Origin of the sequence: Archaeoglobus fulgidus DSM 4304, assembly GCF_000008665.1 — an archaeon.
GTDB lineage: Archaea > Halobacteriota > Archaeoglobi > Archaeoglobales > Archaeoglobaceae > Archaeoglobus > Archaeoglobus fulgidus.
In genome coordinates this window covers 1,486,404-1,541,578 of the sequence record NC_000917.1, presented here as the reverse complement: position 1 = coordinate 1,541,578, position 55,175 = coordinate 1,486,404, and the positions used below count along the sequence as shown (strand labels likewise).

The following is a 55,175-nucleotide window of genomic DNA, read 5'->3' as shown; positions in this document are numbered from 1 at the left end:
TGGTGGGAGTGATGAAAAAGTTCTCTGGAAAAGAGTTCATTGTAGTACAGCTTTTACTTCTTTTCTAAAGGAGTTAGAGGTGGTTTTAAATGCGTGCTGCTGATGCCATTGTCAAGGCTTTGGAGATGGAAGGTATAGAGGTCGTGTTTGGAATACCCGGAGGTGCGATTATTGAGGTCTACGATGCGCTCTACGATTCGGGAATAAGGCACATAACAACGAGGCACGAGCAGGGTGCGACCCACGCGGCAGACGGCTACGCAAGGGCGAGCGGCAAAGTGGGGGTTGCCTTCGCCACCTCCGGACCCGGAGCGACGAACACCGTTACCGGCATAGCTACAGCCTACATGGACTCCTCACCGCTCGTTGTCTTCACCGGCCAGGTTCCGACCAGCATGATCGGAAACGATGCGTTTCAGGAGGCCGACATAACCGGAATCACGATGCCCATAACCAAGCACAACTACCTGGTTACGGACACCAAAGACCTTCTGGGCACGATAAAGGAGGCTTTCCACATAGCCTCAACCGGCAGACCCGGTCCGGTTCTCGTTGACCTGCCCAAGGACATCACAACCGCAGACATAGACTTCAACTACCCCAAGAAGGTCAGCCTCCCGGGATACAAGCCGAAGCTGGAGGGGCATCCGAGGCAGATAGCGAAGGCGGCCGAGCTGATAATGAAGGCGGAGAGACCGGTTATACTTGCCGGTGGTGGGGTCATAATCTCAAACGCCTCAAAGGAGCTTGTCGAGCTTGCAGAAACAATCCCGGCCTTCGTTGTTACAACGCTGATGGGAAAAGGCTCAATTCCAGAAACACACCCGCTGTCACTCGGATTCGCCGGAATGCACGGAACGAAGTACGCAAACTACGCTTTGAGTGAGAGCGACTTGATTATCGCGGTCGGCTGCAGGTTCAGCGACAGAACAACCGGAAACGTCGCGATGTTCGCACCAGAGGCAAAGATAATCCACATCGACATCGATCCTGCAGAAATAGGAAAAAACGTCAGAGTTGACGTCCCTATAGTCGGAGATGCGAGGAAAGTCCTTGCAAAGCTTAAGAAGGCCGTGGAGTACAAGCAAAGAAAAGAATGGGAGGACAAGGTGAACGACTGGAAGAAGAGATATCCGCTGAAGTACAAAAAGGAGGGGTTCAAGCCGCAGTACGTGATTGAGCGCGCCTGCGAGATTATGCCGGACGCTATTATCACGACAGAGGTTGGACAGAATCAGATGTGGGCTGCTCAGTTTTTCAAAACCAAGTACCCAAGGCAGTTCATAACAAGCGGTGGATTGGGAACGATGGGTTTCGGCTTCCCTGCAGCGATGGGCGCACAGGTCGCGTTTCCAGAAAAGACAGTTATAGACATCGCAGGGGATGGGAGCTTCTTCATGAACATCCAGGAGCTTGCAACATGCGTCAAGTACGAGATTCCCGTGAAAGTTCTGGTTCTGAATAACGGCTACCTCGGAATGGTCAGGCAGTGGCAGGAGCTGTTCTACAGAGAGAGGTACTCTGCAACCTGCATTGGCTGCGAGAAAACGGGATTTGAAGCCATAGCAAGGGGTTTCGGTGCGATAGGCATGACCGTCGAGAAGCCTTCGGAAGTCGATGATGCACTCAAGGAGGCAAAGGAAGTCGACGCGCCGGTGGTCATAGACTTCAGAGTTGACTACCAGGCAAACGTCTTCCCGATGGTCCCGCCGGGAGCGGCGTTAAACGAGATTATCGATGAGGAGTGAGGTGGTAGCGTGAAGCACACGATAGCCGTTCTGGTTGAGAACAAGCCCGGAGTCCTTGCGAGGGTTGCGGGACTGTTCAGGAGGAGGGGTTTCAACATAGAGAGCCTGACAGTCGGCACCACCGAAAGAGATGACCTTTCAAGAATGACGATTGTCGTTGAAGGAGACGACAAGGTCGTTGAGCAGGTGATTAAGCAGCTGAACAAGCTCATTGAAACAATCAAGGTCAGCGAGATTACAGAAAGCTCTGTCGAAAGAGAGCTGTGCCTCATCAGAGTTCACGCACCTCCAGAGAAGAGGGGCGAAATTGTGGAGCTCACAAACATCTTCAGAGCGAGAATAGTTGACGTCTCCAGAGACAGCTTCATTATTGAGGTCACGGGCGATGAAGACAAGGTCTCGGCGTTCATTGACTTGATGAGGCAGTACGGCATCAAGGAGCTTGCAAGAACCGGAAAAGTGGCAATGGTAAGAGGAAACAAAAAATGAATTTCAACATTGTAATTATGAGAAAAACTTAAATATGGTAGTGTTCATTATAATGATAGGTGGTAGTGATGGTGAAAATCGTTCACGCTCAAACAGTGCTGCCTGAAAATGTGCTTGAAGAGCTAAAGAGGAAAACGGGAGAGAATGCAACGAAGGATGCAATAGCTAAGGCCGTAGAGCACTATCTCATGTGCCCTTACACTCATGAGGCGCCCTTAGAAAAAAGGCTTGAGGAAGTAATCAAGAAGAAAAAGAAGTAAACCTCTCTTTTTATTTTTAGGTGCGAAGAATGACCGATATATCCCCGGACAAGTTTGCCAAGGCAGCTGAGGCGATATACGAGATTTTCGAGAAAGTTGTCGAGAACCACGACGAAATTCTCGATGCTATCGACAAGCTCCTGATACTTGAGAGGAAGGGAGTTTTTGACGAAATAGTGAAGTTCTCCGAGTTCAAGGTTCCCTTTACGCCTGACGAGATCAGGGAGATTGCCGAGAGATTCGAGATGCTGATAAAGATTCTTCTTTCCGTCGATGAGAGGGTTCTCAAAGTAATAAAGAGGCTAATCGATGCCTTTGAGGAGTCCATGGTTTACGAGCAGATGGGGATGATGGAGGCCATGAAGGCCTTGAGGGACCCTGACGTGCAGAAGGCCATCGGGTTCGCCCTCACTCTCGCAAAAAATTTTGGAAAGAGGATCTAGTCGAACACAAGAAGAGCGGCAATCTGGTTTATCGCATCCCTCGCAGCCTTCAGCACGGGATAGTAATTGATGAATCCGTGAAGCACGCCTCTGTATCTGACGATGCTCGCCTCAACACCGGCTCTTCTCAGCATCTGCCCGAAAACTTCTCCTTCATCTCTCAGCGGGTCGTATTCGGCGGTTATGATCAGCGCAGGAGGTAGGTTCTCAAGGTCCGCAAAGATTACGGAGGCGAGGGGGTTGAACTTATCTTCCTCTCTGGAGAAGTACTGCTCCGAGAACCAACTCATTATCTTCTGGTCGAGAATCCACAGCCCCTCTCCAAACTCCAGAAGCGATGGTGTGGGGGCTACAAAGTTCACAACGGGGTAAATTAGAATTTGATGCTTTATGAAATCTTCTCCGCTGTCTCTCGCCATTATTGAAACCGCCGCGGCAAGATTCCCTCCCGCACTGTCCCCCCCAACGAAGATTTTTGACGGGTCAATCCTCAGCTCCTCGGCGTTCTCAGCAACCCACTTGGTCGCATCGTAGCAATCATAAACTGCGGCGGGAAACTTGTGCTCAGGAGCGAGCCTGTAATCCACGGAGACTACGGTAGAGTTTGAAAGTCTCGCAATTCTCCTGCATAAGGCGTCGTGCGACTCGATGCTGCAAATCACAAATCCACCACCGTGATAGTAAACCAGAACCGGGGAATCGGGCTTCTGCTGGTAAACTCTGACTCTGATGTCTCCGTTCCTCCCCTTAATCGTCCTGTCCTCAACTCTTTCAACCCTCTCATGCTGGCTCAGCTGCCGGTTTCTCTCCTCGTATATTCGATTTATCGCCTCCCTGTACTCTCTGGCCGAGGAAAACTGGTCGAACTTCGGCAGACTGTCGAAATACTCAGCAAGCTGGTAGTAAACAGGGTCGATTGGCATATCAAGCATAAACTCTTTCCCTTATAAAACTTCCGGTAAGAAGGAAGAAATAAGATTTAAATTTCGCTGATTGCGAAATGTATTGGATTGCCGATACTGCAGAGGTAGGCGTTAAGCTTAATAACAAATTCGTCAGAACCACTCCAAGGGCTCGTGGTCTAGCGGTTATGACGTCGCCCTTACAAGGCGGAGATCGCCGGTTCGAATCCGGCCGAGCCCATTTTTGTTTTGAAATGCTAAATTCTGCTGGCTATGAATAATTTCAATTGTGTGGAGGAGCAGTGTTCAGATTCCAACTCAAAAAAGTGCATTGGAACGTTCACCTTTGGCAGCTACGGGCATATCGTTCAAAATCTTGTCAAATATTGTTTCCCTTCAACTGTTTTAAGCAGAGTTCACATTTTTTAGCTTTAATTTCGCAAAAGGAAAAGATAATATTTGCCTAAACCCACCGCAAACAATGACCCTTGCCGATTACGTCGAAATTGAAACAACGAAAGACGAGCTAATAAGGGCCTGCAAGCAGGCTGCTGATCTGATTAGGACGAGGGTTGATTACAAGTACATTCTCGTCCTTCTCTTCCTTAAAAAGCTGAGCGATGAGTGGAAGCGAGAGTACAGGGAGGCTCTCAAAACCTTAATGGAGAAAGGAGTTGATGAGGAGGAGGCAAAAATCCTCGCAAAGGACAGATCCTTCCACAAATTTGACTATCCTGAAAAATACACTTGGGAGGAGCTGAGGAAGAACGTTAATGAGCTGCCTGTAAGGCTTTCTGAGGCTTTAAAGCTGCTCGCCGAGAAAAATCCTGAGTTGCAAGGAGTTGTGGACAGGCTGGACTTTCTTGAGTTCACGAGGCAAGGGACAACTTCGACATTCTCGTCCAGCTTTTTGAGCTTTTCAGCGGACTGAATCTGGGAAGGGCGAGTGATAGCATTCTTGGTGACGCTTACGAGTGGCTTATCGGCTACTTCGCCCCACAGAAGGCCAAAGAGGGGGAGGTTTTCACCCCTTCGGAGGTTGTTGAGCTCATCGTCAGAATTGTTGATCCAAAGCCGATGGATAGCGTTTATGATCCCGCTGCTGGCTATGCGAGGATGCTGATAAGGGCCTACGATTACGTTAAGGAGAAATACGGCGAGGAGGAGGTGAGGAAGCTATTCCTTTACGGGCAGGAGGTTAATCCAACAACCTACGCCATAGCCAAGATGAACGCCATCGTTCACGGAATAAAGGACATAAACCTCGTTGTTGGCGACACGCTGAAAAATCCGAGGTTTAAGGAAGGAGAGACGTTCAGAAAATTCGATATAGTTATTGCAAATCCACCATGGAATCAGGATGGGTATGGCGAGGAGGAGCTGAAAAAGGCTGAGTTCTACGATGAGAGGTTCAGGTACGGCTTTACTCCAAAGCAATCAGCCGACTGGGCGTGGATTCAGCACATGCTTGCATCGGCAAAAAAGAAGGTTGGTGTTGTAATCGATAACGGGTGCCTTTTCAGAGGAGGAAAGGAGGGGGCGATAAGGAAAGCTGTGGTTGAGGATGATTTAATCGAGTGCGTAATTCTGCTCCCTGAAAAGCTCTTCTACAACACGGGAGCTCCGGGAGCGATTATAATCTTCAACAAGCAGAAGCCAGAGAGCAGGAAGGGAAAGATTCTGTTTATTAACGCAAGCAACGAATACGAGAAGCATCCTGAGGTTAGGAAGCTGAACAGGCTTGGAGAGAAGCATATTGAGAAGATAGTCAGCGCTTACAGGGAGTTCAAGGATGGAGATGGATTCTGCAGGGTTGTTGATGTCGAGGAAGTGAGAAAGAACGACTACAACCTGAACGTTACGCTTTATGTCTTCCCGCAGGAGGAAGTTGAGGAGATTGATGTTGCCAAGGAGTGGGAGGAGCTCAGGGGGATTGAGAGGGAGATTGATGAGGTGGAGAGGAGGATAGAGGAGTATCTTGCTGAGTTGGGGTTTGGGCGAGGATAATATGCTCGATCAATCTGCCTGAAGATTGGGAGCTATGAAAATAGGAGTAAGTTATTTAACATCTCAAACCAACCCAAATACATGGGGGAGGTTACGATTAAAGTATCCGTTCCAGATAACGCCGAAAAGGCGTTTAGAAAAGCAGTTGAGGAAACTGCCAAATTCTTCAATGAGAGGGACAGGTTCTTTGAACTGATGAATGAGCTAAAGGGAGTGATTAAGACAGATAAGTCGTGGATGGAGCTAAAAAGGGATTTAGTTTGATAAATCTGCTTCTGACCACTCCAGCAAACCTTTAAATTTTCTCGTGCTTATTAAAATTCAATGAGTGGTGATACTGAGCTTTTAAAGGCAATTTATGATGAGTTGAAAATCATAAGAGAGGAGTTGAAGAAGTTAAGCAGTAAAATCGAACTTCTTGAGGCTGGAATGATACAGGAAGAGGAAATCAGCGAGGAAGAGGCCAAGGAGCTTGACAGGCTTGTTGAAGAGACGAAAAAGAACGGAATTCCATGGGAGAAGCTTAAAGCTGAACTCGGCCTATGAGTTATGAAATTATAGTTCACCCAAAAGTCGCAAAATCGATTAAGGAGTTTTTGAGTGAGGAAAAGTTAAGTTTTTATTGGTTTTAAGATATTAGAATACGAAGAAAAGGTGTTTCAAATGGGAGAGATTATCGAGGCTGTTTACCAGAAGGGAGTTCTTAAGCCCCTCAGGAAAGTTAGCCTTAGAGAGGGGGAGATTGTTAAGGTGGAGATAAGGGAAACAAAAAAGGTGACAGGAAGATTTTACGCAAAACTCAGGGAGCTTGAGAAGAGAATTGAGAGAGTTGAGGGAGCTCATCGAGAATTAGAGGAGATCAGGGATGATCGTTATTGATACATCGATTTTTGTCGATTATCTTTTTGATAGGGATGAGAATAGAAATGAAAAAGCGAGGAAGTTTTTGAATTCCATTGAGGGATTGACTGTATTTGTTCCGAAAATCTTCGTTATTGAGCTGATTTCAGTAGCTAAAAGGCTTGGGATTGAGATTTCGAGAAAGGATATTGAGGAACTTACATATGATTTCGAGATTCTTTCAGAGGATTTCGTGTTTGATGAGGCTTTAAATGTCGCTGAAAAAGTTCATCCAAGGGCTGCGGACTCATATTTCATAGCCACCGCCAGATTAACGAACTCCATCCTGATATCATCAGATAGATTAATGGTAAGGAATGGCAAGAAATATGGGATTGAGGCATACTGTTTGCTCGATGAACTTGAAAAAGCCTTAGAGGCGATTGGAAAGCTGAAAGGGGAGGGGTAAACATAGCATCCAGATACAAGGAAACACCAATCGGGAGGATTCCTGAGGATTGGGAGGTTGTTAGGCTTGGGGACATTTTCAATGTTGAAACGGGAACGACACCATCTACAAAAAAAGAAGAATATTGGGAAAACGGAACAATTAATTGGCTAACTCCAACTGATTTAAGTAAACTAAATGGGAGAACACATATTTCCGTTTCAGAAAGAAAAATAACTGAGAAAGCATTAAGAGATTACAACCTTACATTATTGCCTAAAGGCTCGATTATTGTCTCAACCCGTGCGCCAGTCGGTTATGTTGCTATCGTAGATGAGGACACTACATTTAACCAAGGCTGCAAAGGTTTAATTCCAAAATCTTCAGAAATTAACACAGAGTTTTATTGCTATTACTTGCTATTGATTAAACGGAAACTCGAACAATTAAGTGGTGGAAGCACCTTTAAAGAATTGCCGAAAAAGTCTCTTGAGGAATTACTAATTCCACTACTTCCGCTCCCAGAACAGCAAAAAATCGCCGAAATTCTCAGCACGGTTGATAAAGCCATAGAAAAGGTTGACGAAGCCATAGCGAAGACTGAAAGGCTGAAGAAGGGCCTGATGCAGGAGCTTCTCACCAAAGGGATAGGGCACAAGGAGTTTAAAGATACCGAAATCGGGAGGATTCCGAAGGAGTGGGAGGTTGTTAGGCTTGGGGATGTTTTGGAATTGTGCCAGTATGGGTTATCAGTTCCGCTGAAGGATAAGGGTAAATATCCAGTTATTAGAATGGATGAAATTGTAAATGGGTATGTTGTTACAGATATTGCCAAGTATGCAGATCTTGATGAAGAAACGTTCAAGAATTTCAAATTAGAAAAAGGAGATGTTTTATTCAACCGCACAAATAGTTTAGAACTTGTTGGGAGGACAGGTATATTTTTATTGGATGGTTATTATGTTTTTGCTTCTTATCTGATTAGATTGAGGCCTAAGCATGAAATTTTGCATCCTCATTTCCTAACGTTCTACCTTATATTTTCACAGAGTAGGCTTAAGCAATTGGCAACTGTTGCAGTTCATCAAGCAAATATCAATGCAACAAACTTGAAAAAGTTTAAAATCCCACTCCCACCTCTCCCAGAACAGCAAAAAATCGCTGAAATTCTTTCAACAGTGGACAAAAAGCTCGAACTCGAAAGGAAACGAAAGGAAAAGCTTGAGAGGATTAAGAAGGGTTTGATGAACGATTTGCTGACTGGAAGGAGGAGGGTTAGGGTGAAAGCAAATGAATAAAAAAGGAAACACGGAGGAAATTATAGAACGCTTATTTTCCATTTTATCATCCGAAAAGGACTCAATAGAATTTCTTAAAGCTGTTTCAGAATTTTCAAAATTTTATGAAATTGATAAGAAAGAGCAAGAGAGAAGATCATCTGAAGCAAAAAGCTTCGTTAAAATGGCACTACAGGATTTTGAATCCGTTAAGATTTTGTATCAATCCAAAATTTACTCTTTAGCTGTGTACCACTTACAACAAGCTGTGGAGAAATATGTTAAAGCTTATGTTTTAGCGTTTTTTGGATTGAGCAAAAAAGAGATGAAAGGTTATGTTGGGCACGATTCGCCAAAAGCGTTTATTAGACTTCTCGATAGGTACAAAAGATCATTAGAATTGTTTTTAAAAAGTATTCAAAAAATTGGCGGATTGGATACACAATTTCTAAAAATTTCAGATGAAGATATACGCAAATTGGTGAGAATTGTAAATATGAGTAGAAAACAGATCGCAGAAATGGATTCAAATCAGATAAAAGGAATTATAAATGCCACAATTAAAATAAAAATTGCCTTGGAGAATAAAGAAATTAAAAACCAGATATTGGGGTTACTCTCCAAATTAAAGAATGAAGCAAGCGAAATAAAGAGTTCGGATCCATCCGAGAAATTTATTCTGGAAAAATTAATTGATAGTGTTGATAGAGTCCTAAATAATCTGGAGACGTTATTAAAACTGAGTTCGACCTTTCTTGTGCTTTATATGCTATCTATAATAACCTATCCTCATGCCACATTCGCCAGATATCCAAACAAAACATTGCCACCTGAAAAATATGATGAAAATTTAGGAATAGTTCAGTATTTTAATGAAATCGTTAAGTTATTGGATGAAGTAGCGAATTTATTGGTATATGAAATATAACTTACTCTTTGACCTCATCAAGAAGGCTGGTATAATAGAGGTGTGGGACATTTACAAAGCTATCAGCAAAATTCTCTGACCTTTCGAAACAATTTTATCCCTCCAAATTAAACTAATTTCGGTGAAGAAAGAGAAAGAGCAATCCGAAGACTACCTTTCGGAGATTCTCAAATCCTTCGGCTGGGAGGAGAGGAAACTCAGCCCTGACATTCTCGACTTAACCGAATTTAAGGCTGCATTAAAAAGGCTGAACGATGTGGATGATGAGGATATCAAGGAGGTTTTGAACTACCTCGAAACCCGCTCCTTTGACGTTGAGGGCTCAATGCAAATTCTGGATGCGATAAAGAAGGGAGTAACAATAAAGGATTCAGAAGGCATCCTTAAGACCATAAAGCTGATAGATTACGCAAACCCTGAAGCCAACAGCCTCGTCTTCTCAAGGCAGGTTAGCTTCGCCGACATCATCCCGGACATCACCCTCTTTGTTAACGGCATCCCCCTCGCCATCATTGAGTGCAAGAAGATGGCCAAAAGCTGGAAGGAAGGCTATGCTCAGATAAAGAGGTATGAGCAATCAGCCCCAGAGCTTTTCAAGTATGTTCAGATTGGTTTCAGCTTCGCTGACAGGCTCGTTTACTTTCCCATCGTGAGGTGGGAGGAGAGCGTTCCGGTTTACGAGTGGAAACCTCAGTTCGACATCCTGAAGCCTGAGATTTTCTTGGACCTCATCCGCTACTTCACCATTTACAGAGAGCAGGATGGGGAGATAACAAAGGTTCTGCCGAGATACATGCAGTACAGAGCAGTTAACTCCATCGTTGAGAGGGCAGTTGGCTGGGCTAAGGGCTTTGAGGAGAGGAACAAAGGCCTAATCTGGCACTGGCAGGGAACGGGCAAAACGCTGACCATGATTTTCTCAGCCCTCAAGATAAGGGACCTCATCGGAAATCCCTCAATCTTCTTCGTAGTTGATAGAGTTGAGCTGCAGAAGCAGCTTTCAGATGAGCTGAAAAACCTCAAAATAAGCTATGAGTTGATAGAGAGTATTGACCATCTCAAGGAGGTTCTAAGCCATGCTGATGGCAAGCGGGGATTCTTCATAACCCTCATACACAAGTTCAGGGAGGAGGAGCTTGCGAAGCTGAGGGAGCAGATGGAGAAGCAGCACTGGAGCATAGCGAAGAGGAGAGATGTAGTTTGCTTGATCGATGAGGGGCATCGCACGCAATATGGGGAACTTGCGGCAAGCATGAGGAGCATACTGAAGAATGCAAGCTTCTTCGCCTTCACCGGAACGCCGATAGCAAAGAAGGGGAGAGATACCTACCTTGCCTTTGGCTATCCAGACGAGCCATACCTCGACCGCTACTTCATCCTCGACTCCATAGATGATGGCTATACCGTTAAGATTGCCTTCCAGTCGAGGCTCGATGAGGTCCACCTTGATAGGGAAAATCTGGAAATCTTCCTCTCCTCAAAGCTTGAGGAGATTCCTGAGGAGTATAGAGAGAAGGTGGAGCAGGACCTGAAGAGGAGGCTGAACAAGGTTAAAGTTATTCTGGAGGACAAGAAGAGGATTGAGAGGATAGCGAGGGATATAGCGAGCCACTACATCCAATTCGTTAAACCATTCAAGGCGATGGTTGTTGCCGTCAGCAGAAACGCGTGCCTTTACTACAAGCAGGCTTTGGACAAATTCCTGAATGAAAACGAAACCGAAATCGTGATGACCTTCCAGCAGAACGATTCAAAGGAACTGCTGGACTATCTGGAAAAGTTGAGGAAAAAATACGGCAAAAGCGAGCTAAAAGAGATTCACGAGGAAATTATAACGAGGTTCAAAAAGTACGAGAATCCCAAAATACTCATTGTAACGGATATGCTCCTCACTGGCTTTGATGCTCCAATCCTGCAAACCCTCTACCTCGACAAGCCATTAAAGGAGCACAGATTGCTGCAGGCGATAGCGAGAACCAACAGGCCTTTTGTTAAGGATGGGGAGAACCTCAAGGGAGCTGGGCTGGTTGTTGATTACGTTGGAGTCTTCAAGTTTCTGAAGAAGGCCTTCGAGATGTATGAGGAGGAGGACATCAGGGGGGCAGCGTACGAATTAGAGGAGCTTAAGGAGGAGTTAAGGAAAAAATTGGATGAAGCCTTCAGATTTTTCGATTTTGAGCTGAGCTACGACAGGGATACGATTGATAGAGCCGTTCTCGTTATTTCTGCCAGAGCTGACGAGTTCAGAAAGCTTTATTCCGAAATAAGGAACCTTTACAGGCTTCTGCTCGAAGACAGGATTGAGTTCAAGGAGAAGTTTGACCTTCTCAGCGAGGTCTATCACGTCTATCTGCAGAGGGAGAACCAGCTTGAGGCAGAGATTGAGCAGAAAAGGGATCAGTTCTACAGAGAAGCCTTGAAGTTCATCCACGAAACCATTGACGTTCAGAGAATAAAGAAGGATTATCCCATCATTGAGATAAACGATGAGTTTCTTGAAAGAGTGAAGAAGAAGGAGAAGAGAAGAATTTACGACATTCTGTTTCCGGTAAGAAATTATGCGAGGAAAGTGGGAGATGAGGACCTGATTGCGAGAGTTGAGAGGATCGTTAAAGACTGGAACGAGAGGAGGAGAGATGCTGATGAGGTGTATAGGGAAGTTCTCTCACTGGCAGAGAAAGTTAATGAAGAGAGGAAGGAGAGGGAGAGGCTCAGGCTGAGTGAAAAGGAATATGGCGTTTTCAAACTTCTGAAATCCCATGCAACAGCAGCGAATGAGAGAGAGCTGGTTGATGCAACCAAGGCAATCATGGACATTGTTAAGGCGAGAACCTTTCCGAAGTGGTATGAGAAGAGCGAAGTTGTGCAGGAAATTGAGAGGGAGGTTTTGCTTTACCTTATTGAGAGAGGCGGGTTCAAGGATGTTAAAACTGCAAGGGATGAAATCGTTAAATTCCTGAAAAGGCAGGCTGAGAGAGAGGAGATTGGGGCATGAACGTAGTTGTTGAGAGGAAAAACGTCAGGAATGTGAGGATTCAGGTTCTTGCAGATGGAAAGGTTAGGGTTGTCGCTCCTCCAGATTTCGATGTTGATTCCTTCATCAGCAAGCATGCTGATTGGATAAAGAAAAAGAGGGCTGAAATCGAGAGCCTGGCTGAGGAGATTAAAGGTAAGGAGAGAATGCTTTTGCTTAACGGAAAGTTCTACCACCTCGTTAAGGATTCGGGCTTCGAGATCAAAGAGGGGGAGGAGGTTGGAGTGGTTAAGTATTACAGCCTCAGGAACCTGAAGAGGAATCTTGCCAGCATTTTGAGAGAGGAGCTGAAAAGAAATGTCTCCTTTTACTCAAGGCTTCTGGGCATAAACTACGGCAGAATCTTCATCAAGATGCAGAAGACAAAGTGGGCGAGCTGCTCCTCAAAGGGCAACCTCAGCTTCAACCTCGCATCTCTCGCTCTGCCAGAGAAGCTGAGAGAGTACATTGTGGTTCACGAGCTTGTTCATCTCCTTGAGCCAAAACACAGCAGGCTTTTCTGGGAAACAGTTGGCTTCTACTATCCTGAATACGAGGAGGCAGAGAGAGAGTTGAAGAAGTACTGGATTTTTGTTGAGAGGAATGAAGTTTGGAGGATGTTGAGGGCGTTGAAATGAGTTAGGACTTGATATTCTGTTTTTTTGCTTAAATAGACATTTCAGCTGTCTCCAGAGGTTACAGGCATAGATAAACAAAAAAGTAATTGGCTTTTTAAATAGTGAAGAAAATTCAGGCTATGAGATTCGGCTTTTTCGACTCGGATGGTTTGAAGCTTCGCTACTTCGAGTGCGGCGAGGGGGAGCCCTTAATCTTAATCCACGGACTTGGGGACTGCATAGAGGGGTGGACTTTTCAGTATGACGACTTCTCCAAGCACTTCAGAGTTGTTGCGCTCGATTTGAGAGGATTCGGAATGTCAGACGTGCCTGAAAGCATTTCCGTAGAGGACTTCGCCAGAGACGTGAAAAACCTCATAGACCACCTTGGAATTGAGAGGGCAAACCTCCTCGGCCTCTCAATGGGTGGAGTTGTCTGCATGGAGTTCTACAGGCAGTATCCGGAGATGGTGAAGTCTCTCGTTCTGGCAAACACCCTCCACAAGCTCCCAGATGCAGGAAGGGCTATGTTTGAGCAGAGATTGAAGCTGCTGGAAAGCTCACCCGACATGACCCAAATTGCGGAATTCATAGCGGAAATGTCCATACACCAAGACAGGCCTGAGCTGAAAGAGCTGGTGAAAACTATAATCAGAAAGAACAACAAGGAGTTTTACACAAAGGTGACAGCCGAACTGGGAAGGATAAACTACGAAGACTTGCTTCCCAAAATAGAAGTCCCAACTCTGGTAATCACAGCTGAGTTTGATGTAACAACACCACCCGCCTTAGGTAGGGAAATTGCCTCGCTGATTCCCAAATGTGATATCCCGAATTAATTTCACTCCTCAAACAACCACCTCCCGTACTCAAACACCCTTTCAGCAGGTAGCTTCCTCAAAAAGGCCTGATAGGGAGTCTCCAATTCGTCGAAATTCAGGCTCATGTGAGGCTTAACGTAATTGTACCAATAAATGAACTCATCCAAAGAATCAAACAGATGGATCTTCTGCTCCATCAAACCAAAGAACCTCTCTATCTTTCCATTCGTTTGTGGATGGTTTATTCTGGCAAGAACATGCCTTACTCCATTCTCGGCCAAAAACTCCCTGAATCTATGCTTGGCCTTCTCTCTGCTTTTAGCTGCAACAAACTGAGTTCCGTGATCTGTGAGGATCTCATCCGGAATGCCATACTCCCTGAATCCCACTTTCAGGACTCTAATCGTGTTCTCAGTCGTAGCTGAATCGAAGACTCCGTAACAAGTAATAAAGCGGGAAGCATCATCCATGAAGGCTATAATCCATTTCTCTCCAAGCCTCTTCCAGTCTCCCTGCCATAAAGACATTGAGTGGGTTCTTTCGTACCTAACCCATTTCCTTCGTTTCTTCTTGCTCATGTTCTCCTCCACCAAACCGTGTTTGAGTAAAACTTTGTAGATTGTATTATGGGAGATGTGGATGCCGTAATCCCTTTCTATCAGCTTTTCAAGAGGTACTGGGCTGAGTCTGTATTTGTTGTAAGCTTGCAGGATGATTTGCTCTGTTTCCTCGTCTATTTCCTTGGGCTTTCTTCCCGGTTGTTTCAGTTCTGGAATCTGGCCAGTTTCCTCATATTGTTTTTTAAGCTGGTAGATTCTTCTTGGTGTAACTCTCATCACAGCGGCTATTTCCTTTACTGGAGCTCCCTTGTCAAGCTGTCTGATTATCCACCTGATCTTTTTGTTCGTTAGTTTTCTCACATGAAGTGGGTGTTTAGTAGTGAAATAATTTAGGGATACTACAGTTTCGTGTTCGAGAATTTAAAGCGACTTTTACGCTTTCACTAAAGCTCTGTAAAAACAAATCTTTTAAAAGCTAACACACTCAAAAAAGCCCATGAAAATCAGAGTTGCCCACACACCTGATGCTGACGATGCCTTCATGTTCTACGCCATGACTCATGGCAAGGTTGACACTTGGCTGGAGATTGAGCACGTCATTGAGGATATAGAGACCCTCAACAGGAAGGCCTTTAATGCAGAATACGAGGTCACCGCCATCTCTGCCCATGCTTACGCCCTGCTTGATGATAAATACCGAATTCTCTCAGCTGGTGCGAGTGTTGGAGATGGTTATGGGCCTGTTGTGGTTGCCAAGAGCGAGATTAGCCTTGATGGAAAGAGAATAGCCGTTCCCGGAAGATATACCACTGCAAACCTCTTGCTGAAGCTTGCTGTTGAAGATTTTGAGCCTGTGGAGATGCCTTTTGACAGGATAATTCAGGCTGTGCTGGATGAAGAGGTTGATGCTGGGCTGCTGATTCACGAGGGACAGATTACCTACGCAGATTACGGCTTAAAATGCGTTCTCGACCTCTGGGATTGGTGGAGCGAGCAGGTAAAGCTCCCCCTCCCCCTCGGCCTCAATGCCATAAGGAGAGATTTGAGCGTAGAGGTGCAGGAGGAGTTTCTGAGGGCAATGAGGGAGAGCATAGCTTTTGCCATTGAAAATCCCGATGAGGCGATTGAGTATGCGATGAAGTACTCAAGGGGGCTGGACAGGGAGAGGGCGAAGAGGTTTGCAATGATGTACGTCAACGACTACACCTACAACATGCCCGAAAGTGTTGATGCAGCTTTGAAAAAGCTCTACGAAATGGCCGAGGCGAAAGGGCTAATTAAGATGCCGAAGCTGGACATTCTCAGGCTTTAGATTGGTAGAAGATGCTTGCTGAACAGACCGTAGTGGAGGAAGTCAACTCCGAAGAGGAAAACGAGAGCTGCGAGTGCGACAAGCAACGCTCTGTATGCTTTAGCGCTGAAAATGGCCATTGAAGTGAGGTGAGCTAACAAGATAAGCCACGCAAAGTCCAGCCAGACGTGGCTGAGGTAGAGAACAGCTATTCCCGCATATCCCCAGAGCGAGATGGCTTCAGTAATCAGCACCGCTCCTACACCAGCCCACCAGGCGATGAAGAAGGGATTCAGGGCTGAGAGGGCAACTCCCGTGGAGAAGGGGTTGGCAGAGCTCTCGGCTTTCTCTTCAGTTTTTGAAAAAGCGCTTTTGGCTGTCAGAAAAGCAAAGGAGAGCAGCATCACCCCGCCTGCAACGCTGAGGAGCGATAAAGCTGAGGAATGAGTAAGAACCACCGCCACACCTGTTGCGATCAAAATGACGAGGGGCAGCTCAACAGCAGCATGACCAACACTCACCCAAAAACCGCCCTTCCAGCCACGCTTTACGCCTATTGCGGCAGTAGCTGCTGTTAAAGGGCCCGGAGCTAAAGCGCCGGAGCTGCTTATTACGGCAACCTTAAAAATAAAGGAAAAAATCATTCCCTCTTCAAATCAAGCCCGTACCTCTCCGCATTCTCGTCCGCAAATCTCTGCAGTGTCTCAATCATCTCCCTGCCCTTTTCGTGGGTGAAGAGGTGCCTGAACCTCCTTTGCAGCTTCAGGTACTCCTCAACAGGCTTCCTGTCCTTAATTTTCCTCACCGAAGTCAGCTTCCCGTACTCGAACTCGACGAGGGGATACAGGCCAGTCTCAACCGCAAGCCTCGCTACCTTTATTGCGATGCTGCCGTCAATTCCCCATCCCGTGACGCAGGGAGAGTGAATCTGGATGTACTTGGCCCCCTCAAACTTAACAGCCTTCTTGACCTTCCTGCGGATGTCCGAAACGTAGCCGACTGAGGATGAGGCAACGTAGGGGATGCCGTGAGCTACCGCAATAGAAATCATGTCCTTCTTCCTCCCCACCTTGCCCGGCAGAACCTTTCCTGCGGGTGTTGTGGTGGTGGACTCTCCGGGTGGTGTTAAGCCGCTCTGCTGGTGCCCCGTGTTCTGGTAAGCCTCATTGTCAAGGCAGATGTAGAGGATGTCGTGGTTCCTGTCGAAGGCTCCGCTCAGCGTTCCAATGCCGATGTCCGCTGTTGCCCCATCGCCAGCAAAAACGACCACATGCCCCTCATCCTTCCTTTTCAAGGCTCTTAGGGCAGCCTCAACTCCTGCAGCAACAGCGGCAGCATTCTCAAAGAGAGAATGGATGTAGGGGACGTTCCATGCATTCTTGCCGTACTGGGAGCTTATGATTTCGAGGCAGCCTGTGGAGTTTACTGCGAAGACCTTGCCGTCAAGCAAGTTGAGAACGGTCTTGACTGCAATCGGCAAACCGCATCCGGGGCAAGCGCCATGTCCGCTGCCGAAGTACTTCACGGTATCACCTCCTCGAACTCTTGATAACCTTTAAACGCAAATCCCGGCTTTTCCCTGCCCTCAGCAACATCCCTGATGATTTTCTCAAGGAAGTCCTTTGGCATATCTCTACCACCCAGCCCAACCGCAAAGGAGTAGATTTCTGCAGATGAGTGCCCGTAGATGGCGGATTTTAGCTCGATGGATACCGGCCCCTCATATCCAAAGCTGACGGAGCGGTCGAGAACAATTACCTTCTCAGCATCCTTCAAAGCCTCTCTCAGCTCCTCAACCGGGAAGGGGCGGAAGGTTCTTATCTTGATAAGCCCAACGCTCAGCCCCTCACCTCTGAGCTCCTCGACGACCTTTCTCAGCAATCCAACAACGGAGCCCATCGCCACCACGAAGATTTTGGAGTCGGGGAAGTCAACTGTGATGTGCCCTCCCCAGTCTCTGCCGGTAAGCTCTCCCCATTCTTTGAAGACGTCAAGCATTATCTTTCTGGCCCTCTCCATCGCCTGCTGCATCGCAACCCTGAACTCCATGTAGACGTGCGGCGGGGCGTAGCAGCCGAAGGCCAAGGGCTTCTTGGTGGTCATGTAGGCAGCGGGCTCGTATGGTGGGAGAAAGCTGTCAACCGTTTCCTGCTCAAGAAGGTCAACGGGCTCGTAGGCGTGTGTGAGCTTGTAACCATCCATGCATATCATGAAGGGAAGCAGAACCTTCCTGTTTTCAGCGACCTTGTATGCCTGAGGAATCATGTCGTGGGCCTCCTGATTGTTCTCAACGTAAACCTGCATGATTCCTGCATCCCTCATCGCCATGCTGTCCTGATGGTCGTTCCAGATGCTTAGCGGAGCTGAGAGAGCTCTGTTGGTGTTAACAAGAACGATGGGCAGTCTCATTCCAGCGGCGTTGAAAAGAACTTCGCTCATCAAAATTAAACCCTGACTGCAAGTTGCTGTGAAAACTCTCGCTCCCGCAGCAGAAGCTCCGACAAGCATGCTTGCCGCTCCAAATTCTGATTCTGCTGTTATGTACTCAGCATCTCCCAGCTCGCCGTTCGCATACATGGCTGCGAGGTTCTCAACTATCTCCGTCTGGGGAGTGATGGGATAAGCGCAAATGACGTTTGGTTTGCAGAGCTTGACCGAGTACGCGACAGAGTAAAAACCTCTAACCACTTTCCTCATTTTACCACCTCAGCAAGCATCAAACTTGAAGATGTCCTTCAGCTCCATCTTAATGGCCTCAAAGGGGCAGACTGAGGCACAGATGCCGCATCCCTTGCAGTAGTTGTAGTTCACAACTGCATACTTCTCATCCCCAAACTCCTTGACCTCAATGCACAGATCAGGGCAGTACTGCTCGCATGTTTTGCAGGCTGTGCACTTTTCCTTGTCAACCACAGGATAGTGCGTCCCCCAGTCGCCCGTTTTGAGGTTTTCAGACTGCATTGGTTCCGAAATCGCTCCTAAATTGATTTTAATCTTCATCTGCACACCTCCATCATGTAGCGATAAGCCTCCTCAACCAGCTTGGCGTTTTTCTCTGCCAGCTCACCCTTGAACCACTCTCTGACTACCTCAAGCAGCGTTTCAAGGGCAATGAGCCTCGTTGCACCTCCAAAAGCTCCAACCATCGTCGTGTTGGTTATAGGCCTTCCCAGCACTTCCATGGCCATCTTTGTGGCGTTTATTGTCGCAACCTTTATTCCAAGCTCGTCAGCCTTTACCTCTTTCTTGAGGTCCTCCGAACTCTTAGGGTAGTTGGCTATCAGCATCCCTCCCTTCTTCAGCCCGGCAACTACGTTGACCGTCTCCATCACCGTTGGATCAAGCACCACGACATAATCGGGGTTGTAAACCTCGTCCCTCGCAACTATTGGTTCATCGGAAATTCTGAGGAATGAGACCACGGGAGTTCCTCTCTTCTCCGCTCCGAACATTGGAAAGGAGAGCGTGTAGTATCCCTCCTTAAATCCTGCAACGGCGAGCAGATCAGCCGCTGTGACCGCTCCCTGTCCACCTCTACCGTGAAATCTAACCTCAATCAGAATTTTGACCACCTCTTAACTGAGGATGCTTAAAAGAATAAAAAATTAACGGAAAAGGTTTTGAAAGCTAAAAAAATATTTTAAATGCCGATTCTGGTTGAATTCTGATTCAACTTATCTGCTTCTGCTGTAAAGGCCGTAAATTTCGCCGTACTGCAAAATATGTCCTTCAATGGCACGCAGCAATTCCTGCCTGCTGTAATCCCCCTGCAGAAGGGTGTCAATTGCGTAAATCCTGAAGTAATACCTGTGCTCCCCACTGGGCGGACATGGGCCATTGTAACCGACCTTGCCAAAGTCGTTCCTGCCCTGAACCATCTTTGGCTCATCAACAAACTTGGTCTTTGGAACGTTTTCGGGAATCTCTGAAGTTGGCTCAACGTTCCATGCAATCCAGTGCGTGAAAACGCCCATAGGTGCATCGGGGTCTTCGCATATTATCACGAGACTTTTCACGTCCTCCCTCAAACCTTCGATGTAAAGAGGAGGCGAGATGTCTTCACCGTCGCAGGTGTACTTGGCTGGAATCTTCCCTCCATTTTCAAAAGCAGATTTTACAGTCAGGCTTTTGGCCATTTCCTTCTCTTCAGCGCATGCAGCAAAGACTGCTGCGAGGGCGATGATGAAGACAGTCAGGTGTCTTCCCATAATCTTAGTGGCATAAAATATTATAACTATTTTCTGAATCTCATGAAGATGAAGATAAGCAGGAAGGCGAAGGCTGCTGCAAGGAGCAAAAGCTGCCAGTCCATACCGCCCCCAACTTCCTGAATTGTCACAGGAGCGCGTTTCGGAATGCTGGTCGGGACCACCTCCTTTTCCCCCGCAACAGCAAACTTTTCCACCGCTTTCCCCTGCAATCTCAGCATTGCAAAGGCAACGGCAGAAATCACAGCTCCAGCAAGAGAAACGAGTGAAATTGCTGCCTCGACCTTCACCCTCCTCTCTCCTTTGGGAGTAATCCTGTAGTAAACCCACTTTCCCCTCTCAAGCCTCTCCACCAATCCAGCCTCATTCAGCTTGCTGAGATGGTAGCTGACTGTTGTTTTGGAGTAGCCGGTAAGCTTGGCTATCTCGGATGCTGTGTATGGCCTCTCAATCAGCTTTGAGAGAATCTGAACTCTTGTTGAGGTGAACAGCTCAATCACGCTTTAAGGTTCTGCAGTTTTCCCAATAAACTTTTGGTTTCGTAATAAATTATAAAAGCCTGATTATTCCAATCGAGGCGAGAAGAACCACAACGCCAGCAATGCAAACGCCTGCGGAGATGAAGAGAAAAGCCTTGAGACGGTTGAGCTGTAACAGAAAAGCAAGCAAGGTACCCGTCCATGCTCCCGTCACCGGCAAAGGGATGGCGACGAAAATCGTCAGGCCGAGGTAGCCGTATCTCTCCACAACTCCCTTTCTCCTCTCCACCCTTTCCACAACCCTTCGGTAAATTCTGGCCAGCAACTCTACTTTTGTCGCAATTCTCACGAGGTAGTCGAGGAAGAGGAGAAGAAAGGGGACCGGCAGAATGTTTCCCAAGACTGAAAGCAGGTATGCCTCAGCAGGGCTGAAGCCGAAGTAGAGGGCGAGCGGTATAGCCCCCCTTAGCTCGGAAAAGGGCATCGCTGACACAAGAAGAACGCTCAGCAGGTTAAAGTCCACTCTCCACACCCCTCACAAGATTCAGCAGCGTTCTGTTAACCGCACAATCAATCCCGAACTCTTCTCCCTTCTTCACTATCGCCCCGTTGATGAACTCAACCTCCGTCCTCTTTCCTCTCTCCAAATCCTGCAGCATAGATGACCTGTTTTCTGCGGTCATCTCCGCAACCTTCCTCACCTCTGAAGCAGCATCGAACTCGTAGCCCATTCTCGCCATAACCTGCCTTCCCTCATCGGCAACAGCCCTTGCCACCTCCCACAGATGGGGGTTTCTCACCACCTCACCGTTCTTGACTCTGCATATTGCCGTGATGGGGTTTATCGCCGCATTGACAACAGCTTTGGCCCAAATCCTGAACTCGATGTCATTAACAGCTTCAGCCCTCATCCCCGCATCTCTTAGAACCTCAGCGACCATCTCAGCCTCCCCGCTTACTCTGCCATCCATCTCCCCAACGTAGGTGTAGCCCTCTCCCGCATAGACAACATGCCCGTAGTCCTTCAGGTTCGCCCCGTAGGTCGTAACACCCCCCAGAACCTTCCTGCAGTATTTTGCAAGAATCTCTTCATTCCCCACACCATTCTGAAGGCTGCAAACCACCCCAGCATCAACCTCAGCCAGCTTCTTCGCCACTGTTTCGGTATCGTAGGCCTTCACAGTGACGAAGGTTATGTCCGCATCCTCTGGCTGAGAGGTGCAGTAAACCTTAAGCTCCGCATTCTTCAGCCCTGAAACCCTCAGGCCCTTTTTCAAAGCCTCAAGCTGCTTCCCCCTCGCCACAAAGATGACATCATAGCCAGCAAGCTGAATCAGCGCCCCAACAAGGGAACCGAGAGCTCCTGCACCCATTATCTGAACCCTTTGAACTCTCATTCAGGAATAAGTCTGCACAAAGAATATTAACCTGCTGCTTACTGAACCACATGAACGTTACTCCATGGGAGGTCGAGGGAGTCATAGACTACAGCAAGCTCATAGAGGAGTTCGGGATGCAGCCCTTCAGCGAGGTGCTGCCTGAAATCGACAACCCCCACATCCTGATGCGGAGAGGGGCGATTTTCGGCCACAGGGATTATTGGAGAATTATCGAGGCGATGCAGAAAAAGGAGCCATGGGCGGTTATGTCAGGCTTCATGCCCTCTGGTCTGCCTCACTTCGGCCACAAGATGACGATGGATGAAATAGTATGGCATCAGAGCGCGGGAGGTAAAGCTTTTGTAGCAATTGCCGACATGGAGGCTCACTCGGTAAGGGGTTTGAGCTGGGAGAAGACGAGGGAGCTCGGAATGCTTTACATCAAATCCATCATCGCCCTCGGCCTTAGGGAGGATGCTGTAATCTACTTCCAGTCCAAAAGCTCTCACGTAAAGGACTTGGCCTTCGAGCTTTCGGCAGAGGTGAACTTCAGCGAGCTGAGGGCAATTTACGGCTTCAACTCCGACACAAGCCTTGCTAAGATGTTTGTCACAGCCATTCAGGCTGCTGACATCCTCCATCCACAGCTTTCCGATTTTGGAGGGCCAAAGCCAGTGGTGGTGCCTGTTGGGGCTGATCAGGACCCCCACATGCGACTGACGAGGGACTTGGCGGCGAGAATCAGCATCTTCAGCTTCGAGCCAGTTGAAGGAGGAGTGAGAGTTAGGAGCAGGAAGGGGGCGGAGTATCTCAGCAGTTTGCGGGATTTAGAGTTCGACAAGAAAATTTACGAGGAGCACATGGACATCTTTGGCGAAGCTGAGGAGATTGAGAGGGCTGTGAGAAAGATAGAGGTTGAAATTGGAGGTTTTGCCTTCATTCCCCCATCCTCAACCTACCACCGCTTTACGACAGGGCTTACTGGTGGGAAGATGAGCTCCAGCAAGCCTGAAAGCTACATCTCCCTCCTCGACCCTCCTGAAGAGGGAGCGAAGAAGGTCATGAAGGCCTTCACGGGTGGAAGGGCGACAGCCGAGGAGCAGAGAAGGCTTGGCGGTGAGCCGGATAGATGTGTGGTCTTCGAGCTTTACAGCTTCCACCTCATTGATAGCGATGAGGAGCTAAACCAGATTGAGGCAGAATGCAGGGAGGGGAGGTTGCTCTGCGGGAAGTGCAAGAAGATGGCTGCCGAGCTTGTGAAAAGCTTCCTGAAAGAGCATCAGGAAAAAATGGAGGCAGTTGATCTTAGCAATTACACCATAATAGGCTAAGCGTCGAGCCTCAAGTCTTTCACATAAACTCCTTCTCCCTTTTCGACGTAACCTACAACCCTTCCCTCACAGAGCTTTTTCAGCTTATCAGCTTCATCTTCGGGCAGTATCACCATGAATCCCATACCCATGTTGAAGGTTCTGTACATCTCCGCTTCCTCAACCTCACCAAGCTTCTGGATGAACCTGAAAATCTCCTGCGGCTTTAGCGGTTTGTCAATGACGTATTTCATATTCTTCAGCCTTTTCAGCTTCAGCAACCCGCTGCCGGTTATGTGCGCCAATCCATGAACCTCGCATTCCCTTAAAACGTCAAGAATCTCCATGTAAATTCTTGTTGGGGTTAGCAGCTCCTCTCCAATGGTTTTATCTCCAAACTTGTCGTGGTAGCTCAGCCCGGCAGCCTCAACAACCTTTCTGGCCAAGGTAAGACCGTTGCTGTGAATCCCGCTGCTCGGTATGGCGAAGATAACATCTCCCTCCTCTATCTTTTCTCCCGTGATGATGGCATCCTTCTTTACCCATCCTATTGCCGTGCCAGCCAGATCAAATCCCCTGATGATTTCAGGCAGCGTTGCAGTCTCACCGCCGAGAAGGGTGATGTTGGCAATTCTGCACCCCTCCTCCAACCCTTTCGCAATCTCGGCCATAATCCACTCGTCGGGCTTCTCAATGGCTATGTAGTCAACCATTGCCAGCGGTTCCGAGCCGATTGCGAGCAAATCGTTGACATTCATAGCAACGCAGTCTATACCGATGGTGTCGAACTTTCTCATCTTCTCAGCAACCAGAATCTTGCTCCCCACTCCATCGGTGGTGATTGTTATGCCGAAATCACCGCAGTCAATTACACCAGCATAGTGAGAGGTCAAAATCGGCCTGCCAAAACCACTCCTGACGTGCTTTATGACGCTTGCGAGGGATTTAATCGCCCTCTCTTCCTCCCTGATGTCAACTCCAGCCTTGGCGTAGTCGAACTTTGGCATGATTCAAGTCGGAAAAGTCTTTTTAAAAGGTTGCCCATCTGAAGTGTGGACCCGATCGAGGTAATAGAGGTCATGGAGAGGGAGGCAATAAAAAGAAAGGCTCCTGTTTACCACCTGAAGGCTGAGATTAAAACTCCCTTCCAGCACCTCGTTGCGGCGCTGCTGAGCTCAAGAACGAGGGACGAGGCGACGGTTAGAGCAGCCCAGAACCTTTTTGCCAAGGTAAAGAAACCTGAGGATTTGCTGAAGCTCAGCGAGGAGGAGATAGCTGAGCTGATAAAGGGTGTGGGCTTTTACAGAGTAAAGGCTAAAAGGCTTAAGGAGCTTGCAAAGAAGCTTGTTGAGGATTACAGCTCCGAGGTGCCCTTGAGCTTTGAGGAGCTTGTAAAGCTGCCCGGCATAGGCAGGAAGTCTGCAAATGTTGTGCTGGCGTATTCGGACATCCCTGCAATTCCCGTAGACACTCACGTTCACAGGATAGCCAACAGGCTTGGGTGGGCCAGAACGACAAAACCGGAGGAGACGGAGGAGGTGTTGAAGAGGCTCTTTCCCTTGGAGTTCTGGGAAAAGGTGAACAGGGCGATGGTTGGCTTCGGCCAGACAGTCTGCAAGCCTCAGAAGCCTCTCTGCGATGAGTGTCCTATTAAGGGCTGCCCGAGGGTTGGGGTGAAATGAACTACCTCGTTCTCCTAATCCCTGTCCTCTTCAGCTTCCATCAGATTTTCGTAAGGCTTGGAAGCAGGGAGGCGGAGACGATAAGCGGGATTTACGTTAGCCTGCTTGCCTCCACTATAATTTTCATTCCTTCTGTCGCCAATCCAACTCTCGATGGAATGTTTTTGCTCTACATGTCCCTTGCAGGAGTTCTGCACTTCTTTGTCGCAAGAATTTGCTTCTACCACGCCATAAGCAGGATTGGGGCCAACCTGTCCGCTCCCCTGTCGGCAACAAGAGTCTTTTTCGCAGCCCTTCTTGGCATTTTCGTTGGAGAGTATCTTACGCTTAGAGTAGTGGTGATGTCCCTGCTGATATTTGCAGGAATAGTTCTAATTTCACGGCCGAAAGGGAAGGCTGATGCTTTTGGTGTGACTCTCGGAATTCTGACAGGCCTCTTCTCAGCCCTTTCCTCCTATTTCGTGAAGTTTGGAAATGCTGTTGATTACAACCCGCTCTTTGCAATTTTTCTTGGATTCGCACTCTCAACCATTTTAATGACTCCTCTGGCAGTGCGAAAAGATTTGTCCCACACAAAGTTTTACCTTGCTGCTGGGGTTACTGTGGGTATTGCTCACCTCCTCCGATACGTTGTGCTCAAAGATGTCCCCGTCACAGTTGTTGAGCCAATAACGAGCAGCTACCCCCTCTTCACCCTGCTTCTTTCAGCCATTTTTCTCAGAGAAGGCGAGATTTTCACATTGAGGTCAATTACTGGAACCCTTCTGATTCTTGGGGGTATTTACGTTTACTACGCCTGACTGTGCCATATCAGGTTTCTCATTTATCCACCCCACAGGTTCAGGTATTTCCAGCAAACCATCCTTTTAAAGAATTTGAGAAATCTCAAATTCGATTTTCTCTTTTTATTTCATAATTCCTCCTCTAAGATGTCAACATCAAGCTCCGAAACTCTGCTTATGTATTCAAAATCTCTGTCGAGAGTTACAAGCTTCTCGTTCTCTCTTATAGACACTGCTGAAATCATTATGTCCGCATCATTTAGCTCATACCCTTTTTCCCTCAGCTTAGCCCATATCATTGCCGAAATCTCGGAGTCCTTTGGGGTGAATGACAGGATTTCCACCTCTTCAAGAAAATCTCTAATGAGTTTAAATTCATAATCTCTTCCATGCTTTAGCATGATGTAAACAGCCCCTCTCTGCAGTTCGTAGGCTGTTACGGAAGTTATCTTCACATCGTCGTCTATTCTCTCCTTAAGCACTTCGAAAAAATTTCTGTCCCTGAAAATGCGGATTATTACAGAGGTGTCAAGAATCAAAGCTTCTCACCCTGAATTTTCTCCTTTCCTCCATTACAATCTTCTCCAGTTCACTGTCTGAGAGAGAGCCTGCATACCTTTCAAGAATCTCAATTCCTCTCTTCTTTCTCCCTTCGATAAGCCTGAGTATGACATCTGAAAAGGATTCCCTGCCCTTCTTCATTTTCTGCAATTTTTCGTAAACTTCATCCCTCACCATTATGTTCTTCATGTATGAATGTATGTATGTTGATTTAAAAAATTGCTGGTGATGAAACTTGATGGCTTAAGAGTTGCAATTCAGGCATTGTTGTCGTAGTTACCTATCTGATTCGCTATCGCCCTCTTAAATCAAAATCCTTAAAAGATTGTGTGAGTTTGAATTCCAATGCCTGAAATTCCTCTGCTCCCCTTCATCGCTGCCTTTATAATAGGACTCATTTGCTCACCAGCCGGAGTTACGGGAGCCTTCTTGCTTTTGCCCTTCCAGCTAAGTGTTCTCGGAGTCACCTCTCCTATTGCGAATTCAACAAACCTTCTCTACAACATTCTTTCAATTCCCGGCGGAGCTTACAACTTCTGGAGGGAGAAGAGGTTTCTGCTTCCGCTCGCAATTGCTCTCGTTCTCGGCTACCTGCCAGGAATGTATCTCGGCACTCTCGTCAGAATCCACCTGCTCGGAGACGTTAGGGCTTTCAAGGCTTTTGTGGCAGCAGTGCTGCTTTACCTTGGAATTAGGCTGATTTTATCGAAATCTCAGCGCATAGAAGGGGAAATGAAAATTCTGAAATCCTCATCGCTGAAAGTGGAGTTCAGCTTCGCTAACAGTATTTTTACCTTCAATCCGCTTGCCATCGCTTTAACCTCATTCACCATCGGAATCGTTGCCTCAGCCTACGGCGTTGGTGGTGGGGCGCTGATGGCGCCGATTCTCGTATCCCTTTACAGCCTGCCGATAAAGGCCATTGCCGGAGCAAACCTCGTCGGGACTTTCGCAGCCTCAGTCTTCGGATTGGCCAGCTACACGGCTCTGGGTTATCCCCCAAACCTTGAAAACGGGATAGCTATGGGTGCAGGAGGTGCTATGGGGATTTTCATCGGATCCAAACTGCAGGGAAGAGTTGAGGAGAGAAAGCTAAGAATTCTGCTCTCCCTGCTTATTATCGGAATCTCAGCCAAGTACATCCTAGAGAGCGTTTCGTTAATTGCGTGAGCAAAACAAAACTAATTTCTTACTTAGACTTCTCAATGGCCTTCTCCACTGCTCTTTTGTGGGCCCTCGCCGCCTTGTGAATCCCGCCCTCGTGACCTCTCGGAGCCAGACAGGGGTAAATCTGGGTGTAGTAGCCCGCCTTTGTAGGAGCCTCCTCCACGCTCAGCCCCTTTATTTTCTCTGCTACGTAGTAAGTGGCGCCACAGAAGGCCGACCTTTTCACTCTCACATCCTTCACCTTTCCGTTTTCAACCTCCACCTCAACCTCAGGAGCGCCGAAGTGCTCGAAAAATTCCCTCGTTCTCTCGTCCTCAACTTTGGGTGTGGCGCAGCAGATTTCCTCCCAGACGACCCTGACCCCTCTTTTCTCTCCCTCCTCCTTAAGCTGCTTGTAAGCTCCTCCCTTCGCCCCTCCCGAAATGATGACAAGGCCAATGCCTCTCTCTGCGGCCTGCTTTATTAGCTCAAGGTTTATGTCGGGGTGAGCGGCAAATGAAACGATCATGTCCACATCGAAGTCATCCGGCAGCCTCAAAATTTCAGCAGGCTCGTCTATGAGCTCCGGCAGCTCCTCCGGAATCTCGTAAACCTTAACCTCGAAAAACTGCGAGAACATCCTTATGTCGTCCTGCCTTTTACCCTTTCTCGTTACAACGCCGAGCTTCATTTCACATAACCCTTAACCTTCAATTCCCTGTCGAGAACAAACTCTCTGTCACCACGCTTAGGCATACTGTATCTCCTTCCTTATTTCTTCTTTCACATGTTTCAGCCTTATCGATTCGATTCCAGCAGGTGTCAGGAGGTCCACTTCTCTCCCAAAAAGACTTTCAAGGAAGTCAACAAGTCCAGCCACGTTTTTAAAGGTTGCTTTTCCCGGCTCAAACTCAACGAAAATGTCTACATCACTATCTTCTTTTGCCTCGTTTCTTACAATCGAACCAAAAATACCAATTCTTTTTACTCCAAATTTTTTTAGCTCCTTCCTGCTCTCCCTTAGTTTTCTCAGGGCTTCCTCTCTTCTCATGTATAATCACTTTCTCATCTAACTCAAATAAATTTTATTGAACGAACTCCTCAATCCTCCTCTTAATCTCCTCAAATGGCTTCAAATCGCAGACGGTGTAGGGCGGAACGTTCTCCAGATCAGCCCTCACAAAGCACTGGTCGTAGTGGATAACGCCGAGAATCGGATACTTTATCCCCGAAATCAGCTCTCTCGCCCTCTCCGACTCGATGAACTTGTTTACAACAACGGCAATCCTCTCAATTCCAATGTCCCTTCCCAGCTTCTCAATTCTCTCCAGAGTTTCAACAGCCCTCGTTCCAGGCTCTACTACCGCTATCAGCAAATCCACTCCCCTCGCCGTCCCTCTGCCGAGGTGCTCTATCCCGGCCTCCATGTCCAGAATTAGCACATCCTCCCTCTTGAAGATGGCGTGCCTGAGTATCGCCCTCAGGAAAGCGTTTTCAGGGCAGAAGCACCCCTCTCCCCCCTTCTCTATGGTGCCGAGAACGAGAACCCTCACACCATCCTCGTTGTAAACCGAGTATTCCTCAAAGACATCATCAACCTTAGGGTTGAGCTTGTATGTCCCCATCGGCCCCACAACCCTCTTTTCAATGATTTCGTGAAGCTCTGAAAGCGGCTTTGGCTTCTCTTTCACGCCCAAGGCAGAGGGGAGGTTTATATCGGCATCGCAGTCAATCGCCGTGACCCTGTAACCATCCCTAGCGAAGAGGTAAGCGAGAGTAGCTGCGAGAGTTGTTTTCCCCACGCCACCCTTGCCGGATATCGCAATCTTCATCGGCAAAAATAGGACAGGCAGTTAAAGAATTTTCTTTATCTTGTCGTACTCCTTCAAAAGCGTGCTCTTCCTGTAGCCGTGGTCTATGAAATCCCACGGCAGTGGGGAATCCGGGTTAATTGGCTTAAGATACTTCTCAAACTTTCTGTAGCTGGCACCTTCAAGCATCTCTGCCACCTCTCTATCTCCTCTGGACAAAATGGTCTGGATGGCAAACTCTTTGAAGCCGGAAACGTCCGCCCCAATCCCCGCTCTCCTCGCCTCCCTCCTCAGATATTCCAGCTTCTTTTTGAGGTGGCTAATCCCCTCCCTCAACTCTTCCTCACCACCAAACCCCATCCACTGCAAGGGTGTGTGGGGTTTAGGAACGAGCGGGTTTACGGATATCTCCACCTTGCCCACAAGTTTCTTCACCCTCAGCGCCTGCTCTAAGATGGCTTTAACGTCCTCAAAGCTCTCCCCCGGCAGACCAACCATGTAGTAGAGCTTGACCTTCTCAAAGCGTGTTGAAGCGAGCTCTGCAGCCCTCATAACCTCCTCATCCCCAATCCCCTTGTTAATCACTTCCTGCAACTTATCGGAAGCTGTTTCAGGGGCAATGGTGAGGGTTTTAACTCCAGCTTTCTTCAGCAAATCCGCAAGCTCCTCATCAAGCGTGTCAGCTCTCACAGAGGATGGCGATACCTCCTTTCCCTGCTCAACGTAGTGCTGCAGGATTTCCTTAAACTGAGGATGGTCTGAGGGGGAGGGGGCGATTATCGCAACCTTCTCCTCCCCAATTTCTGGCAGCATTTCCTTCTTTCTCCACCTCGGCGGGAAGTAAATCTGCCTCACAATGCAGAATCTGCACCTCCTCACACACCCCCTGCCAATCTCAAGCAGAAAGCACCTGCCGTAAGCTCCCTCCCCTATTATCTCCTTTTCTATGTGCCTGTCCAGCTTTGCGTAAACTCTCTTTACTTTCTCCTCCCTTCCCGTGAAAACACCGGGGATGCCTGAGAGCTCCTCTGCATTTTTGGCGTGAATCAACTCCTCCACGTAACCCTCAACCTCCCCGATGAAGAAAGCATGGAAGTAATCCATCAATGGCTGGGGATTCTCCATCACACACGGCCCGCCGGCAATCTTCAGCCCCTTAAATCCGCTCCTCTTCAGAATTTCAACGGCCTTGAAGTAGTCCGTCTCGTACTGCAGGCTGAAAAGCGCCACGTCGAACTCTGAGAGGGGAGTGGCTGATTCGATACTCCTCAAACCGTCGAAAACATCAGCGTAGAAGCGCTCGCAGATCGCATCGCTTTCGTTGATTCTGGCGTAGATATACTGCAGCCCGAGGTTTGTTATCCCGCCCACATACCTGTTCGGGTAAACTAAGGCAATCCTTTTCATCCCTTTCCTGTAGCGCTTGGCGAAGGGATTGTGTTCCACAACCATAACGGGTTGGGGGGTTTAAAAAGTTGCTATCCGTCGATACCTTTCTCTCTCAGAATAGCACTTATCCTCTTCCTTTCTGACTCATCAAGACTTTTCCAGTAATCACGCCCGATTGTGGGAAGGCTAAATCTGCTATCGTAGCTGATAAGCTTCAATTTAAGCTCTTCAGCAACAACCTCAGAGATGGCGTCGGTGTAGCTAAACCCCTTTTCGTAAACTCTGGCTTTGAAAACTTCCAGAGCCTTTCTTTCAACTTCGTCGTCTGTGTAAATTATGTTCAGCACACCAGACTCAACAAAACCCTCTAAGAATTTGTCTGCTGGGAGCTTTTTGTATTTCAGAAGCGTTAGTGTCTCATCGAGAATGTGGTTCGTTACAAACAGCCTGCCCCACTTTCCCTCAACTGCATGAACTACAATCGCCACAGAATCCATGTGATGCACGTCCTTTAAGCTGTAAAAGCCAAAAAATATACCAGTGTCAATTAGAGCCGCCATAGAGGTACTCGTCAACTTTTTCGGCGTTGGTTTTGCCTATATCTTTCCCAAATTTCAGAGTTTGGAGAACGCTGTCAACATCCCCTCTAACTCTGTCCGACTCTCTTTCTGCAACATCTATAGCATAGCTTAGAGTCTCCGAAAGGCTTTTTCCCAGTCTCTTTGCGATCCTCTTCAGCCTCTCCTTGTCCTCAACGGAGATTCTGACTGTGGTGTATCCCATATTGGAATTGTTGTGGTTTCGGATTTAAGGTTTACTACATAAATACATGGCTACACTTTTTAGGTTGACAGAGGGGTTGTGTTCTGCGTGTAGTTTATGAAGTAAGGCGTTTGTTTATTTACTGGAATGCGCATATTTCATTTTACCAAAAAATTTATATTATGTTTTTAGTAAACAATATTCGGTGTTCAAATATGGCAGAGTTTCCTTATACGACCGTTCCTGGAAAGATAAAACCATTCTTTCAAAAAATTCAGGAAGCAGGACTTCCGTCCAAGGTAACACAAAAATGGATAAATTCTATAGGTTTTACCTCCTCCAATGACCCTTCGATAATCCCACTATTGAAAAAGTTAGGTTTTATAGACCGTAGCGGTGTTCCGACCGAATTATGGGCAAGATACAGAGATAAAGATCTTGCACCAAAAGTAATGGCTGAAGCAATAAAAAACGCCTATAAGGAATTGTTTGAAACTTATCCTGATGCTTATAGGAAAGACAAAGAAGCTTTGAGAAACTTTTTTGCTTCTCAAACAGGAAAAGCAGAGAATACCATCGAAAAAATGATTCAGACATTCAAAGCTCTATGTGAACTTGCTGACTTCGAGTCCAATAGTGAGGAATACCCCCATAATGAGGTTGTTCCCTCCAGAGAGGGTTTAACAACTTTAATGGAAAAACAAACACCGAAGGGCCTAACGATTAATGTAAACATCCAACTTCAGTTACCTGCCACAACTGATGAAGAAGTTTATGATAAATTGTTTCGTTCACTTAAAAGAAATTTGCTATCTGAGTGACATGGATATTTTAGAAAATATGGTTAAGAATTTATTAAAATATGAATCAGAAGTCCACAAGCTCCTAAGCACATACGAAAGCGCAGGGAAATCACGTATAATTAGATTAGATGAAAGTTATAAAGAGCTGGATGGATTATCTATCGAGCAAGATGAATTGTTCAGAGAAGCTTTGAGGTGTGTGGAGAACGGTCTTTTTAGAGCGGCACACGTCCTTGCATGGGCAGGTTTTATCGATTTCCTTCACAGTATATTGGCATTACACATACCTCAAATTAAAAATAAAAAAGAAAAATGGAAAATTTCAAAAAAAGAAGACTTTAGAGAGTACCCTGACTTTCAGATAATTGAAGCTGCAAAGGACGTTGGAATTTTGAATAAAAGTGAAATGAAAACTCTTAAAGGACTCTTAAGTAAGAGAAATGAGTGTGCACATCCGAGCGATTACTTCCCTGATCTAAATGAAACCCTGGGCTATATTTCAGAACTTCTAAAGCGCATTAAGATTCTGCAAATGAGAATAAAAGAAAAATAAAAAACAATCACTCAACCAAATCCACACAGTTGCCCCTCAGCAACTCCTTTACCCACTCGTAAACCCTGTATCCGCCAACCTTCTCGCAGTAAAAGCGGTCCTTCTGCAGCGGATAAAGCAGCCCGCCGGTAAGGACTGTGTGCTGGTAGTCGTAGGGCAGGAATCTGCAGTATCTGTCGCTGTAATCCCTCAGCTCATCGGTTACCTTCAAAAGCCTTGTTTTAAACTGCCAGGGCCAGTAAGCGCTGAAAACACTCCCTATAACCAAATCCTTCTGGTCTTCGAAGAAGCCATAAACGCAATCGCTGCACTTATCTAGGAAGTACTCTATCGCGTAGGCTGGGTCTTTTCCCTCAAAATACTGCAGCGCTTCAGGCGGGAAGTTCTGCTTGCTCCCCCACCTCTCCATAATCTCATTCACCTGGAACTTGCTGTCGCTATCCGGATTTATTCCCGGCCCCGCGTCGTTTATCACCGTCACAGGCTTACCAAAAATACTCCACGCGGTATAGCCGTGAAGCAGAGTTGCGTAGCCGCCTGCGCTCGAACCTGCAACTACAATCCTGTCAAAGTTACCGTTCTCCTTTATCCACCTCATCGCAACTATCGCATTGACGTACCCCACATGGTATATCGTCTTCTCCTTCCCATCATCAAAGTATCTCACTACCCTGTTCCCCATGTGCAGGTCGCCGGTGTTGTAGGGCACGAACACAATCGTCCAGTCCCTGAACGGGTTCTCGGCCTTCTTGACGTCAAAAATGCCTCCTCTGTAGTAAAGCTTGAGGAAACAGAAATTTGACTCCAGCGCAACAACGCTTCCAATTCCCAGCAGAGGCTTGCAGCTCTTAAGGTCTGTGCAGAGCATTGGCTTGCACGTTTCGTAGTCCGCACATGCCCCTCCACCTTCAAAGAAAATCAAAAGGTTGTTCGAAGAGCCCTTCCTCACCATAATGAACGTATCCTTGCCCATTCCGTTAACGCATGGCTTAGGAAGAGGCACCTTCACCCAGTCTATCCCATCGCTTGGGTCGTCAACCGGCAAATCTTTCAAGGACGGCATGCTGCTGATATCCACCGTAAAGGGGTCAGCGTACCTTTCCTCAACAACCTCGTAGCTGCAGAGGGCCATGGCTGGTGCGATACTCAGCAATAAAATCAGTACTGCCAAGGCGAGCCTCATAGCAAAAGTTAATCAATTATTATATAAATTTTATGTTTAAAATGATTATTTCCATTATCATCATCAAAAATCAGAAAGAATTAAAACAGGTGCTGGCTACTTAAAAACATGGCAGTTGTGTATCCGTCGAAGGAGTGGCTGGACGAGCTTTTGAGAGTCGTTAACAGCGATGAGGAGTACAAGAGGGTGGCGGCAAACTGGGAGGGGGATTATCTCGTTATTTCCGAAATAGACGAGGCTGCCCTGAAGGACTTTCAGAACCCCAAAATCCTCAGAGGGTTCCTGTCCCTGGTTTACGCAATACCAAAGGAGAGGAGGGAGAAGTTCAAGGGCACCCCGGCAGAGGTCTTCCTTCAAAAGCTCGGTTTATCGCTCGACGAGGACATGGATGTAGACTCGCTGAACTATGACGAGCTAACAAAAAAGGTTGCCGAAATCAAGCTTGACGAGGTGAAGGGTGCGGCACTCTACATCTGGCTGGACTTCTGGCATGGGGAGATGAGACACGCCGAGCCCGTTGCTCCGGGCGAGAAGGAGGATGCGAAGTTCAAGCTCAGCGGGCCATATGCGGCATTCAAAGAGATGATTTTCAAGAAAATCGACCCGACGACGATGATTATGCAGGGGAAGCTAAAGCTGCAGGGAGATTTGGCTTACATGATGAGGAACATAGCCACCGTGAGGAAATACAACGAGCTTCAGAACTCCATTGAGATCGACACCGATCCCTAATTTTTTATTTTTTCTGCTAATTACTTCAGGCAAAGATATAAAGCTATTGGGTCATGCTGCAATGTGGAGGAAAAGGTAGGCATCGAATGCTACATCACCTCTACTCCCGGAATGGGTGGAGAGATTAAGGCTGAGCCTGAGGATTTCTACGTCGAAGAGATTGCAGAGTTTAATTTGAGCGATGAAGGGGATTTTCTGATAATCAGGGTGGAAAAGAAAAACTGGGATACGCTTAACTTCGCCAGAGTGCTTTCCAACGCTCTCGGCATAAGCCAGAAAAGGATAAGCTTCGCTGGGACGAAGGACAAAAGAGCGCTGACTGTGCAGTATTTTTCCATTTACGGAGTAAAGAAAGAAGAAATTGAGAGAGTAAACCTGAAAGACGCGAAGATAGAGGTCATCGGATATGCAAGGAGAGCAATTCAGCTAGGGGATTTGCTCGGAAACTTTTTCAGAATCAGGGTTTACGGCTGCAGGGACGGAGAGATATTTCAGGAGACGAGAAACGAGTTAATGGAGAAGGGAACTCCAAATTTTTTCGGTCTTCAGCGCTTTGGCTCAATAAGGTTCATCACGCATGAGGTGGGGAAGCTCATTCTTCAGAATAACTACGAGGAGGCGTTTTGGGTTTACGTCGCAAAGCCCTTTGAGGGTGAGAACGAGGAGGTCAGAAAAATAAGGGAAATTCTGTGGGAAACGAGGGATGCAAAGCTCGGTTTGAGAGAGCTGCCAAAATACCTGCGATATGAGAGGAATTTGCTTCAAAAGCTCAGAGAGGGAAAAAGCGAGGAGGAGGCTTTGCTCTCACTGCCGAAAAACCTGAAAATGATGTTCGTTCACGCCTACCAGTCTTACATCTTTAACAGGCTCCTTTCAGAGAGGATAAGACAGTTCGGCAGCCTAAAAACTCTGGAAGAGGGGGACTTTGCGTGCTACCTGACCTTCAAAACACGTCCAACCTTCTCGGACTGCAGCGAGGTTGAAGTTAACGAGGCGAGAGTTAGGTTCCTCGTAAAGGAGAGAGTCGCTTCTCTGGCCTTGCCGCTTGTTGGTTACGATACGAAGCTGAAGGGGTGGAGCAGAATAGCCCTCGATTTTCTCAGCGAGGACAATTTAGACCTTAGCAGCTTTAAGACTAAGCACAAGGAGTTCTCATCCAGCGGCTCCTACAGACCTGCGGACACTCTCATAGAGCACACAGGTCTGAGTTTTACTGACAGCACATTCAGCTTTTACCTGCCGCGTGGTTGCTACGCAACCGTCTTCCTGAGAGAGTTTCTCAAGACAGAGCTTTCCTGACGTGCCTCACCAGCTCATCCATGACCTCCCCCGCCTTCCCTCTCAGGCTGTAATCTGCAATCGGTGTCAAAGGTGTCTCGTCCGGGTTTATTTCGATGATAGCTCCTCCTCTTTGCTTAACGATCAGCGGAAGCGATGCTGCCGGCTGAACCACCGCTGAGGTGCCGGCTACAATTATCACATCCGCCCTTTCAACTTCTCTCATCGCTCTATCCAGGACATCGGGAGGGAGCATCTCCCCAAACCAAACCACCCCTGGACGCAAAAGGGAGCCGCACTTATCGCATTTTGGCAGAGGAGGGATTTTCGGCGCAGATTCGACCTCGAAGGAGTTGTTGCAGGATGTGCACCTCACCACCCTCAAGCTGCCGTGGAGGTGGATGACGTTTCTGCTTCCCGCCCTCTCGTGCAGGTCGTCAACGTTTTGAGTGATCAGGCATTTCAGAACCCCCAATCGCTCAAGCTCCGCAAAGGCTTGGTGCGCTTTGTTCGGTTGAGCGTTGAAAACCTTCTCCATCCTCCAAGCGTACCACTTCCAGACCTTTTCAGGGTCCTTAGCAAAAGCCTGAGGGTTGGCAAGCTCTTCGGGACGATACCTGTTCCACAACCCATCCTTTCCGCGGAAGGTCGGTATTCCGCTCTCAGCCGACACTCCGGCTCCCGTTAACGCGACGAGGTATTTTGACTCGGCTATAGTTTTCAACAGTTTTTCGTCCATGAACAAATTTCGCAAAATATTGATAAATCTTTATTCATTCCAAAAACTGTGAAGGCAATCTACGCTCTACTCGCAGTTGTTGCCCTTGCTCTGGTCGCAGTCTCCCTCTTCAGCCAAAGCGATTCAATGGAAGGTTGGTACAGCTACCAGGAGGGGAAAAAGCTTTCTGAAGAGCAAAAAAAGGAGATGTTCGTGTTCATAGGCACGTCCGAGTGCGGGGTATGCAAGAGATTTAAGGAGTTCTTCAGAAGCAACCAGTCTGCCATGGAATTCATCAGGAAAAACTACATCCCCGTCTATGTTGATGCGATGAGGGAAAAAACTCCCGTCAGGGTAACTTTCGTCCCCGTTTTCTGCACGGGGTTCGATGGTAACCTTTCCTGCTTCTCCACCGCCTTTCCGGAGGAGCTTATGATGCTGCTTGAGAAATAGTCGATTAGATTTATATACTAATTCCACAGACTGTACACACTGGTTTTACGAAGAGGTGGTAGCATGAGATTCAAGACGGTTGACCTTCCGTATCACGTGTACATTGGCGAAAACGTGATTTCAAAACTGCCGAAGGTTCTGAGAAGTTTGGATGCAAACTACTTTCTTCTCCTGACGGATGAAGTTGTGAAGAATCTTGTAGTTGTCAATCTCAAAGAAACACTAAAGGACTTCGAATACGACATGATGCTCGTTGAGTCGGCAAAGATGGAGGAGGCAAGGAAAATCGTGCTGAGAGGAGGCTTTGCAGACTATGATGCAGTTGTCGGTGTTGGTGGGGGGAAGGTTCTAGACGTTTCGAAAGTTGTTTCGTCAGAGCTTAACGCATCGATGATAAGCGTGCCCACCACAGCCTCTCACGACGGTATAGCTTCTCCGGTGGCGAGCTTCAAGGAGAACGGAAAGCCGATATCCATTTCAACCAACCCCCCGTCGGCGGTGATTGCCGACCTGAACATTATAAAGAACTGTCCCATCAGGCTGCTCAGGTCCGGCTACGGTGACCTCGTTTCAAACATCTCATCAGTGAAGGACTGGCAGCTTGCAAGAGACTTGGTTGGGGAGGATTACAATGAGGTTGCTGCATCTATTGCCGTGATGCCAGCGCAGCTAATGGTGAGCAAGGCCGATGAGCTTGATTTAACGCTCCCGCCCCACCTGCTGATGCTGCTGAGGGGACTGATTATGAGCGGCGTTGCTATAGCCTTCGTGGGCTCAAGCAGACCCGCAAGCGGAGCGGAACACAAGTTCAGCCACGCTCTCGATTATCTCGGCTACGGGAACGGCACTCATGGAGAGCAGGTTGCCCTCGGTACGATAATAATGGAGTACCTCCACGAAAAGTACTACGGGAGGGGTGACTGGGAGCAGATTAAGATGTCGCTTGAGAAGGTCCATGCCCCGACAACGGCAAAGGAAATCGGCCTGACAAGGGAGCAGGTGATAGAGGCATTGATGCTTGCGACGAAGCTCAGAAAAAAGAGGTTCACAATTCTCGAAGCTGTAAAACCCACAAAAGAAGAGTTTGAGCTCGTTGTGGAGAAGACAGGCGTGGCTTAAAGCTCGAGAGGTGCTTCACCGGAGCAGAGGATGTACAGAATATCCCCCTTTTCAAGCCTGGTGTCAGCCTCCGGCAGTATCACATCACCCCTCCTCACCACTGCAACAACAATGCATCCAGTCCTTCTCCTCAAGTCAAGTTCTCTCAGAGTTTTTCCATCCATATACTCATCGGCAACAACCTTCTCAAGGTTCAGCGACTTCGCCCCGCTTATAACAGTCTCAACAAATTCTGCAACGGCTTTTTCTGAAAGCAGGGAGATAATCTTCTTTGCCGCATCCCGGTAGGGGGAGAGAAGGATATCAACACCAACTCTCCTCATCTTTTTCTCCGCATCCGGGCTTCTGAGGATTGCAACAGTCTTTATTCTCGGATTGAGTTCCTTGGCAGTTAAGATGGCAAAGGCATTACTGGCATCGCTCATGCAGCAAATTAGCGCCTTAGCCTTTCCTATTCCAGCTTTTTCAAGCGTAAAGTCGTCTGTCGCATCACCGTGCACAGCAACGTATCCATCCTCCCTCGCCGCCGATACTTTACCGATATCGGAGTCGATAACGACTACCTTGTCCTTTGGAAGCTCTTTAATTATTTCCCTTCCCATTAGCCCGTATCCGCAGAGTATGAAGTGGTCCTCCATTTTTTCAATCATCTTCTCCCACCTTTTCTCAATTCTGCCCTCAACTATCAGCCCCATAAACACGTTTACGGCATACAGAAATGTCCCAACTCCCACGAACATCAGCAACATCGAAATTACTCTTCCCCCCGGCCCCATTGGTTTAACCTCGCCGTAACCCGTAGTCGTTATGGTTATAACAGTCATGTAGAGGCTGTCGAACCAGTCCCACCCTTCAACGAAGTGATAACCGACTGTTCCTGCGAGAACTACGAGGGATAAAAAGATACCTATCTTTAAAAAAGGTGTGGAGGTTGAAGACATATCAGTTTATTTCTCCTTTGAAAAGAACTCCCAGTTTTTCGAGGACTTCCTTTGCCTTCTCCCTATCGTCAACGCGGAATATTATCAACGCCTTGTGCTTCTCACTCGTGAAGGCGTAAACGTAGTCTATGTTCACACCCGCGTCACCAAGCGCTTTGGCAATTCTGTGCAGCGCTCCCGGCTTATCCTCGACCTCCACAGCGAGGACGTTCGTCAGCCTGACGGTGAATCCGGCCTCCTTAAGGGCCTGATACGCCTCGTCGGTTTTGTCAACAACCATCCTGATTATTCCGAAGTCCCCCGCATCCGCGATGGTGAAGGCTCTTATGTTTATGTTGTGCTTCATAAGCACCTCCGTAACCGCAGCAAGCCTTCCGGGCTTGTTTTCAACAAATACGGAAATCTGCTTTACCATGCTATCACCTTATATCTTTCTTCTATCAATTACTCTTTTAGCCTTTCCCTCGAACCTCTGCAGCGTTCCTGGGTTGACAACCTCAACCTTTGCCCAGACGTTAAGAACGCTCTTCAGCTTGTCCGCAATTTTCTTCTCCAGTTTCAGAATGTCTCCAGTGGTGTCTATCTCCGCCTTGTCACTCAGCTCAACCTGCACCGTAAGCTCGTCCAGCCCATCCTCGCGGCGGTCAACGATTATCATGTAGTGCTCCCCCACTTCCGGAATCTGCATAAGGACGTGCTCAATCTGGCTCGGGAAGACGTTGACACCTCTTATAATCAGCATGTCGTCCGCTCTTCCAAGGATGCGCATTATCCTCGGATGAGTTCTCCCGCAAGCGCACTTGTCGGTCTCCATGTAGGTTATGTCCCCAGTCCTCCACCTTATCAGCGGTAAAGCCTCCTTCGTTAGCGTTGTAACAACAAGCTCTCCCTTCTCTCCCTCACCAACCTGCTCCCCTGTCTTGGGGTCGATTATCTCTATCAGGAACATGTCAGCCCAGATGTGCAGCCCCTGCCTCTCAGTGCATTCCGTGAACAGGGGGCCACTTAGCTCTGATGTGCCGTAAACATCGTATGCGGTAATTCCGGTCTTATCCTCAATCCTCTTTCTCGTCTCCTCACTCCACGGCTCCGCTCCAAAAATCCCAGCCCTCAGATTCGTGTCCTCGGCGATGTCAACACCCATCTGCGACGCATACTCAGCGAGGTAAATCATGTAAGAGGGCGTGCACGCCATAACCGTGCTGCCCAAATCCTTCATCAGCTCAATCTGCCTTGCAGTGTTTCCGGCTGAGATTGGCAAAACAGTAGCACCAAGCCTTTCCGCAGCGTAGTGAAAGCCCAAACCGCCTGTGAAGAGCCCATAACCGTAGGCAATCTGCATTATGTCGTCGCTGCTCACACCGCAGCTAACAAGAGCCCTGCAAAGGCTCTCAACCCAGTTGCGAATGTCGTTGGCAGTGTACCCCACAACCGTTGGCTTGCCAGTTGTTCCGCTTGAAGCGTGAAATCTCACAACCTGAGATAGCGGAACGCAGAACATTCCGAAGGGATAGGTGTCCCTCAAATCCTGCTTCTTCGTGAAGGGCAGCTTGGGCAAATCGTTCAGACTTTTGATGTCGTCAGGTGTTACTCCAGCCTCCCTGAACCTCTGGCGATAGAAGGGGGAATACTGATAGACTGTGCTTACCAAGGCCTTGAGCTTGCGCTCCTGTATCTCCTCAAGCTCCTTGGCATTTAGCCTCTCAATGGCAGGGTTCCAGTACATGATGCAGAGTTAAGGCAATGCAATAAAAACTTTTAGATTTAGAAAAAAGAAAAATTTTAGAGCTTTAGAAGCTCCACTCGATGACCTGCACGTACGGCACTTTCTCGAAGGTCCACTCGTCCTTCTCAGCGTCGTACTTGCTGCAGACGAAGCACTTCCACTCCTCGTCGTTGAGCTCTGGGTAGTCGGTTCTGTAGTAGTATCCGGGCCATCTGGTTTCCTTTCTGAAGAGCATGTGCCTGACGTGTGCCTCAGCAGTCCAGACTCTGTGGACAAGCTCCCATGCTCTCATCAGCTCGTGGAGGTCTCTTGCAGCGAGCTTCTCGAGGTCCTCCTTCAGGAAGGCGAGCAGCTCAAGAGCTCTCTGCAGCATCTTCTCGTTGGTCTTGTAGATTGTTGCAATTCCAGCAGCATACTCGTCCATGATCTTCTGCAGCCTGACAAGACCCTGCCACGGCAGGATGTACTCTGGGTTGACGTCATCGGCAGTTGAGAGGTCCTTGTACTGCATGAACCTCTCCATCGGTGCGTAGGCCTTCTTCTTGAGTTCCTCAACGACCGCATCGTCAATTTCTGGGTTGGGCTTCTGCTCGAGGATGAACCTCACTGCGGCCTTCGCTGCAATCCTGCCCTCAGTGAACGAACCGCTGGAGAACTTGTGCGGGTTGGCACCAGCACAGTCACCGATGGCGAAGAGTCCCTTGACTGTGGTCATCCTGTTGTACTTCAGCGGGAAGAGCTTTGCGTACTCCTCCGGCATCAGATCCTCAGGACCGCATACCCAGAAACCTGCCTCACCGCTGTGTGAACCCATGATGTAGGGCTCAGCCGGTGCAGCTTCAGACGGCTGCTCCTGCGGGTCGATGTTCTGGCAGGCCCACAGCAGAGCCTGGCTGACTGTCATGTCGAGGAAGTCCTCGAAAGCCTCCTCGTAGATGTGCTTCAGCTTCTTCTTGTCTCCTCCAGCCAGCTCAGCGAGAGCCTCCTCAGTGTGCATGTAGATTGGCTGGTTGCCGTCCATGATTTCGAGCATGACCTGGTGGTTTCTCAGCGGTGTCGGGATTGGCTGGGCTGCACCGTAGGGCTTGTACTTCTCAAGCTCTGCAGCCCTTGTCTTGATGTACTCCTCTCCATACGCGTTCTTGGCCTTACACTTGAAGAACAGGAACCATGCTCCAACTGGGCCGTAACCGTCCTTGAACCTGAAGGGTATGAAGCGGTGTTCAAACTGCGTGAGCATCGCTCCGGCCTTCAAGCCCATGTAGTAACCGCTGCCAGTGTCGAAGATTGCATACCATGTCCTTCCTGCTGCTTCGCCAGTGCTTCTCGGCCTGAAGAGCAGTGTTGCACCTCCGGTTGCCAGAATGACGGCTTTCGCCTTGAACACGTAGAACTTGGGCTCTCTAACGCTGAAACCGACGGCTCCGGCCACAGCGTTGGGGTCGTTCTTGTCCTTCAGAAGCTCGAAGATGAAAACTCTCTCGTAGATGTTCTCCTCACCGACTGCCATCTTCGCAGCTTCTGCGATGATTGGCTTGTAGCTCTCACCGTGAATCATTATCTGCCACTGTCCCTCTCTGACGTACTTCCCATCGGGAGTCTTCCAGATGGGCAGTCCCCACTTCTCGAAGAGGTGGACCGTTCCGTCAACATGCCTTGCGTAGTCAGCAACAAGGTCCTCTCTCGCCAATCCCATCATGTCGAGGGTGACGTATCTGACGTAATCCTCAAGGGTGTTCTGCCTCTCGGACCTGCCGGTAAGGTCGATGTATGTGTTAATGGCTGAAAGACCCTGGGCAACAGCTCCGCTTCTCTCAACTGCTGCTTTCTCAACAAGCGTAACCTTCAAACCGCCAAGCTTTGCCCAGTAGGCAGCCTCGTACGCTGCACCACAGCCGGAGAAACCTCCTCCGATAATCAAGATGTCCGTCTCCACAACCTCTGTCGGCACTTCATCTGCCTTATACAACTCATACTTTTTCGGATAATATACCATTTCTACCACCTCACCTTTAAGCCTTCTTCTTTACCTGCGGGAACTCGCTCGTTCCAATAATCTCGGGTTCTCCAGCAAGCAGTTCGCTCTTCAATGCCTCCTCGGTCGGCTCAGGGAATCCCTCGAAGGGCTGAATTGAGCCCCACGGGGTTGTTCTGATGGCGAACTTGAACCTCAGAACCTTTCCGTTTCTGTACTTGACCGTCCACATGATGTCTGAGGTTCCTCTCATTGGCACACAGGCTCCGCCAAGCGGGGAGTAGTCCACGTAGCCTCTCACGTCAATTGCGCCCTGCGGGCACATCTTAACACAGCTGTAGCACTCCCAGCACATGTCCGGCTCTCTGTTGTACGCTTTCATCTTCTCTTTATCGAGTGTCATCAAGTCGTTGGGGCAGATGTACTCACACGCCGTTCTCTCCAACGCCTTACATCCGTCACACTTTTCCGGGTTTACAAACGATGGCATTCAACTCACCTCCAACCTTTTCATACATTTTTCTAAAAAAAAATTAAATTACTCTATATCTGGTGGAGGTATGTACTCATCCTCCTTCTTTGCTGCCTCCACCAGCTCATCCAGCCTTTCAAGGACCTTGTCTATGACATCCAAAGACTTTGCCTTTGCAATTTCCTCGAACAGTGCTCTTCTGAAAGCTACTGGTACATCTTCGATGTAGCCCCTTGAGTCAATTCTTGCCTTGTCAAAGGCCTTGAGAATCTGCTCTGATTTCTCTTCCGGCACCTCTACGATCAGAGATTTAAGCTGGCCACCAAAGAGGTACGTGATTTTCTCCTCAAGCGGTGTTCCCTTGATTTTCTCGTACCTCTCATCATCCAGGAAAACGGAAATGTAGTGCGGCATCTCCATCACCTCACGCCTTGGGAACCTCCATCGCCGGGAGGTCGATCTCAAGCTCCTTGTTCTTGAGTTCGAGGTACTTTCTGTTGACGAAGGGGTAGTTGTACACTTTCCACCACTTTACGATTTGCTTGTAAACCTCAGGCCTCATGACAACTCTCGGCGGGAAGACTCCCTCGGCAACCATTCCTCTCAGGAAGCTTCCGCTGAACTTCTGCTTCGCATCGGTGTGGCCACAGTTTTCGCTGTAGGCGATTTCCTGGCAGATTGGGCAGTACCAGAACTCAGCCATGTTCTGTGGGATAATCTTCAGGCCGTAGTCCACCTCATTGGGCGGAGCTTCGAAGCCGAAGCTCGGAATGCCCTGGCTCCAGAGTATCTGCGTCGCGTACATGTCGTAGTACTCTCCAACCGCAGCGTGGTCTCTGCCGAACATGTGGTGCGTACATCCCATATTCTGCCTGATAACTCCGTGCAGCAGCGACTCAATCGGGTTGCCGTACCTCATGTCCCAGAGCGTGAAGGTGACCATGTGCCTCTCAGGCTTGATGTAGCCGTACTTGTTTACAGCCTCATGCCCCTCAAGGATTGCCTCATCCGGATAGTCACCTCTCCTCTTTGCTCCAATGATGGCGTTTACGAGAATTCCGTGGCACGGCTCGATGTCGCCGGTGTAAGCAGCACACTTCATCAGCATCTCATGCCCCACGTGGGGGACGTTTCTCGTCTGGTGGGCAATGACCGTTCTCCACTTCTTCTCGTTCTTAATTACTTCTCTGCATTTTGACGGTGGGAACCAGAACCTGTCGTAGGGCTCCTTGAACTTGGGCTCGTTCACAATCGTGTACTTTCCTGCAAGAATGATTGGATTGTGCATCTTGTAAATCACGTATCCCGGATGCTTGTCGTCAAATGGCTCTCTCACAACTTCAGGGTTCTTTTCCGGAGTGCCAAAGGTGCGGGTTGCAACATCTACGGGGTCAATCTTGTAAACTTCCTCGATGTCGAGAGTTGCAAAGGGCTGACCTTTAAGCATGAGCAAGAGCCTGTCTCCCTCTTTGACGTCGAGAGCCTTGTAGTCCTCCTCGCTGATGTCGAAGAGAATCGGATAGGGGAAAATCCATTCGCTCAGCAATCTCCTCTCGTTAAGAACTCTCTCAAGCTCGTTCTGCACCATCGATCCCTCAACGGGGCTGAAAAAGCCGTAACAGACGGACATTATCTCTCTGTAAACGTGGCGAATTGGTGTACCATCGGGCAGCGTTGTGGGCTTCAGTTCATAAGTTGGGCATCCAGCAATCATTTTTTCAGCAATGTCTCTCTTTTTAACAACTCTCTCAACAAGTTTTCCGCCGTGCGGTGGCGGTGTTTTAATTAAAGGCATCTCTTCCACCTCCTAACCTATGATGTATTTTTTTTCACAGCCTTATATAAAGGTTTCGAAAAATATTTTAATGATTAAAGGTTTTCGAATTTTCAAAGACATTCAAAACCGCGCAATTTTCAAACTCTTCGAAAATAAAAGGCAAAGGAGTTCAAAAAATTTTCTACTCAGGTTTTCGAAATTTTTGAATATCGTTCAATTAAACAGTAACCCCTCACCCCGTCCCAGAACTTTCTAATGCTGTCAACTTTTATCCTAAACCTGTAAAGCGGGGCGTCGAGGACGAGCGTCTCAAATTCTCCCCCTTCTCCAGCCAAATGCACGCTGTACTTCTCGTTTAGCCTTTTAAGGTCTTCAATGCATTCCTTATCAATCCTTCTTCCCAGAAAGCTTTCATCAAGCCCCATTGCCGAAACGCTGACAATTATCGCCTCAAATTTTTCAGCAACCTCATACATCAGCTTTTCGGGGTTCGCTTTCCACAGAGGGGCGATCAGCTTCATTCCCACCTCCCTGCAAACCTTTTCAAATCTCTTTTTCTGATAATTCGACTCTATTCCGCCAATACACAGCGCGTCAGCGTCAACTTCCCCAATCTGCCCTGCAAGCTCATCCACTTCTTTCTCTTCCTCGCCGGAGACGTAGAGCTTCTTCAGCGGCAAACCCAGAGACTCGGCAACAACATCAAGCATGTGGAGGTTCACGGAGTGGAACATGTAAGAATCCTCATTCTCTGGAAAAATTCCCACCAGAGAGATAACCTCGTGCTTTTCCGCAACCTTGTGCAGCGCTAGAATTGAGTCCTTTCCTCCTGAAATCAGTGCCGCTACCTTCATATCCTGAAAAACTTTATTTTACTCCCCACGTTCTTGCTAAGGGCGTTCTCATAAACGACTTTTGCAACAGCCACGTCCTGAATCGCCAAGCCTGTGGAGTCGAAGATTGTAATCTCCTCATCGCTCTCCCTTCCATCCTTCAGACCGGCTATAACCTCCCCGATGGTTGCGTGAACATCTTCAACACCTATGACGCCTTTTGAAACCGCCACATTAATCTCCCCGCCGTGCTTGGCCTGTTCAAGGTCATCGACAACAATTTTAGCCTTTTTAAGTATTTCTACATCCAGTTCCTGCTTTCCAGGCCCGTCCGCACCGATTGCGTTTATGTGCGTCCCCTCCTCAACCCACTCAGCCTTAACAACTGGTTTTCGTGACGGAGTTGTGGTGACAAGGACATCGCATCTGCTCGCCTCCTCAGCAGGCTGCACGGAAGCTGAGATTCCCCTATCTTCGCAATAGCTAACGAACTTTTTCGCTGCCTTTTCCCTAACATCGTAGGCCTTGACTTCTCCTATATCAAACACTCTCCTCAGAGCTTCGAGCTGGAAATACGCCTGAGTTCCGCAGCCGATAAATCCAAAAACGCTGCTGTTCTTCCTTGCCAGATACTTCGCCGCTATTCCTCCAGCAGCACCGGTTCTCAGAGAGGTCGTGTAGGTTGCGTCCATCACAGCCAAGGGAAACCCCGTCTCAGGGCTGTTCAGTATCATCAACGCCATGACTGTTGGCAGGCCTTTATCCGGATTTCCGGGATGGGAGTTCACCCACTTCAATCCTGCGTACCCCATTAAATGCGCCGGCATAGCCCTTAAATCGCCTTTTTCGAACTCAAGATACACCTTTGGCGGCATTTGAGCTTTACCAAGAGCGTAAAGTCTGAACGCCTCCTCAACAGCATTCATCGCCTCGTCCATCGATATCAGGGATTCTACTTCCTCCTGAGTCAAAATAAGAGTCTCCATGATGTCCTGTCTTCTTGAAAAGTATTAAAGTTAATGTCAAGTTTTCTTGAGATGCTGTAAGAAAAATTTTTCTATTCAATTTTTCCTTCAATAGATGCTCTCGAAGGGCAGGCAAAATTGTTTTATCTTTCTTATCTACCATAACTGATGAAGCTCAATCGTACTGCTGAAACTGTGCTCAGAAAGAGGTATCTTCTCAAGGATGATGAAGGTAACGTAATTGAGACTCCAGAAGAGATGTGCTGGAGGGTTGCCAGGGCAATTGCAAAGGCTGAGGAGAATTACGGAAACAATGCTGAAGAGTGGGCTGAAAAGTTCTTCAAGCTCCTCTGGGAGCAGAAGTTCATGCCCAACTCCCCAACGCTGATGAATGCGGGGACGGAGCTGAATCAGCTTTCTGCATGCTTCGTCATCCCCGTTGAGGACTCCATTGACGGCATTTTCAAGGCCCTCTGGGATATGGCGAAGGTTCAAAAGAGCGGGGGAGGGACGGGATTCAGCTTTTCAAGGCTGAGACCGAAGGGAGATATAGTAAAATCCACAATGGGCGTTGCAAGCGGACCGGTAAGCTTCATGAAAATATTTGATGCTGCGACGGAGCAGATAAAGCAGGGAGGGAGGAGAAGAGGGGCAAACATGGGCGTTCTGAACGTCCACCACCCGGACATTGAGGAATTCATAAAGGCGAAATGGGAGGAGGGGGTGCTGAGAAACTTCAACATCAGCGTTGCCGCAACCGACGCCTTCATGGAAGCTTTGAAGAAAGATGATGATTACGACCTCATCAACCCCAGAACGGGGGAGGTTGTAAGGAGAGTTCCCGCCAGAAAGATATTCAATTTGATTGTGGAGGGAGCATGGCGCAACGGAGAGCCGGGAATGATTTTCATCGACACCATAAACCGCTTCAACCCCACTCCGCACGTGGGACAGATTGAAGCAACAAACCCCTGCGGAGAGCAACCGCTCCTGCCCTACGAATCCTGCAACCTTGGCAGCATAAACCTCGCAAAGTTCGTTAAAGATGGGGAAATCGACTGGGATGGGCTCAGGGAGGTTGTCTGGATTGCCGTGAGGTTTTTGGATGACGTTATCGATGTCAACAGCTACCCCATTCCCGAAATCGAGCAGATGACCAAAGCCAACCGCAAAATAGGTCTCGGAGTTATGGGCTGGGCTGACATGCTCTTTCTGCTCAACATCCCCTACGACAGCGATGAAGCCATCCAGCTTGCTGAGAAGGTGATGAAGTTCATTCAGGAGGAAAGTCACAGGGCTTCGCAGCAGCTGGCGGAGGAGAGGGGTGTTTTCCCCAACTGGAAGGGCAGCGTGTGGGAGAAGAAGGGAATAAAGATGAGGAACGCAACGACAACAACAATCGCACCAACGGGAACGATAAGCATTATCGCTGGCTGTTCAAGCGGAATAGAGCCGATTTTCGCTTTAGCATACAAGAGAACGAACATTCTTGACGGAGAAGAGTTCTTCGAGATAAATGAGATATTCGAGGAAGTTTTAAGGAGAAGAGGGCTGTACACAGATGAGCTGATTGAGAAAGTTGCCGAAAAAGGCAGCATTCAGGAAATAGAGGAGATTCCCGAGGACATAAGGAGGGTCTTCAAGTGCGCTCTCGACATCTCTCCAGAGTGGCATGTGAGAATGCAGGCGGCCTTCCAGAAGTACACGGACAATGCGGTCAGCAAAACCATAAATATGCCGAACTCTGCTACGCGGAAAGACGTTGAGAAGGCTTTCCTGCTGGCATACGAGCTTGGATGTAAGGGCATAACCGTTTACAGAGATGGCAGCAGAGAGGAGCAGGTTCTCAGAATAAAGAAGGCTGAGGAGGAGAAGAAGGAGGCGAAGCCGAGACCCCCTGCCAAGTACATCGAGCCGAGGCCGAGGCCGAGGATAACCACCGGCAGAACGATTGAGACCAGAACAGGCTGCGGTTCCCTGTATGTGACCATCAACGAGGACGAGTACGGGATTGCCGAAGTCTTCGTGCAGCTTGGAAAAAGCGGAGGCTGCGCTGCGTCGCAGACAGAGGCAATGGGGAGGCTGCTTTCAGTCGCGCTTAGGAGTTGGATTGACCCTGAGGTGCTGATAAGGCAGCTCAAGAACATACGCTGTCCCTCGCCAGGATTCGACAACGGAGAGGTCATAACATCCTGCGCGGATGGAGTGGCAAAGGTTCTCGAAAAGCACCTAAAGGGAGAGTACAAGAAAATAAAGTTCGAAGTTGAGGGAATCAAGCCCCTCACGGCCTTCACCGGCGAGGCTGAGGAGAGAGAGGAGCCGAGGACGAAGCAGATTGGCGGAGTGTGTCCTGAATGCGGGAATGTTCTTGAGTACGGGGAGGGTTGCGCAACCTGCAGGTTCTGCGGGTTTACGAGGTGCGGTTGAGGGCTTATAAAAATAATTTTTATACAATTAATTTAAGGCTCTCATCATTATGGTAGTTACAATTCAACAAAATCTATAAATATCATTAAAAACATAAACATAACATTCCACATCTGCAAAGGCTCGTAGGGTGGCAGAAATGAGAAGGTCCAAAATCGAAATCATGGCTGAAATTCTTCAGACGTGCTCCGGAAATGGAGTTAACATTACCAAAATTGTTTACAGAGTGAATTTGAACTCTAAGGTTGCTCAGGATTACATTAACTGCCTTTTGAAGGAAGGATTTATTGAGCCAGTTACTGATGGTAAAAGAACGAAGTACAGAACAACTGAAAAGGGAAGGGAATTCATACAAAAATTCAGCGAAATTGAGGAAGACCTTCAGGCTTTGAAAAATGCCGTTGAAAACTCAATTTTTTGACAATATTTTTTGGTCTTTGCGATAAGCCCAAATACGAAAAATGATTTCGTAAGACAGTTACTTAATGCAAATCCATAATTATACTTCAAAATTCATATTAAATCTTAGGAAAATTAGTATTATGAAAGTTCCAGAACTTATCGATGAGATTCTGCTCATTCTGAATGAGGAGGAGATGACCGAAAGGGAATTGGCCGAAAAACTGAGGGTTGAGAGGGCGATGCTGAGAAAAGTGCTGGAGTTTCTGATGGAGATGGATTTCGTCGAAAGAGCAAACCTGAAGCTGAAGCTCAGCGAAAGTGGGCGGAGGTTGGTTAGGCTTGATGTGTATTAGTGTTACCTAAAATGAATACACAGCTTCTTTCCCGATTTTCAATCCGAATTTGCAATACTTATTTTTGATTCATAATTATATTTCAATAAGCATATTAAAAATGAAGACGTTTTTCATCTTGAGGTGATTGGAAGTGAAAAAGGTTTGGTACAGCCTCCTTGTAGTGGGGCTGATTGGAATTGGGCTTGGAGCGGGAACCCTTGCCTACTTCAGCGACACCGAAATGGCGCCGGGAACCTTCACGGCTGGCAGCCTCGACCTGAAAGTGGACCTGAACAGCACATACTGGAAGTGGGATGGTCAGGTTTACCACCACAACTTTAGCGAGAAAGACCTTAATGCATCTGTGGACTACTTCTGGCAGCTCGACGATGTGAAGCCGGGAGATAGCGGAGAGATGACAGTTAGCCTGCACCTCTACAACAACCCAGGCTATCTGTGGTTTGCCGTTGATGTTACGGAAGACGATGACAATGGCCTTACGGAGCCAGAGCAGGAAGCAGGAGATACCACAGATGGAGCTTGGTATGGAGAGCTTGATGAGTACATCCACGTGATGATCTGGAGGGATGACGACTGCGACAACAAGTATGACTTCTACGATGGTTGTCCTTTCGGCTGTAGGGATACGTTTGTTGATGGAAACGGAGATGGCAGCGAACAGCTGCTGTGGAGCGGATACCTGAAAGATATCTCCGATGCGAACTTCAACCTCAGCCAGTATCTACCGGGAGGATACATGGAAGCATGCCAGACATACTGCTTCGGCATCTACTGGGAGTGGACACCTACCGATACTGACAACATGGCCCAGTCTGATAGCTGGGGAGCAACCCTGAAGTTTGCCGTTACGCAGCTCAACGACGACAGCAACCCCTTCGAGTGACTCCTCTAATTTTTTCAGGTGAGTGAAATGAGAAAACTGCTGCTCAGCATCCTTTCCATCGGATTCATGATGGCAGTGATTGCTACTGGCACCCTCACCTACTTCTACGACGTTGAGGTGAGCGACAACAACACCATCACTGCGGGCACCATTGATATCTCAGTTGACGGCGAGAATCCATGGACTACATCTGTGATTGTTACGGATGACGCAAAGCCGAGCTTGAACTTCTGCGTTTACAAGCTCGTCTGCAACAATGGAACAAATCCGGCCGTCGTTTACACGAGAATAGACAACATCACCGAGTCGAACAATGAAGTTACCGAGCCGGAGCTTGAAGCTGACCCAAGTGGGCTGATAAACGACCTTTCGAACGTGACGTGGTTTGACTTGGCCTACAACAAAGGTGAAGGCTGGAACGTTCTTGTTAAGGAAGGAGTTTTGACAGTGAGGGACGTTGAGGGAACTTGGTACGAGCTGACAACACTTCAGCCAGACGAGTGCGTGAATGTGCTGTTCAGCTTCCACATGAAAAGCGATGCAGGAAACGAGTATCAGGGCGACCAGATGCAGTTTGACATCGTCTTCAAGGCCTTCCAGGTTAATGATGACGGTGCCCCATACTGAGGTGTGAAAAATGAAGACCGCTGCAGCCTTTGTGTTTATCGCTGCCATAGCGATGGCAACCCTCAGCACCTACGCCTACTTTGCTGATGTGGAAGAGACGGGAGAGAACTACTTTGAAGCGGGAACGATGGACATAGGCCTTACCAATGATATTCCGGGGCACGTTGCACTCGACATCTATGACTGGAAGCCGGGCGAGCCCGGAGAGGACGGGAAGCTGAGAATATGGAACTGGGGGGAGAACAAAGGAGACCATCTTGAGATAAACTTCAGCTTTGAGTACTACGAGGATGACAACGGCAATGCAACAGATGGATTTGTTGCGGGGCCAGAGAGTGATTCGGACGTCAGCCAGTCTCCCATAATTGGCGTCCCTTACGCCACCGGACATCTTGGAGCTAACGGAATGGGGGCCTACATCAAACTACATCATCTGCACTTCAAGTGGTACACCAATAACGCTCTGGTCAGGGACGACAAGATTATAGACAACTATCAGCCAACAGCCACCGGACTTGCTGCACCTTACAACCTCGTTGACGCAAACTCCAACGGCTACATGGATTTGGAGGATTTGGCGATGACAGGCTTTGACAACATACCTCCGCCAGAAATAGACAACGACGGTTGGTACAACGGAACCGACAGCTACCTCGAATTGGCCATGTACATCGACTTTTCAACTGACGCAGGCAACAAGTATCAGGGCGACATAACTTTCTTCGACATCATCGTGAAGCTTGAGCAGGTGGCGAGCGAATAATGAGAAATTACCTTATATTTTTTTCAATTTCTTTAATTTTATTTGCCGGAAGCACTCTGGCCTACTTTTCAGATGCTGAATCTTCCCCATCAACCTACACAACAGGCTACATTGACCTCAAAGTTTGGCAAAACGGATGGGTTGACAACCCGGGTAAGCTCATCGACATCGAGGCGAAGCCCTGCGAATACAAAGAGAAGATAATAAGGATTAAGAACGCCGGAAACAATCCGGCTGTTGTTGACCTTAAAATCTTCAACGTGAGGGACTTTGGAGGAGTGTTTACAGAGGAAGAGGCGAGATTCGACTATCTTAATGAAATAAACAACATCTCCTATCAGACCTTCACTGGCATATGGGTGGAGTGCGAGAGCTTTTCCCAGTTGATTGTGGAGAACGACAACAAAACGCTGAGGGAACTTGAGGATTTAAAATTCTACACCTCACCCATTGCTCCGGGGGAGGTTTGCGACGTCCACTTCACCTTCCACATCAACAGCAGTGCTGAGAATGAGTATCAGGGAGATTTGGCAAAGTTTGACCTTGAGCTGTCCCTTGAGCAGGTTGATGGCAATGGAGGTGAGGAGGAGACCTGCTGGGCGATAGGCGGAGATTTCCATGAGTTTGGACAGGGATGGGGTGGTTACTTCACATACACCGGTGGAGGGCTGCAGGTTCCCATTTACGCAGGTCGGCACATTCACGTGGGCTCCCTGACAGTCGAGGATGCTGGCGGGAAAATAAGGGTGAAATACAGCGTAAATGGTGGATGGATGCTGACTGAAACCCACCTCTACGTCGGAGACTGTCCACCTCCCAAGTCCGCTCCGGGAAAATTCCCCTACAAACACGAGGGGCTAAATTCTAACTTTGATGAGTACGTGGTTGACTACGGCAACTGCATCGCCGCCCACGGAGTTGTTGTGAGATGAGGCCGAAACTTTATCTTCTATCAGCCATTCTTCTGACAATTCTGGCCCTCTACCTTAGTGGAGTGAGGGTTCTGAACACCTACGGCACTTCCATGCTCCCCGAACTGGAGACGGGAGACCTGATTTTAATTTTCCCCAAAAATCCTTCCGATGTGGAAGTAGGGGATATCGTAACCTACAAGAAAACCATTGATGGAAAAACATACCTCATCACGCACAGAGTGGTTGAGAAAACGTCCGAGGCGATAATCACGAAAGGTGACAACCTGCCGAGAGAGGATGAGCCCGTAAGCTATGACAGCGTTGTTGGGGTTTATGTGGCAAAAATCCCGAAGCTTGGATTGCTTGGCAGTGTTGTTAGAACTCTGCCGGGTTATCTGCTCTTAATCCTCATCCCGGGAATAGCTTTATTAATTATTGAGATAAAGAGTATAGTTGGTGAGTTGAAATGAGAAAAATTCTGCTCTTCGCAACCGTAATAGGATTCCTTATAATGGTCTCAGGAACTCTTAGCTACTTCTACGACGTAGAGTCTCAGAGAAGCACATTCAAAAGCGGGCACTGGGCCTCTGAAATCTACCCCACCGTGAGCTTTGTAAAAAAGGAGAGCCCTGTAAAAATAGATTTCTACGGTAAGCCCAATGAGGAGTACAGCTACGATGTAATTTTCAGAATAGTTGATGCTCCCGGAATACCAAAGCTGAGCTGGGATGGGGATGATTTTGTTCAGTTTTCTTTGAGGAAGAACGTGAATGACTGGGAGGTCGGAATGCACCTTTCTCCACAAACAAACGGAACCTATGTCGGAGAACTCACCATCTCATATCCCTCTTACCCATATAAGGTCGTTGAAATTCCCGTGACAATAACTCTGGAGGAGTAGAATGAATATTAGTGGTTTGATAACTGCTCTATTTGTTGTTTTCATCCTCTTTTCCGCCTATGAGGTTTATAGCGATGATGTGCGCATCCTCGTCGTTCTGAGCAGCAGCATGGAGCCGCTCATGCATCCGGGAGACCTTATTGTTGTTAAAAGAAGCTCGGACGTTTCTCTGGGGGATGTTGTGGCATTCAAGGACCCTTCGGGGAAGAAGTCCGTTTTGATAACCCACAGAGTTGTGGAAATAGGGGATGGCTACTTTAAGACGAAGGGCGATGCTGTTGAGGATGTTGACCCCTTTGATGTGCACGAAAAAGACGTTTACGGCAAATTTCTATTCGGAATACCTTACATTGGCTACCTCTTCCACGAATTCAAGAACCGGAATATTATGATGTACCTGCTGTTCATTCTCATCCCCGCATCTGTTTTGATGGCTTCAGAGTTCAGGAATCTCACAATGGAGGAAAAGATACTGAAAAGGAGGGAAAGAATCAAGTTAATGCATGAGAGAAGAAACAAAAAAGCTCTAAAAACACACTATTTGGTTGTAACCTTCGCTGCAGCGCTGATTATTTCCTTCGCCGCTTTCAATCCCACGCTTGAGGTCGTTGATGGGGGTGTAATCAACAAAGGCTTCCTCACTGTTTATCTTTTCCACTCCGAGCCCCCTTACTACTCCGTTCTCAACCCGGGCGAGTCTGCAAGCTACAGCTTCAACACCGCCATCAACGGTGCAATGCCTTTAATCCTCCTCTATCCCCTCTACAGGCTGGGCATCCTCTGGCTCACACCCCTCGTTACCTCAGCAATTGCAACGCTGCTGCTCAAACCAGTTTACTACAAACCTCGAAAGAAACATATAGGAGGAGGGTGAAAAAATAACATGAATAATTTTAAACTAATCGTGAGAAAATGGTATATCCCGGTTCTGATAATCTCGCTCATCACGCTGGTTGCATCAGCCTACGCACTTTACTGGGCCACAATCCCCGAGACAAAGGAAACTCAAATTAGTATCAGGCACTACTCCGCACTCGCATACTTCAGCGGTGGGGCAGAGGTCAAGAAGGACAACCCGATATGGGCTAATGGGTCCTTCGTCACCCTCCCGGTGTACTCCTACTCCCTCACCCCCGAATATTCAGGAGAATTTTACTTCACAACAGCTCCAAGAGGGGATATAACCATCGAAACTGAAGCAAAAATCGTTTACTTCTACGA

The 55,175-nt window shown here is 48.0% G+C and carries 66 protein-coding genes, 1 tRNA gene and 1 pseudogene (1 of these 68 only partly in view); 37 read left to right on the top strand and 31 right to left on the bottom strand.

Annotated features, from left to right (window positions below; translation table 11 throughout):
• Positions 1-89: 89 nt before the first annotated feature.
• From AF_RS08655 to AF_RS08640, 4 genes are all read left to right on the top strand, one after another.
• Positions 90-1,748, top strand: coding sequence for an acetolactate synthase large subunit (locus tag AF_RS08655; protein WP_010879216.1), 1,659 nt, complete (start codon positions 90-92; stop codon positions 1,746-1,748).
• A gap of 9 nt (positions 1,749-1,757) precedes the next feature.
• Positions 1,758-2,237 carry an acetolactate synthase small subunit gene (gene ilvN, locus AF_RS08650; protein ID WP_010879215.1) on the top strand — a complete coding sequence of 160 codons (480 nt, stop codon included), beginning with the start codon at positions 1,758-1,760 and terminating at the stop codon, positions 2,235-2,237.
• A 68-nt stretch (positions 2,238-2,305) separates the two neighbouring features.
• A complete protein-coding gene (locus AF_RS08645; RefSeq protein ID WP_048064725.1) occupies positions 2,306-2,497 on the top strand; it encodes a DUF5371 family protein in 192 nt (63 codons plus the stop codon).
• A 29-nt stretch (positions 2,498-2,526) separates the two neighbouring features.
• The gene (locus AF_RS08640) at positions 2,527-2,940 is read left to right on the top strand and encodes a DUF1641 domain-containing protein (RefSeq protein WP_048064442.1); all 414 of its coding nucleotides are present in this window, start codon (positions 2,527-2,529) and stop codon (positions 2,938-2,940) included.
• On the opposite strand, the gene AF_RS08635 is transcribed toward AF_RS08640, so the two are convergent.
• The gene (locus AF_RS08635) at positions 2,937-3,863 is read right to left on the bottom strand and encodes an alpha/beta hydrolase (protein WP_048064724.1); all 927 of its coding nucleotides are present in this window, start codon (positions 3,861-3,863) and stop codon (positions 2,937-2,939) included. The genes AF_RS08640 and AF_RS08635 overlap by 4 nt on opposite strands.
• A gap of 147 nt (positions 3,864-4,010) precedes the next feature.
• Here AF_RS08635 and AF_RS08630 point away from each other — a divergent pair.
• The 11 genes and pseudogenes from AF_RS08630 to AF_RS08580 all read left to right on the top strand — a co-directional run bounded on the left by AF_RS08630 (position 4,011) and on the right by AF_RS08580 (position 13,811).
• Positions 4,011-4,083, top strand: a tRNA-Val gene (locus AF_RS08630).
• Positions 4,084-4,323: 240 nt separating this feature from the next.
• Positions 4,324-5,849: pseudogene (locus AF_RS08625) on the top strand (type I restriction-modification system subunit M).
• A gap of 81 nt (positions 5,850-5,930) precedes the next feature.
• The gene (locus AF_RS08620; RefSeq protein WP_010879210.1) at positions 5,931-6,113 is read left to right on the top strand and encodes a hypothetical protein; all 183 of its coding nucleotides are present in this window, start codon (positions 5,931-5,933) and stop codon (positions 6,111-6,113) included.
• Positions 6,114-6,173: 60 nt separating this feature from the next.
• Positions 6,174-6,395 carry a hypothetical protein gene (locus AF_RS08615; protein WP_231487477.1) on the top strand — a complete coding sequence of 74 codons (222 nt, stop codon included), beginning with the start codon at positions 6,174-6,176 and terminating at the stop codon, positions 6,393-6,395.
• A 117-nt stretch (positions 6,396-6,512) separates the two neighbouring features.
• The gene (locus AF_RS08610; protein WP_010879208.1) at positions 6,513-6,728 is read left to right on the top strand and encodes an antitoxin family protein; all 216 of its coding nucleotides are present in this window, start codon (positions 6,513-6,515) and stop codon (positions 6,726-6,728) included.
• Entirely contained in the window at positions 6,715-7,158 is a 444-nt protein-coding gene (locus AF_RS08605; protein WP_010879207.1) for a type II toxin-antitoxin system VapC family toxin, read from the top strand. The genes AF_RS08610 and AF_RS08605 overlap by 14 nt, the downstream gene beginning before the upstream one ends.
• Positions 7,159-7,160: 2 nt before the next feature.
• A complete protein-coding gene (locus tag AF_RS08600; RefSeq protein WP_081423274.1) occupies positions 7,161-8,435 on the top strand; it encodes a restriction endonuclease subunit S in 1,275 nt (424 codons plus the stop codon).
• Positions 8,428-9,342 carry a HEPN domain-containing protein gene (locus AF_RS08595; protein ID WP_010879205.1) on the top strand — a complete coding sequence of 305 codons (915 nt, stop codon included), beginning with the start codon at positions 8,428-8,430 and terminating at the stop codon, positions 9,340-9,342. Before AF_RS08600 ends, AF_RS08595 begins: the two co-directional genes overlap by 8 nt.
• A 121-nt stretch (positions 9,343-9,463) precedes the next feature.
• Positions 9,464-12,337, top strand: coding sequence for a type I restriction endonuclease subunit R (locus AF_RS08590; RefSeq protein WP_010879204.1), 2,874 nt, complete (start codon positions 9,464-9,466; stop codon positions 12,335-12,337).
• Positions 12,334-12,993 carry a SprT family zinc-dependent metalloprotease gene (locus AF_RS08585; protein WP_010879203.1) on the top strand — a complete coding sequence of 220 codons (660 nt, stop codon included), beginning with the start codon at positions 12,334-12,336 and terminating at the stop codon, positions 12,991-12,993. The genes AF_RS08590 and AF_RS08585 overlap by 4 nt, the downstream gene beginning before the upstream one ends.
• A gap of 119 nt (positions 12,994-13,112) precedes the next feature.
• Entirely contained in the window at positions 13,113-13,811 is a 699-nt protein-coding gene (locus AF_RS08580; protein WP_143274445.1) for an alpha/beta fold hydrolase, read from the top strand.
• A 2-nt stretch (positions 13,812-13,813) separates the two neighbouring features.
• Here AF_RS08580 and AF_RS08575 read toward each other — a convergent pair whose 3' ends face one another.
• A complete protein-coding gene (locus AF_RS08575) occupies positions 13,814-14,713 on the bottom strand; it encodes an IS481-like element ISA0963-3 family transposase (protein WP_010879201.1) in 900 nt (299 codons plus the stop codon).
• Between the two features lie 136 nt (positions 14,714-14,849).
• Here AF_RS08575 and AF_RS08570 point away from each other — a divergent pair, with 136 nt between their 5' ends.
• Positions 14,850-15,665, top strand: coding sequence for a menaquinone biosynthesis family protein (locus AF_RS08570; protein WP_010879200.1), 816 nt, complete (start codon positions 14,850-14,852; stop codon positions 15,663-15,665).
• Here the strand turns inward: AF_RS08570 and AF_RS08565 are convergent.
• The 9 genes from AF_RS08565 to AF_RS08525 form a co-directional block, all read right to left on the bottom strand.
• Positions 15,662-16,288, bottom strand: coding sequence for a LysE family transporter (locus AF_RS08565; protein ID WP_010879199.1), 627 nt, complete (start codon positions 16,286-16,288; stop codon positions 15,662-15,664). The two genes, AF_RS08570 and AF_RS08565, sit on opposite strands and share 4 nt — an antisense overlap.
• Positions 16,285-17,169, bottom strand: a complete 885-nt coding sequence (locus AF_RS08560; RefSeq protein WP_010879198.1) for a thiamine pyrophosphate-dependent enzyme — start codon at positions 17,167-17,169, stop codon at positions 16,285-16,287. Before AF_RS08560 ends, AF_RS08565 begins: the two co-directional genes overlap by 4 nt.
• On the bottom strand, positions 17,166-18,341 hold the full coding sequence (locus AF_RS08555) for a transketolase C-terminal domain-containing protein (RefSeq protein WP_010879197.1): 1,176 nt from the start codon (positions 18,339-18,341) through the stop codon (positions 17,166-17,168). The genes AF_RS08560 and AF_RS08555 overlap by 4 nt, the downstream gene beginning before the upstream one ends.
• Positions 18,342-18,350: 9 nt before the next feature.
• Positions 18,351-18,644: a 4Fe-4S binding protein gene (locus tag AF_RS08550; protein WP_010879196.1), complete on the bottom strand. Its 294-nt coding sequence runs from the start codon at positions 18,642-18,644 to the stop codon at positions 18,351-18,353.
• Complete coding sequence (locus tag AF_RS08545; RefSeq protein WP_048064723.1) at positions 18,641-19,204, bottom strand: pyruvate ferredoxin oxidoreductase subunit gamma; 564 nt, start codon at positions 19,202-19,204, stop codon at positions 18,641-18,643. Before AF_RS08545 ends, AF_RS08550 begins: the two co-directional genes overlap by 4 nt.
• A gap of 114 nt (positions 19,205-19,318) precedes the next feature.
• Positions 19,319-19,852, bottom strand: coding sequence for a YbhB/YbcL family Raf kinase inhibitor-like protein (locus AF_RS08540; protein WP_048064441.1), 534 nt, complete (start codon positions 19,850-19,852; stop codon positions 19,319-19,321).
• A 26-nt stretch (positions 19,853-19,878) separates the two neighbouring features.
• Positions 19,879-20,352: a winged helix-turn-helix domain-containing protein gene (locus AF_RS12740; protein ID WP_010879193.1), complete on the bottom strand. Its 474-nt coding sequence runs from the start codon at positions 20,350-20,352 to the stop codon at positions 19,879-19,881.
• A gap of 49 nt (positions 20,353-20,401) precedes the next feature.
• A complete protein-coding gene (locus AF_RS08530; protein ID WP_010879192.1) occupies positions 20,402-20,815 on the bottom strand; it encodes a COG2426 family protein in 414 nt (137 codons plus the stop codon).
• A gap of 28 nt (positions 20,816-20,843) precedes the next feature.
• The gene (locus AF_RS08525) at positions 20,844-21,728 is read right to left on the bottom strand and encodes a 2-dehydropantoate 2-reductase (protein WP_010879191.1); all 885 of its coding nucleotides are present in this window, start codon (positions 21,726-21,728) and stop codon (positions 20,844-20,846) included.
• Positions 21,729-21,778: 50 nt separating this feature from the next.
• On the opposite strand from AF_RS08525, the gene AF_RS08520 reads away from it, so the two are divergent.
• Positions 21,779-23,041, top strand: coding sequence for a tryptophan--tRNA ligase (locus AF_RS08520; protein ID WP_010879190.1), 1,263 nt, complete (start codon positions 21,779-21,781; stop codon positions 23,039-23,041).
• Here AF_RS08520 and purM read toward each other — a convergent pair.
• Positions 23,038-24,027 (bottom strand): phosphoribosylformylglycinamidine cyclo-ligase, encoded by a 990-nt coding sequence (gene purM / locus AF_RS08515; protein ID WP_010879189.1) that lies wholly within the window; start codon positions 24,025-24,027, stop codon positions 23,038-23,040. The two genes, AF_RS08520 and purM, sit on opposite strands and share 4 nt — an antisense overlap.
• Positions 24,028-24,072: 45 nt before the next feature.
• On the opposite strand from purM, the gene nth reads away from it, so the two are divergent.
• Both nth and AF_RS08505 read left to right on the top strand, forming a co-directional pair.
• Positions 24,073-24,702, top strand: coding sequence for an endonuclease III domain-containing protein (gene nth, locus AF_RS08510; protein ID WP_010879188.1), 630 nt, complete (start codon positions 24,073-24,075; stop codon positions 24,700-24,702).
• Positions 24,699-25,502, top strand: coding sequence for a DMT family transporter (locus AF_RS08505; RefSeq protein ID WP_010879187.1), 804 nt, complete (start codon positions 24,699-24,701; stop codon positions 25,500-25,502). Before nth ends, AF_RS08505 begins: the two co-directional genes overlap by 4 nt.
• Positions 25,503-25,612: 110 nt before the next feature.
• Here the strand turns inward: AF_RS08505 and AF_RS08500 are convergent, their stop codons facing one another.
• A complete protein-coding gene (locus AF_RS08500; RefSeq protein WP_010879186.1) occupies positions 25,613-26,023 on the bottom strand; it encodes a type II toxin-antitoxin system VapC family toxin in 411 nt (136 codons plus the stop codon).
• Complete coding sequence (locus tag AF_RS08495; RefSeq protein WP_010879185.1) at positions 26,013-26,234, bottom strand: antitoxin VapB family protein; 222 nt, start codon at positions 26,232-26,234, stop codon at positions 26,013-26,015. The genes AF_RS08500 and AF_RS08495 overlap by 11 nt, the downstream gene beginning before the upstream one ends.
• Positions 26,235-26,390: 156 nt before the next feature.
• On the opposite strand from AF_RS08495, the gene AF_RS08490 reads away from it, so the two are divergent.
• Entirely contained in the window at positions 26,391-27,215 is an 825-nt protein-coding gene (locus AF_RS08490) for a sulfite exporter TauE/SafE family protein (protein ID WP_010879184.1), read from the top strand.
• Positions 27,216-27,234: 19 nt separating this feature from the next.
• Here the strand turns inward: AF_RS08490 and AF_RS08485 are convergent, their stop codons facing one another.
• Genes AF_RS08485 through AF_RS08460 form a run of 6 tightly spaced genes read right to left on the bottom strand, consistent with a single transcriptional unit; the run spans position 27,235 to position 31,174 of the window.
• Complete coding sequence (locus AF_RS08485) at positions 27,235-27,882, bottom strand: DUF166 domain-containing protein (RefSeq protein ID WP_010879183.1); 648 nt, start codon at positions 27,880-27,882, stop codon at positions 27,235-27,237.
• 57 nt (positions 27,883-27,939) lie between these two features.
• A complete protein-coding gene (locus AF_RS08480; RefSeq protein ID WP_010879182.1) occupies positions 27,940-28,242 on the bottom strand; it encodes a nucleotidyltransferase family protein in 303 nt (100 codons plus the stop codon).
• 34 nt (positions 28,243-28,276) lie between these two features.
• Positions 28,277-29,023, bottom strand: a complete 747-nt coding sequence (locus AF_RS08475; RefSeq protein ID WP_010879181.1) for a P-loop NTPase — start codon at positions 29,021-29,023, stop codon at positions 28,277-28,279.
• Positions 29,024-29,044: 21 nt separating this feature from the next.
• Positions 29,045-30,454 carry a radical SAM protein gene (locus tag AF_RS08470; protein WP_010879180.1) on the bottom strand — a complete coding sequence of 470 codons (1,410 nt, stop codon included), beginning with the start codon at positions 30,452-30,454 and terminating at the stop codon, positions 29,045-29,047.
• A gap of 26 nt (positions 30,455-30,480) precedes the next feature.
• Positions 30,481-30,951, bottom strand: a complete 471-nt coding sequence (locus tag AF_RS08465; protein ID WP_010879179.1) for a PIN domain-containing protein — start codon at positions 30,949-30,951, stop codon at positions 30,481-30,483.
• Positions 30,935-31,174, bottom strand: coding sequence for a hypothetical protein (locus AF_RS08460; protein ID WP_010879178.1), 240 nt, complete (start codon positions 31,172-31,174; stop codon positions 30,935-30,937). Before AF_RS08460 ends, AF_RS08465 begins: the two co-directional genes overlap by 17 nt.
• A 161-nt stretch (positions 31,175-31,335) precedes the next feature.
• Here AF_RS08460 and AF_RS08455 point away from each other — a divergent pair, with 161 nt between their 5' ends.
• Positions 31,336-31,974, top strand: a complete 639-nt coding sequence (locus AF_RS08455) for a DUF5343 domain-containing protein (protein WP_010879177.1) — start codon at positions 31,336-31,338, stop codon at positions 31,972-31,974.
• 1 nt (position 31,975) lies between these two features.
• Positions 31,976-32,509 carry a hypothetical protein gene (locus AF_RS08450; protein WP_048064440.1) on the top strand — a complete coding sequence of 178 codons (534 nt, stop codon included), beginning with the start codon at positions 31,976-31,978 and terminating at the stop codon, positions 32,507-32,509.
• 7 nt (positions 32,510-32,516) lie between these two features.
• Here AF_RS08450 and AF_RS12440 read toward each other — a convergent pair whose 3' ends face one another.
• On the bottom strand, positions 32,517-33,692 hold the full coding sequence (locus AF_RS12440) for a vtpJ-therm (RefSeq protein WP_010879175.1): 1,176 nt from the start codon (positions 33,690-33,692) through the stop codon (positions 32,517-32,519).
• A gap of 108 nt (positions 33,693-33,800) precedes the next feature.
• Here AF_RS12440 and AF_RS08440 point away from each other — a divergent pair, with 108 nt between their 5' ends.
• Both AF_RS08440 and truD read left to right on the top strand, forming a co-directional pair.
• Entirely contained in the window at positions 33,801-34,424 is a 624-nt protein-coding gene (locus AF_RS08440) for an SCP2 sterol-binding domain-containing protein (protein ID WP_010879174.1), read from the top strand.
• Positions 34,425-34,487: 63 nt separating this feature from the next.
• The gene (gene truD, locus AF_RS08435; RefSeq protein WP_010879173.1) at positions 34,488-35,723 is read left to right on the top strand and encodes a tRNA pseudouridine(13) synthase TruD; all 1,236 of its coding nucleotides are present in this window, start codon (positions 34,488-34,490) and stop codon (positions 35,721-35,723) included.
• Here truD and cobB1 read toward each other — a convergent pair.
• Entirely contained in the window at positions 35,704-36,441 is a 738-nt protein-coding gene (gene cobB1 / locus AF_RS08430) for an NAD-dependent protein deacylase Cob1 (RefSeq protein ID WP_010879172.1), read from the bottom strand. The two genes, truD and cobB1, sit on opposite strands and share 20 nt — an antisense overlap.
• A 48-nt stretch (positions 36,442-36,489) precedes the next feature.
• Here cobB1 and AF_RS08425 point away from each other — a divergent pair, with 48 nt between their 5' ends.
• Entirely contained in the window at positions 36,490-36,873 is a 384-nt protein-coding gene (locus AF_RS08425) for a thioredoxin family protein (protein WP_010879171.1), read from the top strand.
• 63 nt (positions 36,874-36,936) lie between these two features.
• Positions 36,937-37,992, top strand: coding sequence for a sn-glycerol-1-phosphate dehydrogenase (gene egsA / locus AF_RS08420; RefSeq protein WP_010879170.1), 1,056 nt, complete (start codon positions 36,937-36,939; stop codon positions 37,990-37,992).
• On the opposite strand, the gene AF_RS08415 is transcribed toward egsA, so the two are convergent.
• The 9 genes from AF_RS08415 to ala all read right to left on the bottom strand — a co-directional run bounded on the left by AF_RS08415 (position 37,989) and on the right by ala (position 46,702).
• Positions 37,989-38,933, bottom strand: coding sequence for a potassium channel family protein (locus AF_RS08415; protein WP_010879169.1), 945 nt, complete (start codon positions 38,931-38,933; stop codon positions 37,989-37,991). The genes egsA and AF_RS08415 overlap by 4 nt on opposite strands.
• A gap of 1 nt (position 38,934) precedes the next feature.
• Positions 38,935-39,348, bottom strand: a complete 414-nt coding sequence (locus tag AF_RS08410) for an ACT domain-containing protein (RefSeq protein ID WP_010879168.1) — start codon at positions 39,346-39,348, stop codon at positions 38,935-38,937.
• Positions 39,349-39,357: 9 nt separating this feature from the next.
• Positions 39,358-40,659, bottom strand: a complete 1,302-nt coding sequence (locus AF_RS08405; protein ID WP_010879167.1) for a phenylacetate--CoA ligase family protein — start codon at positions 40,657-40,659, stop codon at positions 39,358-39,360.
• Between the two features lie 64 nt (positions 40,660-40,723).
• Entirely contained in the window at positions 40,724-42,655 is a 1,932-nt protein-coding gene (gene aprA / locus AF_RS08400) for an adenylyl-sulfate reductase subunit alpha (RefSeq protein ID WP_010879166.1), read from the bottom strand.
• 16 nt (positions 42,656-42,671) lie between these two features.
• Entirely contained in the window at positions 42,672-43,124 is a 453-nt protein-coding gene (aprB, locus tag AF_RS08395) for an adenylyl-sulfate reductase subunit beta (RefSeq protein ID WP_010879165.1), read from the bottom strand.
• Positions 43,125-43,172: 48 nt separating this feature from the next.
• Complete coding sequence (locus AF_RS08390; protein ID WP_048064720.1) at positions 43,173-43,520, bottom strand: DUF6955 family protein; 348 nt, start codon at positions 43,518-43,520, stop codon at positions 43,173-43,175.
• 10 nt (positions 43,521-43,530) lie between these two features.
• Complete coding sequence (sat, locus tag AF_RS08385; protein WP_048064439.1) at positions 43,531-44,901, bottom strand: sulfate adenylyltransferase; 1,371 nt, start codon at positions 44,899-44,901, stop codon at positions 43,531-43,533.
• A gap of 167 nt (positions 44,902-45,068) precedes the next feature.
• Positions 45,069-45,737: a TIGR00289 family protein gene (locus tag AF_RS08380; RefSeq protein WP_010879162.1), complete on the bottom strand. Its 669-nt coding sequence runs from the start codon at positions 45,735-45,737 to the stop codon at positions 45,069-45,071.
• Complete coding sequence (gene ala / locus AF_RS08375) at positions 45,734-46,702, bottom strand: alanine dehydrogenase (protein WP_010879161.1); 969 nt, start codon at positions 46,700-46,702, stop codon at positions 45,734-45,736. The genes AF_RS08380 and ala overlap by 4 nt, the downstream gene beginning before the upstream one ends.
• A 147-nt stretch (positions 46,703-46,849) precedes the next feature.
• On the opposite strand from ala, the gene AF_RS08370 reads away from it, so the two are divergent.
• From AF_RS08370 to AF_RS08320, 11 genes are all read left to right on the top strand, one after another.
• Positions 46,850-49,108 carry a vitamin B12-dependent ribonucleotide reductase gene (locus AF_RS08370; protein ID WP_010879160.1) on the top strand — a complete coding sequence of 753 codons (2,259 nt, stop codon included), beginning with the start codon at positions 46,850-46,852 and terminating at the stop codon, positions 49,106-49,108.
• A gap of 139 nt (positions 49,109-49,247) precedes the next feature.
• Positions 49,248-49,529 (top strand): winged helix-turn-helix domain-containing protein, encoded by a 282-nt coding sequence (locus AF_RS08365; RefSeq protein ID WP_048064719.1) that lies wholly within the window; start codon positions 49,248-49,250, stop codon positions 49,527-49,529.
• A 121-nt stretch (positions 49,530-49,650) separates the two neighbouring features.
• Positions 49,651-49,863, top strand: coding sequence for a helix-turn-helix domain-containing protein (locus tag AF_RS08360; protein WP_048064438.1), 213 nt, complete (start codon positions 49,651-49,653; stop codon positions 49,861-49,863).
• 133 nt (positions 49,864-49,996) lie between these two features.
• On the top strand, positions 49,997-50,749 hold the full coding sequence (locus tag AF_RS08355; RefSeq protein ID WP_010879157.1) for a TasA family protein: 753 nt from the start codon (positions 49,997-49,999) through the stop codon (positions 50,747-50,749).
• A 27-nt stretch (positions 50,750-50,776) separates the two neighbouring features.
• Positions 50,777-51,376 (top strand): TasA family protein, encoded by a 600-nt coding sequence (locus tag AF_RS08350; protein ID WP_048096033.1) that lies wholly within the window; start codon positions 50,777-50,779, stop codon positions 51,374-51,376.
• 10 nt (positions 51,377-51,386) lie between these two features.
• Positions 51,387-52,139 (top strand): TasA family protein, encoded by a 753-nt coding sequence (locus AF_RS08345; RefSeq protein ID WP_010879155.1) that lies wholly within the window; start codon positions 51,387-51,389, stop codon positions 52,137-52,139.
• Positions 52,139-53,071 carry a TasA family protein gene (locus tag AF_RS08340; protein WP_010879154.1) on the top strand — a complete coding sequence of 311 codons (933 nt, stop codon included), beginning with the start codon at positions 52,139-52,141 and terminating at the stop codon, positions 53,069-53,071. The genes AF_RS08345 and AF_RS08340 overlap by 1 nt, the downstream gene beginning before the upstream one ends.
• Positions 53,068-53,523 carry a signal peptidase I gene (locus tag AF_RS08335; protein WP_010879153.1) on the top strand — a complete coding sequence of 152 codons (456 nt, stop codon included), beginning with the start codon at positions 53,068-53,070 and terminating at the stop codon, positions 53,521-53,523. The genes AF_RS08340 and AF_RS08335 overlap by 4 nt, the downstream gene beginning before the upstream one ends.
• The gene (locus AF_RS08330; RefSeq protein ID WP_010879152.1) at positions 53,520-53,954 is read left to right on the top strand and encodes a hypothetical protein; all 435 of its coding nucleotides are present in this window, start codon (positions 53,520-53,522) and stop codon (positions 53,952-53,954) included. The genes AF_RS08335 and AF_RS08330 overlap by 4 nt, the downstream gene beginning before the upstream one ends.
• Position 53,955: 1 nt before the next feature.
• A complete protein-coding gene (locus AF_RS12435; protein ID WP_010879151.1) occupies positions 53,956-54,828 on the top strand; it encodes a signal peptidase I in 873 nt (290 codons plus the stop codon).
• 9 nt (positions 54,829-54,837) lie between these two features.
• Positions 54,838-55,175 carry the beginning of a DUF5305 family protein gene (locus AF_RS08320; protein ID WP_010879150.1) on the top strand. 652 nt of this gene lie beyond the right edge of the window, so 338 of the gene's 990 nt are visible here — the first part of the coding sequence; the start codon lies at positions 54,838-54,840; the stop codon falls past the right edge of the window.

Bases quoted from the DNA above. Each gene is read 5' to 3' on its own strand.
- AF_RS08450 (WP_048064440.1), top strand. From the start codon at position 31,976: ATGGATATTTTAGAAAATATGGTTAAGAATTTATTAAAATATGAATCA.
- AF_RS08570 (WP_010879200.1), top strand. From the start codon at position 14,850: ATGAAAATCAGAGTTGCCCACACACCTGATGCTGACGATGCCTTCATG.
- AF_RS08340 (WP_010879154.1), top strand. From the start codon at position 52,139: ATGAGAAATTACCTTATATTTTTTTCAATTTCTTTAATTTTATTTGCC.
- AF_RS08390 (WP_048064720.1), bottom strand. From the start codon at position 43,520: ATGCCGCACTACATTTCCGTTTTCCTGGATGATGAGAGGTACGAGAAA.
- sat (WP_048064439.1), bottom strand. From the start codon at position 44,901: ATGCCTTTAATTAAAACACCGCCACCGCACGGCGGAAAACTTGTTGAG.
- AF_RS08360 (WP_048064438.1), top strand. From the start codon at position 49,651: ATGAAAGTTCCAGAACTTATCGATGAGATTCTGCTCATTCTGAATGAG.
- AF_RS08525 (WP_010879191.1), bottom strand. From the start codon at position 21,728: ATGAGAGTTCAAAGGGTTCAGATAATGGGTGCAGGAGCTCTCGGTTCC.
- AF_RS08330 (WP_010879152.1), top strand. From the start codon at position 53,520: ATGAGAAAAATTCTGCTCTTCGCAACCGTAATAGGATTCCTTATAATG.
- AF_RS08345 (WP_010879155.1), top strand. From the start codon at position 51,387: ATGAAGACCGCTGCAGCCTTTGTGTTTATCGCTGCCATAGCGATGGCA.
- AF_RS08645 (WP_048064725.1), top strand. From the start codon at position 2,306: ATGGTGAAAATCGTTCACGCTCAAACAGTGCTGCCTGAAAATGTGCTT.
- AF_RS08415 (WP_010879169.1), bottom strand. From the start codon at position 38,933: ATGTCTTCAACCTCCACACCTTTTTTAAAGATAGGTATCTTTTTATCC.
- AF_RS08505 (WP_010879187.1), top strand. From the start codon at position 24,699: ATGAACTACCTCGTTCTCCTAATCCCTGTCCTCTTCAGCTTCCATCAG.
- AF_RS08595 (WP_010879205.1), top strand. From the start codon at position 8,428: ATGAATAAAAAAGGAAACACGGAGGAAATTATAGAACGCTTATTTTCC.
- AF_RS08610 (WP_010879208.1), top strand. From the start codon at position 6,513: ATGGGAGAGATTATCGAGGCTGTTTACCAGAAGGGAGTTCTTAAGCCC.
- AF_RS08490 (WP_010879184.1), top strand. From the start codon at position 26,391: ATGCCTGAAATTCCTCTGCTCCCCTTCATCGCTGCCTTTATAATAGGA.
- aprA (WP_010879166.1), bottom strand. From the start codon at position 42,655: ATGGTATATTATCCGAAAAAGTATGAGTTGTATAAGGCAGATGAAGTG.
- AF_RS12435 (WP_010879151.1), top strand. From the start codon at position 53,956: ATGAATATTAGTGGTTTGATAACTGCTCTATTTGTTGTTTTCATCCTC.
- AF_RS08620 (WP_010879210.1), top strand. From the start codon at position 5,931: ATGGGGGAGGTTACGATTAAAGTATCCGTTCCAGATAACGCCGAAAAG.
- AF_RS08460 (WP_010879178.1), bottom strand. From the start codon at position 31,174: ATGGGATACACCACAGTCAGAATCTCCGTTGAGGACAAGGAGAGGCTG.
- AF_RS08475 (WP_010879181.1), bottom strand. From the start codon at position 29,023: ATGAAGATTGCGATATCCGGCAAGGGTGGCGTGGGGAAAACAACTCTC.
- AF_RS08615 (WP_231487477.1), top strand. From the start codon at position 6,174: ATGAGTGGTGATACTGAGCTTTTAAAGGCAATTTATGATGAGTTGAAA.
- AF_RS08655 (WP_010879216.1), top strand. From the start codon at position 90: ATGCGTGCTGCTGATGCCATTGTCAAGGCTTTGGAGATGGAAGGTATA.
- AF_RS08530 (WP_010879192.1), bottom strand. From the start codon at position 20,815: ATGCCCTTTTCCGAGCTAAGGGGGGCTATACCGCTCGCCCTCTACTTC.
- AF_RS08520 (WP_010879190.1), top strand. From the start codon at position 21,779: ATGAACGTTACTCCATGGGAGGTCGAGGGAGTCATAGACTACAGCAAG.
- AF_RS08485 (WP_010879183.1), bottom strand. From the start codon at position 27,882: ATGAAGCTCGGCGTTGTAACGAGAAAGGGTAAAAGGCAGGACGACATA.
- AF_RS08635 (WP_048064724.1), bottom strand. From the start codon at position 3,863: ATGCCAATCGACCCTGTTTACTACCAGCTTGCTGAGTATTTCGACAGT.
- AF_RS08580 (WP_143274445.1), top strand. From the start codon at position 13,113: ATGAGATTCGGCTTTTTCGACTCGGATGGTTTGAAGCTTCGCTACTTC.
- AF_RS08585 (WP_010879203.1), top strand. From the start codon at position 12,334: ATGAACGTAGTTGTTGAGAGGAAAAACGTCAGGAATGTGAGGATTCAG.
- AF_RS08555 (WP_010879197.1), bottom strand. From the start codon at position 18,341: ATGAGGAAAGTGGTTAGAGGTTTTTACTCTGTCGCGTACTCGGTCAAG.
- AF_RS08495 (WP_010879185.1), bottom strand. From the start codon at position 26,234: ATGAAGAACATAATGGTGAGGGATGAAGTTTACGAAAAATTGCAGAAA.
- AF_RS08440 (WP_010879174.1), top strand. From the start codon at position 33,801: ATGGCAGTTGTGTATCCGTCGAAGGAGTGGCTGGACGAGCTTTTGAGA.
- purM (WP_010879189.1), bottom strand. From the start codon at position 24,027: ATGCCAAAGTTCGACTACGCCAAGGCTGGAGTTGACATCAGGGAGGAA.
- AF_RS12440 (WP_010879175.1), bottom strand. From the start codon at position 33,692: ATGAGGCTCGCCTTGGCAGTACTGATTTTATTGCTGAGTATCGCACCA.
- AF_RS08405 (WP_010879167.1), bottom strand. From the start codon at position 40,659: ATGTACTGGAACCCTGCCATTGAGAGGCTAAATGCCAAGGAGCTTGAG.
- AF_RS08550 (WP_010879196.1), bottom strand. From the start codon at position 18,644: ATGAAGATTAAAATCAATTTAGGAGCGATTTCGGAACCAATGCAGTCT.
- AF_RS08350 (WP_048096033.1), top strand. From the start codon at position 50,777: ATGAGAAAACTGCTGCTCAGCATCCTTTCCATCGGATTCATGATGGCA.
- AF_RS08455 (WP_010879177.1), top strand. From the start codon at position 31,336: ATGTTTTTAGTAAACAATATTCGGTGTTCAAATATGGCAGAGTTTCCT.
- AF_RS08605 (WP_010879207.1), top strand. From the start codon at position 6,715: ATGATCGTTATTGATACATCGATTTTTGTCGATTATCTTTTTGATAGG.
- egsA (WP_010879170.1), top strand. From the start codon at position 36,937: ATGAGATTCAAGACGGTTGACCTTCCGTATCACGTGTACATTGGCGAA.
- AF_RS08465 (WP_010879179.1), bottom strand. From the start codon at position 30,951: ATGGCGGCTCTAATTGACACTGGTATATTTTTTGGCTTTTACAGCTTA.
- AF_RS08370 (WP_010879160.1), top strand. From the start codon at position 46,850: ATGAAGCTCAATCGTACTGCTGAAACTGTGCTCAGAAAGAGGTATCTT.
- AF_RS08365 (WP_048064719.1), top strand. From the start codon at position 49,248: ATGAGAAGGTCCAAAATCGAAATCATGGCTGAAATTCTTCAGACGTGC.
- AF_RS08470 (WP_010879180.1), bottom strand. From the start codon at position 30,454: ATGGTTGTGGAACACAATCCCTTCGCCAAGCGCTACAGGAAAGGGATG.
- cobB1 (WP_010879172.1), bottom strand. From the start codon at position 36,441: ATGGACGAAAAACTGTTGAAAACTATAGCCGAGTCAAAATACCTCGTC.
- AF_RS08565 (WP_010879199.1), bottom strand. From the start codon at position 16,288: ATGATTTTTTCCTTTATTTTTAAGGTTGCCGTAATAAGCAGCTCCGGC.
- AF_RS08480 (WP_010879182.1), bottom strand. From the start codon at position 28,242: ATGAGAAGAGAGGAAGCCCTGAGAAAACTAAGGGAGAGCAGGAAGGAG.
- AF_RS08640 (WP_048064442.1), top strand. From the start codon at position 2,527: ATGACCGATATATCCCCGGACAAGTTTGCCAAGGCAGCTGAGGCGATA.
- aprB (WP_010879165.1), bottom strand. From the start codon at position 43,124: ATGCCATCGTTTGTAAACCCGGAAAAGTGTGACGGATGTAAGGCGTTG.
- ala (WP_010879161.1), bottom strand. From the start codon at position 46,702: ATGGAGACTCTTATTTTGACTCAGGAGGAAGTAGAATCCCTGATATCG.
- AF_RS08410 (WP_010879168.1), bottom strand. From the start codon at position 39,348: ATGGTAAAGCAGATTTCCGTATTTGTTGAAAACAAGCCCGGAAGGCTT.
- AF_RS08335 (WP_010879153.1), top strand. From the start codon at position 53,068: ATGAGGCCGAAACTTTATCTTCTATCAGCCATTCTTCTGACAATTCTG.
- AF_RS08380 (WP_010879162.1), bottom strand. From the start codon at position 45,737: ATGAAGGTAGCGGCACTGATTTCAGGAGGAAAGGACTCAATTCTAGCG.
- AF_RS08540 (WP_048064441.1), bottom strand. From the start codon at position 19,852: ATGGGAAGACACCTGACTGTCTTCATCATCGCCCTCGCAGCAGTCTTT.